Raw genomic sequence first — 57,671 nt, forward strand, 5'->3', positions numbered from 1 at the left:
AGAACGGACGCCCGGCCGCATCGCGGGCCGTGACCATGCGCAGGGTATAGAGGGGGCCAGGCTCGACGGTGATCCGCACCGGCACGAGGGCGCGGGCGCGCGACGCCTCCGCCGCGCCCGCAGCGGCGACCACGCTGGATTCGCCACCGAGGGTCACGCCGTCGACGCGAATCCGCACGATGCCCTGATAGTAGCCGTAGCCCGACAGCACATCGGCGAGGCGGCGCTGATCGGCCTCGGCACGGCGGACCAGACCCTCGCCGTCCGGCGGCGCATCCTGGCGCAGGCGATACAGGGTCGAGGTGTCTTGAAGCGCGCGCAGGACGTCGTCGTCGTCGATGCCCTGGAACTTCACCGTGTAGGGCAGGGCACCGGCACTCGGAGTCGGAGGCGCCTCCTCCGAACCGAACAGGCCGAAGAGATCGAAGGCCCTGGCGGGACCAGCCACGAGGGAACCACCGACGAAGCCGACACTCAGGGACAGGGCGGCGGGCGCGAGCACCCGTGCCACACGCTTTGCGGAGACACCGAACCTCACGAATGCGTCGTCCGTCGCGCCACATCGAGACGGCCGCACCGTCGCGCCTGCCTCGGCCCCATCGGGCTCCATCCGTTCGCCGTCATCCCGCCCCCGCTTCGATGCCGGTTCGCTGTCGCAACGCCCTACCGTCCTCGTCCGGTCGGACCGTCGAAGACGCCCCGCATCCGCCGGGGTTCCGGAAGGATCGCCCGAGGCCATCTATTCCGGCGCAGCGTAGCCGCCGGGCCACGGAGCGGCAACCATCGGGACGCCGCGCCCCCTCCCGGGCCGACGCGATGCACCACTTCTGCGCGATATCCACTGGGCAAAGCCCGAAGAACCGACGCCGAAACGAGCGGCGGCACGGGAACCCGGCGGCCGCCGGGGCCTTGTCTGAGAGTTTTCGGTTTGCCGCCGCGATTCCCGTCACGGCCGCGTCGGTTCGGTTGCGCGTCTCCTCGTCCGCCAGGGCCTCCGAGGGGACGCGACTTCGAGCAGTATCGGCCGGCGTCGGCGCGAATCGCCGGGCCGGCGGACCGACGTCAGCACCCACGAAAGGATCCACCATGAGCACGGGCACCGTGAAATGGTTCAACGAAACCAAGGGTTACGGATTCATTCAGCCGGATGACGGCAGCAAGGACGTGTTCGTGCACATCTCCGCCGTGGAGCGGGCGGGTCTGCGCAACTTGGTCGAGGGCCAGAAGGTCTCGTACGAAATCGAGAGCGACCGTCGCACGGGCAAACAATCGGCCGGCAACCTGCAAGCCGCCTGAACACAGCCCTCCGGCAGCCTCCTTGAGGCTTCGATTCAACATAGCCTCAGGAAGCCGTTGATCTCCGGATCACGTCTGTTGCGTCCGGTTGCGCGTTGGGGCATTGGCACCCGCATCGACAACTTGATTCGACCGGTTCGGTTCACCCTATGGCCACGCGCCTCGCGAGGCGGTTACGGCCACGATACCCCACGAGAAAGGTCAGATGAGCGCCTTCGACTACCGGAATTTCGACGACCGCCGCAAGAACTCCGCCAGTGCCAAGCAGATGCTGCTGGAAAAATTCAAGGCCCGTCCGCCGGCGGACGATCCGGTGATGATCGCCAAGGCCGAGGCGCGCGCCGCCGTGGCCCGCGCCCGCGAGGAGCGGGCCCGCGAGCGCGAAGCCGCCCGGATCGCCGCCGAGCTGAAGGCCGCCGAAGAGAAGCGCGCCCGCGAAGAGGCTGAACTCGCCGCCCAGATCGCCCGCGAAGAGGCCGAAGCCCTCGCGGCCGCCGAGCGCAAGGCCGCCGAAATGGCCCAGAAGAAAGCCGCGCGCGATGCGCGCTACGCTGCCCGCAAGGCCAAGGCGCGGCGCTGAGCGCCACATCCGGATGAGACATGAAGGGGGCGGGCGGATGCGCCGGCCCCTTTTTTCATGTCCGGGACCGAGTGCCCGGTATCCGAGCGTCGCCGGTTGATCGCCTCGGATCAGCGAGATGCGGGCCCCTTTCCTCTTGGGAGAGGAACCCGCATCGGTAGAACTTCGGACCGACTCCCCGGAAACGGAATCAGGCGTCGGACTCGTTCTCTGTCTCGTTGGCCTCGGCCTCGTCCCGGCCCTCATGGGCCTCGCCCTTCGGCTCGGTCTCGGCCTGCGGACCGGACTTGAACGAGCGACGGGGCGCATTCGACCGCTTCGCCTGCGCCGGCTTCTCGATGGCGCCGAGCCGCTCGGAGAGCTGCTTGGCGCGCTCGTTGAAGTCGTTGGTGCTGCGCGATTGGGATGCACCGCTCTTGAACGCGTTCGCCACTCGGGCCTCTCGGAGTTGCCCAGGGCACGGGGTCGTGCGGGGTTGGTTGTTCCCTAGCACGCTTCGTCCCCATGGTGGGGACTATCTTCATTCCCGCGTGGGATGCAGAACGAGCGGACGGACGTGCACCGAGTCGGCGCGTTCGGTTCTCCCCTGTCGAAGGATGATTTTCATGGCCGATGCAACCACCGAAATGGTTCCCTGCGCTTGCACCGATTGCGTCTGCAAGGTGAAGGCCGGCACCGGCATCGAGCGGGACGGCAAGACCTTCTGCTGCGAGGCCTGCGCCGACGGCCACGCCTCGCATGACGGCTGCGGCCATTCGGGCTGCGCCTGTCACGGCTGACCGCGCGTCACCCCGGAGCGGCTCGACCGCTCCGGGATCCGCCACCGCGGACACCTACGCGCTCTTGATCGCCGGCTTGGGCTCGTCCTTGGCCGGCCCGGCTTCCCCGCCCTTGGCGGCCAAGCCCTTGCCCACGGTGCGGCGCGCCCGGAAGGCGGGAGAACGGGTCTCCGTCTCCTTGCGCTTGAGCATGGCACGGTACTCGTCGCGGCGTTCGTGGATCGACGCGATCACGAGGCCCATGGGGACCCCGACATCGACCAGAACCGCCTCCGACAGTTGCAGCGAGGCCTCGATGGTCTCCGGAACGGCGTCGTCGACGCCCATCTCGTAGAGGGCGGTGGCATGGCGCGCGTCGCGGGCGCGGGCCACGATGGTGATATCCGCCCGTTCCGCCCGCGCGGCCTCGACCACGGCCTCGACGGCGCGCGGGTTGTCGAGGGTGACGACGAGGGCGCGCGCATGGGCGATGTCGCAGCGGCGCAAGAGATCCGCGCTGGCCGAGTCGCCGAAATAGACGGGGTTGCCGAGGCGGCGTTGCTCGGAGACCCGCGCAGCGTCGGCATCGAGGGCGAGGTACGGGATCTTGTGCCGGGTTAGCATCTCGCCGACGAGGCGCCCCACCCGGCCGTAGCCGGCGATGATCACCCGGTTCTGCTGCTTGTCCGGCACCGGCTCGGCCCGGGCGCGGCCGAGCTGCCCCCGTGCCATTCGCTTGCCGAGGCGGCGGGCCAGGACGGCGAGGGGTGGAATTGCGATCATCGTCACCGTGGTGACGATGAGGGCGGCCTGACCGACCTCCTCCGGAACGAGGTTGCCCGCGAGCGCCCCGCCGATGAGCACGAAGGCGAACTCGCCACCAGGCCCCAGCAGCAAGGCCGCCTCGAGGCCGACGGCGCGCGACAGCTTCAGGAACCGGGCCGCCGCCACGATGACCGCGCCCTTGATGAGGATGAGCCCGAGGGCGAGGCCGAGGATGGCGCCGGGGGCCGACATGAGCTGGGCCGGATCGAGGTTCATGCCCACCGAGACGAAGAACACGCCCAGCAGCAGGCCCTTGAATGGATCGATGGTGGCCTCGATGGCCCGGCGATACTCCGTCTCGGCGAGCAGGAGACCGGCCACGAAGGCGCCCAGCGTCATGGACAGGCCGGCGGCGGCGGCGGTCAACGCGGTGCCGATGATGACGAGGAGGCAGGCGGCCATGAACAGTTCCGGCGAGCGGGTGCGCGCCACGAGCTGGAACAGGGGCCGCAGGGCGAGGCGTCCCGCCACGACGATGACCACGATGGCGACGATGGCCTGACCGAGGGCGAACGCGAGGGCGCTGCCCACATCGGCCCCATCGCTGCGCCCCAGCACCGCGATGGCGAACAGGACGGGGGCGACGGCGAGATCCTGGAACAGCAGCACGGCGAAGCTCGCCCGTCCGGCCGGGGTGTTGAGGCGCTTCTGCTCGGCCAGCACCGGCAGCACCACCGCCGTGGAGGACAGGGCGAGGGCGAGGCCGACGATGACCGAGGCCGCGAGCGGCACCGCCAGGGCGTACAGAATCCCACCGATCACCAGCGCGGAGGCCACCACCTGGATCGAGCCGAGGCCGAAGACGAGGCGGCGCAGGGTGCGCAGTCGCTCCCAGGACAGCTCGACGCCGATCATGAACATGAGGAAGATCACGCCGAATTCGGCCAGATGGGAGATCTCGGCGCGGTTGCCGATGGTGACGGCGGAGAGCCACGGATGGGCTTCGGCGAGGCGGCCGAGGCCGAACGGCCCGAGGAGGGCGCCGGCACCGATGAACCCGAGCACCGGTGAGATGCGCAGGCGATGGAACAGCGGCACCACCACGCCCGCGGTGACGAGGAACAGGATCGCTTCCTTGTAGGAGCCGGCGTGCATATCCGTCATGGAGGGGCGGGACGTCCTTCTCGCTCGGCGCCGAAGATGGCCCGTCGGGGCGATCATGCGGGGGGAGGGCCCGGCGGCGCAATCGGATTGTCTCTCGGAAACGTGAATTCACGCCCCAGGGGCGTGGCCGCGAAGACGCACCCCGCCCCGCGGCGCAAAAACGGCACAATGGCCGCTTAGGCAGGAGCTTAACGCAATGTTAAGCTCCTCCTTCGTCGCGTTTCGAGACACGAGTGCCCCATGCGAAAGACGCCGCCCAGCCGGGATGTCCAGCGCGAGCGCCGCGAATGGCAGCGGGAATCCGACCGTTGGACGCGGGAGCGCGACGTCGAGCGGGGCTACCGCATAAGATGGGGCTATGTCGGCATCGCCTATCTGGTGGAGTTCATGGTCATCGGCGCGTCCCTCTGGGGCGCGTGGCTGTTCGCCGGGGTCTACAGCGACGGTGATTCGAAGGCGTTCTACTTCATGCTCCTGGCGCCCCTCGTCTACGCGGCGGTGGAGCTGTGCCGGGTGCCGCTGGGCATCCTGGCGCGGACGCAGCGCTCCTACTTCATCCGGGCCCTGGCCATCGTCGGCATCATCTTCGCCGCCGGGGTCACGACGAAATCCGTTTCGCAGCTCGGCGAGATGATGTTCCACCCCCGCCTCATGGATGCGGCGAAGGCCAAGACCGCCCTCAAGGATGCGCAGGCCGACCGCAACACCATCGACGGCCGGATCGCGGCGGCCGATGCCCGGGTGGCCCAATACACGACGGAATTGGACCAGATCGAGAAGCGCGCCGCCGAGAACGCGAGCCAGCTTGCCGCCCTCCCGGCTCAGCGCTGCGAGCGGGTTTCCGGCACCAACAGCCGGGGCCAGCGCTACTCGAACCTCAAATGCGTGACCGACCCGCGCACCGCGACCCTCAACGCCAGCGTCGCCAAGGCCGGCAGCGACCGGGCCGGCGTGACGAAGGCCCTGGAGGAGGCGCGTCATGCGCGCAGCGAACTCGACCGGGGGGCCGCCGACCGCAAGGTGGCGGATGCCGAACAGGTTTACCGCAACTCCGTCAACCGCTCGCAGCTGCACTCCTTCACCGCCATGGTGTATGGCGTCGATCCCATCGAGGTGACGGAAGCGCAGGTCCATGCCTTCCTGCGCATCTTCGTGTTCGTGCCGGCGCTCTGCGCCGCCTTCGCCTCCACCATCCTGGCGCTTTGCGCCGTCTCCGTACGCAAGACCTTCATGGACGAGGACGATCTCGGCGCCACCGTCGATCCGGCGGCGACGCCTTACATGCTCGATTCGATCACCGAAGCCCTGCGCCAGGAAATGGGCTACGGACAGGCCAAGCCCACGCGCGAAGCGCCCGAGCAGCCCCAGCGTGAGGCCTCCGTCGCCGGCGGCGCGGTGATTCCCCTCGACCGGCGTCCGGCCGTGCTGCCCGCGAGCGCGGGAGCCGGCGCATGAGCATCCACACCCCGGGGACGCCCGAGAACGTCGTCCTGGCGCAGAACGTCAACGGGCGCCTGCGCGCGGAGACGAAGATCATCGCCGCCCGCGCCTTCCTGTTCCGGGCCATCGGCTTCGGGGCATTCTGCGCGCTGGCCGGCATCGGTCTCGGGGCCGCCGCCTACGGCTACGCCACCATGAACCAGTTCGACACGGCGGCGGAAAAGATCGCCGCCGCCATGCAGACGGCCCTCTCCGACGTCACCCTGAAGACCAAGGGCGAAGTCACCCTCACGGACAACGTGCTGAAGCTCGAAGGCGCCCCGGCGAAATCCGGCGGCGCGCCGACGCCCACCAAGGCGCAGCTCGGCAACGATGCGGCGCCGGCCTCGAAGGCCATCGTGAACACCACCTTCACGGTGTTCAAGCAGGTGCCCTACATGGACGGCCAGATCGTCACCGGCTGGAACTTCAAGGCCAACGAGGACCAGCCGTTCCAGCAATATTGCTACTTCTCCCGCCGCACCAACGAGGCCAAGGGCCAGGTCGAGATCAAGATCGACCTCGCCATGGACGGCAAGACCCTGCCGCAGCCGCAGAAATCCGATGTGAACCTCTCCATCCTGGCGTCGAACTGCGTCTGGCACGACGGGAAGACACTGTGAGGGAAGCGGCCTCGAAGCACGGGATGCCGTGAGGCTCGGACAAATATTGTCCGCGGGCGACCCGCGCAGTACACCCCGACCGAGCCCGAACCCCTTGCAGGCGCCCGCTTCGGACTCGAGAACCGGTCGGAGGACGGGCGCCCTTCGGATCCCCTTCGAGGTTCGCCCGACCCGCAACGTCGTCCACGGATTCCCTTCCATGCGCTTCACCGGCACGGCCGACTACGTCGCGACCTCCGATCTCACCACCGCCGTCAACGCGGCCATCCTCCTCGAACGGCCCTTGCTGGTGAAGGGCGAGCCCGGCACGGGCAAGACGGTGCTGGCGGAGGAGATCGCCAAGGGACTCGGGGCGCCGCTCCTCACCTGGCACGTCAAATCCACCACCAAGGCGCAGCAGGGACTCTACGAGTACGATGCCGTTTCGCGCCTGCGCGACAGCCAGCTCGGCGATCCGCGCGTCTCCGACATCGGCAACTATATCCGTCGAGGCAAGCTGTGGGAGGCGTTCACGGCGCCCGAGCGCCCCGTGCTGCTCATCGACGAGATCGACAAAGCCGATATCGAGTTCCCCAACGATCTCCTGACCGAACTCGACCGAATGGAGTTCCACGTCTACGAGACCGGCGAGACGATCCGGGCCGCGCGCCGCCCCATCGTCATCATCACGTCGAACAACGAGAAGGAATTGCCCGACGCGTTCCTGCGCCGGTGCTTCTTCCACTACATCCAGTTCCCCGACGCCGAGACCCTGCGGGCCATCGTCGAGGTGCATTATCCCGGCATCAAGCACCGCCTCGTCGAGGAGGCCCTGCGGGTCTTCCTCGAAACCCGCGCCGTGCCGGGCCTGAAGAAGAAACCCTCCACCTCCGAACTGCTCGACTGGCTCAAGCTCCTGGTGTCGGAGGATATCAGCCCCGAGACCCTGCGCGAACGCGACGGCCGCAAGCTGATCCCGCCGCTGCATGGAGCGCTCCTGAAGAACGAGCAGGACGTGAGCCTGTTCGAGAAGCTCGCCTTCATGATGCGGCGGGAGGGGCGCGGCGGCTGAAGCCACCCTTGGCGAAGCCGGAGGGGCGGACCAGATAGCGCCCATCGCCGCCTATCCTCACAGCGGATCCGTCCATGAAGACCAAAAAACTCGGCCGCACCGGTCTCGATGTCTCGCCGCTCTGCCTCGGGTGCATGACCTACGGCATCCCGGAGCGCGGTCCCCACCCGTGGACCCTGAACGAGGAGGCGAGCCGCCCGCTCCTGCGCCAGGCGGTGGAGATGGGCATCAACTTCTTCGACACGGCGAATTACTATTCCGACGGCACCAGCGAGGAGATCGTCGGCCGGGCGCTGAAGGAGTTCACCCGGCGCGACGAGGTGGTGATCGCCACCAAGTGCTATTACGGGCTCACCGACCGTCCCAATGCGGGCGGCCTCTCACGCAAGGCGATCTTCGCGTCCGTCGATGCCAGCCTGACACGGCTCGGGACCGACTACGTCGATCTGCTGCAGATCCACCGCTGGGATTACGGCACTCCCATCGAGGTGACCCTGGAGGCCCTGCACGACGTCGTGAAGGCCGGCAAGGCACGCTACATCGGCGCCTCGTCCATGTTCGCGTGGCAGTTCGCCAAGGCGCTGTTCCTCGCCGACCGTCACGGCTGGACCCGGTTCGCCACCATGCAGAACCACTACAACCTGCTCCACCGCGAGGAGGAGCGCGAAATGCTGCCGCTCTGCGCCGATCAGGACATCGCGGTGCTGCCCTGGAGCCCACTCGCACGCGGACGCCTGACCCGCGACTGGGACGCGTCGAGCGCCCGCCAGGACACGGATCTCGTGGGCAAGCGCCTCTACGACGCCACGGAGGCCGCCGACCGGGCCGTGGTCGAGGCCGTGGCCACCATCGCGCAAGCGCGCGGCGTGCCCCGTGCCCAGGTGGCGCTCGCCTGGGTCGCGCAGAAATCTCCCGTCACGGTGCCCATCGTCGGCGCTTCGAAGCCCGGCCACCTCGACGACGCCGTGGCGGCCCTCGACCTCGCGCTCACGCCCGAGGAGATGGCGGCCCTCGAAAAGCCCTACGTCCCGCACGCCGTCGTGGGCTTCAACTGAAGGGTTCGCCGATGCTCCGTGTCCTGCTCCTGCGCCATGCGAAATCCGACCGCCCGGCCGGGGTCGCCGACCTCGACCGGCCCCTGAACCCGCGCGGCCGGCGCACGGCACCGCTCATGGCTAGCTACCTCGTGTCCGAGAACCTGCGGCCTGACCACGTCGCCGTCTCGCCTGCCCGGCGGACCCAGGAAACCTGGGCGCCCGTCCATGCCGCCCTCGGCGGACCTGACGCGACCCTGGTCCCGGACATCTACGAAGCACCGGACGCAGCCTTGCTCGCGGTGATCCGGGCGACGCCGGCCGATGCGCGCTGCCTCCTCATGGTCGGCCACAATCCCGGCTTTCAGGACGTGGCCCTTCATCTCGTCGGGTCCGGGCCGCGCGCGGCGCGGGGGCGCCTCGCCGCCGGATTTCCCACGGGGGCCCTCGCGGTCATCGATTTCGATGTGGCGGCCTGGAGCGAAATCAGCCCCGAACGTGGAACGCTGGAGCGCTTCGTGGTCCCCCGAGACCTGGACGCCGAAGAAGCCGCCTGACGGGTCTTCGTCGCGGAATTGAACCGTTGCGGGGCGGGGCCGTTTCTCCCGTCCCTAGTCAAGCTCTACGGGCGTCGTGCTGCTGGAATCCCTCCTGGTCCTGACGACCCTGGTGCCCGCCCTCACGGGTGGCGTCGAGGCGGCGCGGCACGGCCTCGCCGAGGTCATGCGCGGCCAGCCCGTGGCGGCGGTCGCCCTCGATGCCCCGCGTTATCTCGCCGAGGCGCGGGCCGTGTCGAACTGGCGGGGCGAGGCCGGAGATTCCTTGCGCCCGGCCTCCCTGGCCCTGGCGGCGCGCTTCTCCACCACGGAGCCGGCCTTCGTTGCCCGCTGCGTCAAACTCAACAATTACTGGTGCATCAAGAAAGCCCGCTGGTCCGGCGAGATCGGCGCCGATGCCGAGGGCCATACGGGCTTCGCCACGGCCGCCGATGGCGCCGACGCGGCGGCGAGCCTGCTCCGGCGTTATTATCGCGAGTACAATCGGCGCACGGCGCTGGCCATCGTCCGACGCTGGGCACCGGCCGAATGCCGCATCGGGGCACCGTCGCCCGCCGCGCGGGTTCCGACCACCGCCCGCGTCTCGCCCGCCCTGGCGCCGCGCGGCCTCGGCGGCACCCTGCGGGCGCGCTTCCTCGCCCGAAACACCCGTGGCGGCCTCCCGCGCCGCGCCGTGGCGACGAAGGCCACCCCCCTCCGCGTGCAGCCGTGGTCGCCCCTGGCTCGCCTCGGCAAACGCGTTCCCCCGGTCTCCCCTGTCGCCGTCGCGGCCAAACCGAAGGAGACGACGCCGCGCCATGGCCTTCTGGTGCGCCCCTCCGAACTCCTGGTGAAACCCTCCGTCGTCACCGCGAAGCCCTCCAAGCTCCTCGTCGATCCCGGCGCGGTGCTGGGCGATGCGACCCGTGCCGTAGAGACCGCAACGGCGGAACTTCAGAAGCGCTTCGTGGTCGAGTCCGCCGCCCTGCCGCCCCTCGTCGCCGGCCTGCGCCCCCTCGATCTCGGTGTGCCGGTGCCCTTCTGCGGCAACGACGAGACGCGCATCCGCAACTATGCCGCCCGCATCGCCGGCAGCGTCGGCCTGAAGATCGAAGACGACTTGAAGCTGTTCGGACCGGACGGGCGCCCCCTGCCGGCCCTGCGCGGCGTGATGCTGGCCATGTCGCGCGTCGAACTCGGAGCGCTCGCGGCCACGCCCACCCTCGTGGACGCGGCCATCGCCCGGCTGGACGCCGGTACCCTCGCGGCCCTGGCGCCGGCGGCCGAGTCGCGAACGCCATGAGACCGGATCTTGCGGGCGGGCCGCCCCGGCGCCAAGTCAGGCCAACGGACATGCCGTCCGCCCTCCCGTCCCTGCCATCGAGTGGTTCATGAACAGCTTTGCCGCGCGTGCGGGTTCCGCGGTCAAGGCGTTCGCCGAAGCGTCGAGCGATCTCCTGATCCAGCCGACCCTGCGCCTCGGGGTTACGGGTCTTGCCCGCTCGGGCAAGACCGTGTTCACAACCGCCCTCATCCACCACCTCGTGGAAGCGCACGCCCTCCCGGCCTTCGCGCCGGCCCATGAAGGCCGCCTGCGCCGCGCCCGCCTGGTGCCGCAGCCCGACGACGACCTGCCGCGCTTTCCCTTCGAGGAGCATGTGGCGTCCCTGACGGAGGCGCGGCTTTGGCCGCGCTCCACCGACCGGATCAGCCAGTTCCGGCTGGCCATCGAGTACGAGCGCAAAGGCGGCTGGCGCTCGGGACCCGGCACCCTGATGCTCGATGTCGTCGATTACCCCGGCGAATGGCTCCTCGACCTCGCCCTCATCGATCAGAGCTACACGGCGTGGTCCCGCGCCACCATCTCGGGCACCCGCCGCGCCGGCCGCGCCGCCATGGCCGCCCCCTGGCTCGACACCCTGAAGACCCTCGACCCCAGGGCGCCCCTCGACGAGATGGTGGCCGAACGCGCCAGCGCGAGCTTCAAGACCTACCTGTCGGCCCTCCGCTCAGGCCCCGAATCCGTGGCGACGACGCCGCCCGGCCGCTTCCTGATGCCGGGCGACCTCGCCGGCTCGCCGGCCCTGACATTCGCGCCGCTGGACAACCTCACCGATCCCCTCGATCCGGGAAGCCTCGCCGGACTCATGGAGCGGCGCTTCGAAGCCTACAAGGCGAAGGTGGTGGAGCCGTTCTTCCGCACCCACTTCCAGCGGGTCGACCGGCAAATCGTGCTGGTCGACGTGCTCTCGGCCGTCGATGCCGGCCCGGCGGCCCTGGCGGAACTGGAAGAGGCCCTCGACTCCGTCCTCCTCAGCTTCCGCATCGGTCGCAACACCCTGCTGTCGCGGCTGTTCGCGCCCCGGGCCGAGCGGATCCTCTTCGCCGCCACCAAGGCCGACCACCTCCACCAGACGAGTCACGACCGCCTCGACGCCCTGCTTCGCCTCCTCGTCTCCCGCGCCATGCGCCGCACGGAGGCCGCCGGCGCAAGGGTCGGCACCGTGGCCCTCGCCTCGGTGCGGGCCACCCGCGAGACCACGATCCACGATGGGCCGGACGTGTTGCGCGCCGTCTCGGGCACTCCGGAGGCCGGTGAGAGTGTCGGCGACGAGACCTTCGACGGGTTGAGCGAGGCAGCGATCTTCCCCGGCGAACTCCCCGAACGGCCCGAAGCGGTGCTGGAGGGCGCCGTTCCACCCGGCTCCTTCCGCTTCCCGCGCTTCCGGCCGCCGCTGATCAAGCCCGACGCCCTCGGCCGCCCCGGACACCTGCCGCAGATCCGCCTCGACCGGGCGATGCAATTCCTCCTCGGCGACAAGCTCGGTTAAGCCCCATGACCTCCTCCCCGTCGCCGAACCGCCCCAGGGCTTTCCGCATCCCTACGGCCGATGCACCAGCACCCAACGAGGGGAGGGCGTCCTCGTCGCCGGCTCCGACCGCGCCGCCGCCCCAGGTCCGCATCGTCGAGGAGCCGTTCGAGATCGTCGAGGCGGCCGACGGCACGCCGGTGCCGGTGGCGCCGAAATCCCGTGCCCCATGGCTGTCGATGCTCCTCCTGGCTTTGGGCGGCCTCGTGTCCCTCGGCATCGGCCTGTCCATCGAGCGCCTGATCGCCGACTTGTTCTCCGCCGCCCCGTGGCTCGGCGCCGTGGCGCTGGTGCTGCTCGGGATTGCGGCCCTGGGCCTCGCCGGACTCGTCGCGCGCGAACTCTCGGGTCTGTGGCGTGAACGCCGGATCGAACACCTGCGGGCCAGCGCCGTCGCGGCACTGACCAGCCGCGACCACAGCGCGGCGCAGGCGGTGGTGCGGGATCTCGCCACCCTGTACGCGGGGCGACCGGCCCTCGCCGCCGGCCGGGCCCGCCTCGACACCCTCGGGGACGCCATCCTCGACGTCGACGACCGCCTCGGCTTGGCCGAGCGCGAACTCCTCGCCCCCCTCGACCGGCAGGCCCGTCAGGCCATCGCGACGGCGGCGAAGCAGGTTTCGGGCGTCACGGCGCTCAGCCCCCGCGCCATCGTCGACGTCGCCTTCGTGGTCTTCTCGGCCGTTCGCCTCCTGCGCCAAATCGCGGCCATCTATGGCGGCCGCCCGGGCTTCCTCGGCTTCCTGCGCCTCGCCCGCTCGGCCCTCGCCCATCTCACGGTGACGGGCGGCATGGCGGTGGGCGAGAGCATGATCCAGCAGGCGCTGGGTCTGGGCCTCGCCGCCAAGGTCTCGGCGAAGCTCGGGGAGGGCGTGCTCAACGGCCTCATGACCGCGCGGTTCGGCCTCGCGGCCCTGGCCGTCTGCCGACCCCTGCCGTTCGTCCGCGAGGAGGCGCCGCGCCTGTCCGACGTGGCCGGCGCCCTGTTCCGCTCCGCCGGGGAGGCGGGGGACCGCGCCGTCAGAGATCCTTCATGAAACCGGCGAGGCGCATCAGCCCCTCGGGCCAGGGCCCATGGCCGGACGCCACGTTGATGTGGCCGGATTCACCAGCATCGACCATGGCGCTACCCCAGGCATAGGCGAAATCCTCGGCCCGCTCATAGGTGCAGTACGGATCGTTGCGGCTCGCCACCACGAGGGAGGGAAAGGGCAGGGGATCGCGCGGCACCGGCGCGAAGGCCGTGACGCTCGCCGGGAGTTTCGGTGTGGTCTCGATGTCGGGAAACGCCACCAGGATCGCGCCCCGCACCACGCCGGGCGGGAAGGCGGGGGCGGCCTGCACCGTGGCGACGACACCGAGGCTGTGGGCGATGAGAAGCACCGGACGGGTGGCTTGTGCCACCGCCTCGACGATGCGGGCGCGCCAGGCCGGAGCGTCGGGATGATGCCAATCGTCCTGCTCGACGATGCGCCCCGTGGACAGGCGCTCGGCCCAGCGGGCCTGCCAATGGCCGTCCTCGGACCCGGCATAGCCCGGCAGGATGAGGATGTCGCAATCGCTGATCTTCATGGCCGCTCCCGATAACGCCTCTACTCGGACCCGTCGAGCCGTCATGCCTCGACGGACAGGGCATCGACGGCATCGCCCGCGAGGTTGGCTCCCGCGAGGCGGTCCGTGAGGGCCACGCCGTGGACGCAAACCGTTCGCGACAGTTCCGCTAGCAGCGTCGCTCTCTCGCGCGCCAGGGCAAAAGCTTCCTCCAACGGAATCGGCTGGAACCGGACCGCCTCGCCGGGCCGACGCTGGGCGATCCGGCGGAGATCGACGGAGATCACCGTGGCGATCTTCGGATAGCCGCCCGTGGTCTGGCGGTCGGCCATGAGGACGATGGGCCGTCCACCGCCCGGCACCTGCACGGATCCCATGACGGTGGCGTCCGAGACGATGTTGTACCCTCCCGGACCATGGGCGAGGGCGGGGCCGTCGAGTTGGAGGCCCATGCGGTCTGCCCTGTGCGACATCGTGAAGGTCGCTTCCGCGAGAAGCGCCACGGCCTCGGGCGTGAAATGGTCGGCCTGAGGGCCGAGGACCACCCGAACCGGAGCGTCGGTGTGAAGGGGCAGGGGGGCGATGGACAGCGGCTGCGCCTCCGGCATGTCCCGTCCCGTCAGCACATCTCCGGCCCGCAGGCCGTGCCCGTCGATCCCGCCGAGGCCGGCGCGCCGATGCAGGGCGCGGCTGCCGAGGACCTCCGGCACCTCGAACCCGCTCGCCCGGGCGAGGTAGGCGAACACGCCCCGGCGCGGCGCCTCGATGGCGAGGGTGGCCCCCGCGCGCAAGGCGAACGCCCGATGGTCCGGAACGGCGACCCCGTCGATCCGGATCGCGCAGGGGGCACCGGCCAGTGCCATCCAGGCATCGCCCCCCTCCTGCCGGAAGCGCCCGCCGCCAAGGCCGAACTCGATGGCGACCGTCCCGTCCGGATTGCCCACGAGGGTATTGGCCGTCGCCAACGCCAGGGCGTCCATGGCGCCGGAGCCGGACAGGCCCTGACGCGCGTAACCCCGTCGGCCGGCATCCTGCAGGCTCACCGCGCCCGTGCACGCGAGGGTGACGAGACGGTTCACCGGACCGGCTCCGCCACGGGCTCGCCGGCCGCGGCCGCGCGGTCGAGGGCGTCCCATCGGGCGGGGTCGGTGGGGACGAACCGGATGCCGTCTCCGGGCTCGAACAGGAACACCGGATCGCGGCCCGGCAGGAACGCCCGCACGGGGGTGCGGCCGAGAAGGTGCCAGCCGCTCGGGGCCGCGATGCTGGCGATCAGGGCCTGGACACCCCCGATGGAGATGGTGCCGGCCGGCGTCGTCGCGCGCGGGGTCGAGCGCCGCGACAGGGCGAGGCCCGGATCGAGGCCGTCGAGATAGGCGTAGCCGGGCAGGAAGCCGATCATCACCACGCGGTATTCCGGGGCGGCGTGCCAGGCGATGACGGCCTCCGGACTGAGACCGTGATGGCCCGCGACGTCATCGAGATCGACGCCGAACGCGCCGCCATAGACCACGGGGACGCACCAGACCCGGCGCGGAGCACGCGACGGGGCCGAGAGGGCGGCGAAATCTCGGATCGCGGTTTCGAGCCGAACCGGATCGACGGCGACGGGATCGAGATGGAGGGTGAGGGAGCGGTAGGTCGGCACCGTCTCGACGAGGCCGGGGCAGTCCGCCGCGCGCAGGCGGGCATCGAGGGCGAGGACTCGGGCGTTGAGATCGGGGTCGATCCGGTCGCCGAATTCCACCGTCAGGGCCGTGTCACCGCACCAGAGCAGGCGAATCGCGGAAAGAGTCACGAGGTCTGTCGTCCGCGTCGGAGAAGGGGGCGCTCCAACGACAATGGGGCGGCGCCCGGCAGGACGCCACCCCATCGTTTCAGCTTGTCGTCATCGCATCAGTGGGTCTGCGGAGCGGGCCGTTCGCCGTTGGCGGTTTCGGCCACCCGCTGGGCGGCCGCCTGAAGGTTCTCCGGATCGAGGGCGCTGGCGACGAATTCCCGGCCGCGATGAGTCACGTCGCGGGCGTAGCGCAGGCCCTGGTCGCGAACCTCGTCGGCCCAGGGTCCGACGGTCTCGTCTTCCTGCCGGGTACGGGGCAGCAAGGCGCCGATGAGCAGGCCCGCGGCGAGGCCGACCACGCCGACCAGAAGCGGATTGTCGGTCACGAAATCCTCGACGGCCGAGCGACCGTCGCGGAGCCGCTCGGAACCGCGCTCACCGAGATCGTTGATGCGACGGCGGCCGTCGTCGTAGACTTCGGAGGCACGCTCGCGGATCTCGGAGGCGCGCTCACGCAGGTCGCGGGCCGCGCTCGCGGCGCGGTTCGTCAGGTCGTCGGCGGTCTCGAGGGCTTTGTCCTTGAGGCTGACGGCGTTGTCAGACAGGCTGTCGGCGGCCGCGCCGGCGGTGTCGGCCGTCGCACCCGTATGGGTCTGGCGCGGGGAGGTGTCGTAATGGCCGCGCGGCATCCCGGCCGCGAGGGCAATGTCGTCGGGCAGGGAGCGATGCGCGTCGCCGGGCTTGGGGGAATAGCTCATGGGTGGCTCCTGATGGGACGGGCCCGGTGCGGGCCGAAACGGGGCGGGGTCAGATCTGCGTCGTCTCGCCGAGATCCTTGACCGGATGGCGGGTCGGAAGGTCGGGGTCGTAGACCCGGTCGGCGCCGCTCGGAACCACGGGCAAGCTCTCCTCGGCGAGGCGGACCCTGCGTCGGGTCGCGGCGGCGGAGGCGGCGTCCGACGACATGCGGTGGAGCAGCCAGCCGACCCCGGCCGCGATGAGGAGCACCGGCACTGGGTTGCGGCGCACGGCCTCGAGGGCCCCATCATAGACCCCGCTCAAGGGCGTGCGACGGGCGTTGCCGAGCATCTCGTCGACGATGCTCGAGACCGACAGCCGCTCCTGGATCTGGTCGATGGTCTGGTCGAGGCGGGCCCGGCTCGCCTCGATGTCCTTTTCCAGGTCGTTCAACGATTCGCTCATCCGGACACCTTCTCAGACAGGACGCGGGCATCCTGACGGACCTGACGCGAGGTCCGCACGGGGGCGAGCGTCGAGAGCGACATGGCGTTACGGCCGACGAGCGCCAGGAGCACCGCCACGACGAGGAGCACGCCACCGACGATGAGGGCCGCGAGGGCCTCCGAATGCACGACGGTGGCGAGCCATTTCACGAGGGCGTCCACGAGGACGAACAGGGCGACGACGCCGAACACGGCGGCGCCCACGAGGAGGGCGAGGCCGACGAAGAGCGAGCGGACATTGCTCGTCATCTCGTTGCGGAAGAGGGCGATCTCCTTGCGGGCGAGTTCGTTCGTCTCCCGCAGGGCATCGCCGATGAGGCCCTGGAGGCCGTTGGGGGTGGTGTTCGACATCGTCGCCGTCTCCTAGAGACCGTGGTCGCGGTGGAGACCCGGCGGCGGCACGTCGCGCAGAGATCCCTCCCGAAGCGCGCTTCCACGATATCCGCCGTCCCGGAACGGCGCATCGCGCAGGCCGAGATCGCGCGCTTGCGGCAGGCTCGACGATTTGATGAAGCGCGCCACCACGAAGCCGGTGACGAAGGTGGCGACCGCCACGGCCACGGGCGAACGTCGGGCGATGGCCTCGGCATCCTCGTAGAATTCCGAGAAGCTCTTGTTCTCGATCTGGGTGCCGAGGTGCTCGAGGCCTTCGGCCGCGCTGTCGAAGAACGCCCGAATGTTGGGCCGGTCCTCGAAGGTCTTGCTGGAATCCCGCACGGTGCGGGCGAGATCGTTGACCGACTGGGCGGCGTCGCCCTTGCGGCGGTCGACGTACTCCTGGGCATGGCCGCGCGCCGCCGCCACGAACCCGCGCCCGCGCTCGACCGCCACGTCGGCGATGCCCTCGACATCGCCGCGCAGGGCCTTCCAGTCGGCCGTCTCGCGATGGGCGGCCGAGTCCGGGTCCTGTGATCCTGTGGGGTGACTCACGTTCACGATGATACTCCTCGACGCTGATCGCTGTCGCTGTTGCCGCAGTTCAACAGCGACCGTCGAGACAGGGTTCCGCCTCGGCGGCGTGCGTCAGCCGCCGTTCAGCCTGACGCGCCTACACAGGCCAAGCTTTGCCGGGGCACGCACCATGACGACCGTTTCGGAATCCCGATCACCACCGCCGCCCGCCGGTCCTCGGCCCGCCGACATCCCGACATTTTGCCGTGAGGCAGCCTCGGACGCCCCTTGACCGAGATAGCCTTAACGCGCTTGGCTGCACCCAACGGATCGCGCTCGGCTTCCGCGCGTTCACCCACTGTAACAGTCTGGGCGCGTGCGATACCCGCGCCGCCCTGAGGACCGGAGCCGGCTTCGTGGCACGTCTCGTCATCGTATCCAACCGCGTTGCAATCCCCGAGGAAGGGGGCAAGGCCGTGGCGGCCGGTGGGCTCGCCGTCGCCGTCAAGGAGGCGTTCACGGCCTATGAGGGGCTGTGGTTCGGCTGGAGCGGCAACGTCGTCGATAACCCCTCGACGGAACCGACCCTCATCGATCGGGGCCGGGTGCAATACGCCGTCGTCGATCTCTCGCCGCAGGACCATCGGGAATATTACAGCGGCTTCGCCAACCGCGCCCTGTGGCCGATCATGCATTACCGCCTCGGGCTAGGGGCGTTCTCGCGCTCCGATTACGCCGGCTACCAGCGCGTCAACCGCACCTTCGCCCGGGCGCTGGCCGACCTGATCCAACCCGACGACATCATCTGGGTGCACGATTACCATCTGCTGCCTCTCGCATCCGAGTTGCGCGGCCTCGGCATCGCCAACCCGATCGGCTACTTCCACCACATCCCGTGGCCGGCGGCGGACGTGTTCAACACCCTGCCGGCGAGCACGGACCTCCTGCGCGGCATCGCCGATTACGATCTCATCGGCCTCCAGACCGACCCCGACGTCCACAACCTCACCCGCAACCTCATCGACGAGTTGCGGGCGATCCCCCTCGGCGGCGGCTCCCTCATGGTGGACGGGCGACGCACCCGCATCCGCAGCTTTCCCATCGGCATCGATGTCGCGGGCTTCCAGGAGGCGGCGGAGAATGCCGGCGCGAACCGGACGGTGCGGGAGACCATGGCGGGCCTGCGCACCCGCAAGCTGCTCATCGGCGTCGATCGTCTCGACTACTCGAAGGGCGTGCCCGAGCGCATGGAGGCCGTGGAGCGGTTCTTCGCGTCCAATCCCGACCAGCGCGGCAACGTCGTCTATCTCCAGATCACCCCGAAATCGCGCACGGAGGTGCCCGAGTACGAAGAGCTCAGCCGCGAGGTGAACCAGACGGTCGGTGAGATCAACGGGACCCTCGGCGAACCGAATTGGACCCCGATCCAATATGTGACCAAGCCGTATCCGCGCCCCGTCCTGGCCGGGCTCTACCGGGCGGCCCGCGTCGGCCTCGTCACGCCGATGCGGGACGGCATGAATCTGGTGGCCAAGGAATACGTCGTCGCCCAGTCCGACGAGGATCCCGGCGTCCTGGTCCTGTCGAAGTTCGCGGGCGCCGCCCGGCAATTGCCGGAAGCCATCCTGGTCAACCCCTACGACAGGTTCGAGGTGGCCGAGGCGATCCGGACCGCCCTCTACATGCCGCGCGGAGAGCGCCTGGAGCGGTGGAAGCCGATGGTCGAGCGGATGACGCGCGAGGATGTCGACTGGTGGGCGCGCAACTTCATGACGGAACTGGAAAATTTCCGCACCGTCGAGCGCCAGCCGCCCCGCACGGCCGCGGCGGCGGAATAGACCTTTCCGGCCTGCGCCGCCTTGGCGCGGGTCCCGGCTTCCCGGGACCTGTCTCCGGCGAGGTCTCCATCTTGCAGGGTGAGGGCGGGCAGACGACGCCCGCTTGGCCCTCCCTTTCGCGGACCTGTGCGTGACGGATAGCATGATCGGCCTCAGCGACGGTGTTCCCACGCCGCTCGGGGCTCACTTCGATGGTCGCGGCGTGAACTTCGCGCTGTTCTCCCAGAACGCCACCGCCGTGGATCTCTGCCTGTTCGAGCCCGGCGAGCGCCTCGAAACCCGCCGCATCAGGCTGCCCTGCCGCACCGACGACATCTGGCATGGGCACCTGCGCGGGGTGTTTCCCGGCCAACTCTACGGCTACCGCGTCCACGGGCCGTGGGACCCGGCGCACGGGCACCGGTTCAACCCTGCGAAACTCCTCCTCGATCCGTATGCCCGCGAGATCGAGGGGCGCATCCGCTGGCACGACGCCCTGTACGGGCACCGTCGCGGCCTCCAGCGCGAGGACCAGATCGACCGCCGCGACAGCGCCGCCTACATGCCGCGCGGCGTCGTGACGGCTCCGGAGGTGCCGAACCTCGCCGTCAGCCCCGTGCGCAGGCCCCTGTCGCAGACGGTGATCTACGAGGCCCACGTCAAGGCCCTGACGCAGTTGCATCCCGACGTGCCCGAAGCCGCGCGCGGCACCTACGCGGCCCTCGGCCATCCGGCCATCATCGAGCATCTGCTGCGCCTCGGCGTCACCGCCATCGAACTCCTGCCGATTCAGGCCTTCGCCGACGACCGGTTCCTCGTCGACAAGGGGCTGGTGAATTTCTGGGGCTACTCGCCGCTGAACTACTTCGCGCCCGAACCACGCTACGGGGGGCCTGCCGGGATCGGCGGCCTCAAGGCGGCGATCCGCGAACTGGCGGCGGCCGAGATCGAAGTGTTCCTCGATGTCGTCTACAATCATACGGCGGAGGCGGATCATACCGGACCGACCCTGTCGTTCCGGGGCATCGACAATGCGAGCTACTACAAGCTCGAACCGGGCGATCCACGCCGGGAGATCGACTGCACCGGCTGCGGCAACACCTTCGACCTCGATCATCCGCGGGTGATGCAACTCGCCCTCGATTCCCTGCGCCATTGGGTGACGGCCTACGGCATCGCCGGCTTCCGGTTCGACCTCGCCACCAGTCTCGGCCGCGTCCCCCACGATTTCTCGCCGAAAGCCGCCTTCTTCCAGGCCGTGGCGCAGGACCCCGTGCTGTCCGGCGTCAAGATGATCGCCGAGCCGTGGGACATCGGCCAGGGCGGCTACCAGCTCGGCGCCTATCCGCGCGGCTGGAGCGAGTGGAACGACCAGTTCCGCGACAGCGTGCGCGGGTTCTGGCGCGGCGACCGGGGCGTGCTGCCGAAGGTGACACAGGGACTGTCGGGCTCACGCGAGATCTTCGCCGCCTCGGGCCGGACGCCGCTCGCCAGCATCAACTACGCCGCCTCGCATGACGGCTTCACCCTGGCGGACGTCGTGGCTTACGAAGAGAAGCACAACCTCGCCAACGGCGAGGAGAACCGCGACGGCCACGGCCACAACCTCACACGCAATTACGGCGTCGAGGGCCCAACGGACGATCCCGCGATCCTGAGCCTGCGCGCCCGGCAGAAGCGTAACATCCTGGCGACGATCTTCCTTGCCCAAGGCATCCCCATGCTGCTCATGGGCGACGAGCGCTCACGAAGCCAGGGCGGCAACAACAACGCCTACAATCAGGACAATGCCACCAACTGGGTCGATTGGGAGAAGGACCCCGACCCGTCCCTGACGGCCTTCGTCGCCAACCTCACGCGCCTGCGCCGGGAGCAGCCGGCCCTACGCCGCCGCGACTTCCTGCACGGCGCCCTGGTGGAGGACGGACCGTTGCGCGACGTGCACTGGCTGTCGCCCTGCGGCGCCGAGATGGACGGGGGCGCCTGGGCCGATGGAGAGCGCCAGTCCTTCGGCATGCAGATCGGCAACGACCTGCCGGATGCCGACCGCCTTCTGATTCTCATCAACGCCGCCGATGCGCCCTGCGACTTCACCTTCGCGCCAGTGATCGACGGCCCCTGGAGCCTCGTGTTCGACACCACGCGGGCGACGGGCAGCGTTCCGGAGGGCCAGACCCTCTATCCGGCCGGCGCCCGCATTCGCCTCGACGCCCATGCGCTCTGCGTATTGCGCACCCGCCCGGCCACCTACGGGCGGTAGGGCCCGGCGGCACGCGCCCCGGCCAGGCGTGTGCTTGCCGACACAGGTGCCTGCCATACGTCGCCACGATGGAACAACGGCGGGGTCGGCAGCCTTCTGAAAGGTCGGGCGGCCAAGGCCGCCGGTTGCCCCCACGAGATCACGAGAGAAGCACCGCGATGCGGCGAGCCCATGCGATGACCTTCGGCAGTGAAGCGGGGAGGGACGGGGTCCGTTTCGCCCTCTGGGCCCCCACGGCGAAGGACGTCACCCTGGTGGTGGACGGGAGCGACCACCCGATCCCGGAGGCCGGTGACGGCTGGCGGCGGGTGACGCTGCCCGGCGTGAAGGCCGGCGCCCGCTACGGCTACCGCATCGACGGCGACCTCGTGGTGCCGGACCCCGCCTCCCGCTTCCAGCCCGAGGACGTGTCGGGCCTGAGCGAGGTCATCGACCCGCGCGCCTTCGACTGGACCGATGCCGACTGGACCGGCCGGCCGTGGGAGGAGACGGTTCTGTATGAGCTGCATGTCGGCACGGCGACGCCGGAGGGCACCTACGCGGCCCTCGAAGCGCGGCTCGAGGATCTGCGCGACCTCGGGATCACCGCCATCGAGTTGCTGCCGCTCGCCGACTTCAAGGGCACCCGCAATTGGGGCTACGACGGTGTGCTGCCCTACGCGCCGGACAGCGTCTACGGCCGTCCCGACGACTTGAAGCGCCTCATCGACAAAGCGCACGGGATCGGCCTGATGGTGTTTCTGGACGCCGTCTACAACCATTTCGGCCCGGCCGGGAACTACCTAAACGCCTACGCCAAGACGTTCTTCACGGAGCGCCACCAGACGCCGTGGGGCGCCGGCATCAACTTCGACGGGGAGACCAGCGGCCGGACCGTACGGGACTTCTTCATCGAGAACGCCCTCTACTGGCTGGAGGAATACCACTTCGACGGCCTGCGCTTCGACGCCGTGCACGCGATCCTGGACGATTCCGAAAAGCACTTCATCGGTGAACTCGCCGAGACGATCCGCGCCCGTCTTCCGGGCCGCCACATCCACCTCGTCCTCGAGAACGAGGCCAACGAGGCGAAGTGGCTCGCGCGCAAGGCGGACGGGCAGCCGGTGCGGCACACGGCGCAATGGGCGGACGACCTCCACCATTGCTGGCACGTGCTCCTGACCGGCGAGGATGCGGGCTACTACCAGAGCTTCGCCGACAAGCCCGTAGTGCACCTCGCCCGCTGCCTGTCGGAGGGCTTCGCCTATCAGGGCGAACCGTTCCCGAGCCTCGACAACCACCCGCGCGGCGAGCCCTCCGCCCACCTGCCGCCCTCGGCCTTCGTCACCTTCCTGCAGAACCACGATCAGGTCGGCAACCGGGCGCTCGGCGAACGCCTCTCGGCCCTGTCGGACCCGGCGAAGCTGGCCCTCGCCCGCGCCGGCCTGCTGCTCAGCCCGCAGATCCCCATGCTGTGGATGGGCGAGGAATGGTCGGCGACGGCACCGTTCCTGTTCTTCGTCGATTTCGCCCCCGACGAGGAGCTGAACAAGGCCGTGCGCGAGGGGCGCCGACGCGAGTTCAAGAGCTTCGCGGCGTTTGCCGACGACACCTCGGTGATCCCCGATCCGACCGCCGAGAAGACCTTTACGGATTCGCGCATCGACTGGTCGGAGGCCGACCGGGCGCCCCATCGCGGCGTGTGGGCCGACACCCGCAACCTGCTGCAGATCCGGCATCAGACGATCGTGCCCTTGACGAAGACAACCTATCGCGGCGCCGCCACCATCCTGCCGCGCCCCGACGCCGTCGATTGCGCTTGGCGCTACGATGGCGGTTGGCTGCGCTTCGTCGCCAATTTTGGCGAGGCACCCCTGCGGACGCCGCGCGGCGGTGGTCAGATCGTCTGGTGCAACGGCGCCGACGTCGTCTCCGGCGAGACCATCGAACTCCCGTCTTGGACGGGCATCTTCCTGACGGGTGTGAACTGATGAGCCGCGACCTCGAACGCCTCGCCGATCTCCTCGGCGTCGCCCCCGGCTACACCGACGCCTTCGGCCAGCCCGTCGAAACCAGCCTGGAGACGCGGGCCGGCATGATCGCCGCCCTCGGCTTCCCCGTCGGCACGGACGAAGAGATCGCCGCGAGCCTCGAGACCGTAGCGGCGGTGCGCGAGGGTCTGGTTCCCGCCCTGCTGCCCGTGGAGGCGCGTCGCGCCACGCGGGTTCCCCTGCGGATCACGGGGGGCGGCACCCTGGCGTGGCGGCTCGTCGACGAGCGCGGCCATGTCCGCGAGGGCCGGGTCGCCGTCACGGCTTCGGGAGAAGCCGGCTTCGAGCTGCCGCCCCTGACGCCCGGCTATCACCGCCTGACGGCCAGCTTGGGCGAGCAGCGCGCGGAAGCCTGGGTCATTGCGGCCCCCCAACGCTGCTGGCGTCCGCGCGCCTATGCCGACGAGGGTGCGCGCGACTGGGGCCTCGCCGCCCAGCTCTATGGCCTGCGCTCGCCCGACAACCTCGGCATCGGCTCCTATGCCGATGCCGGCCGGGCCGCCCGCGATGCGGGCTTACGCGGTGCGTCGTTCCTCGGCCTCAGTCCCGTCCATGCCCTGTTTCCCACCGACCGCACCAAGATCTCGCCCTACTCGCCGTCCTCGCGCCTGTTCCTCGAAACCCTGTTCATCGAGCCGGGCGTGCTGCCGGGCTTCGTCGGTTCGAAGGCGGCCGACCTCCTCGAGTCCTTGAGCGCACGGGTCGAAGCCCTGCGCGAAGCCAAGCTCGTCGATCACGCGGGCATCTGGGGCGTGCTGTCCCCGGTTCTGCGCGCCCTCTGGGAGGAATCCGGTGCCTGCGCCGGCGTCGATGCGCGCTTTGCCGCTTTCCGCGCCGCCGGCGGTGAGGATCTCGAAGCCCACGGCACCTTCGAGGCGCTCGCCGAACATTTCGCCGCGCAAGGCGCCCAGTGGCTCGGCGACTGGCCGGAAGAGTACCGCCGCAACGGCACCGAGGCCGTGCGGGCCTTCGCAGCCGAAAACGCCGGGACCGTCACCTATCACATCTGGCTCCAATACCTCGCGGACCGGCAGCTGGAAGACGCTTCCGAGACGGCGCTCGGCACCGGCATGCGCCTCGGGCTCTACCGCGATCTGGCGGTGGGCGCCGATCGCGGCGGCTCCGAGATCTGGTCGCATCCCGAGCGCTTCGCCAATGGGGTCTCCATCGGCGCGCCGCCCGATCTCCTCGCGCCGAAGGGCCAGGATTGGGGTCTGCCGGCCTTCCACCCCCTGGAACTCGAGCGGGACGGACTCGCGGCGTTCCGAGCCCTCGTCCAGGCGAACATGCGCCATGCCGGCGCCATCCGCATCGACCATGCCTTCCAGCTCGCCCGCCTGTTCCTGATCCCCCTGGGCGCCACGGCCCAGGCCGGCGCCTACGTCGCCATGCCGTTCGAGCCGATGCTGGCGGTTCTGCGCCTGGAGAGCCACCGCGCCAAATGCCTCGTCATCGCGGAGGATCTCGGCACGGCGCCCGAGGGCTTCTCCGATGCCCTGATGCAGGCCGGCATCCTGAGCTATCGCATCCTCGCCTTCGAGCGCGAGCACGGCGCCCGCTTCAAGCCGCCGGCGGCCTATCCGCGCGATGCCCTGACCGCCATCACCACGCACGATCTGCCGACCTTCGTCGGCTGGTGGCGCGGCGTCGACACCGACACCCGGCAGGCGCTGGGCCTCTACGATTCCGAGCGGGCCGAGGCCGAACGGCGCGAGCGCGTCGACGAGCGTGCCCGCCTCACCGAGGCGCTCGCCGCCGAGCAGCTGCTGCCGAGCTACGACGTTCCGGAAGCAGCCCCGTTCGAGGCGGCGGCGCGCTACCTCGCCCGCGCGCCCTCGATGCTCACCGCCGTGCAGTACGAGGACGTGGTCTCCGAACTCTCGCAGGCCAACGTCCCTGGCTCGACGGAGGGCTATCCGAACTGGCGGCGCAAGCTCGACCGGACCTTGGAGGCCATCGCGGCCCCCGGCGGGCCGCTGGCCAAGCTCGCCGCCTCCCTGGCGGCGGAAGAACGCGGGCCGCGCTCGGGCGCCGCGCGCCTCGCCTCGGCCCCGCCCCGCGCCACCTACCGGCTGCAATTCCACAAGGACTTCACCTTCGCGGACGCGGAAAAGATCGTCCCGTATCTGGCGAAACTCGGCATCAGCCATGTCTACGCCTCGCCGATCCAGAAGGCGCGGCCGGGCTCGACCCACGGCTACGACATCGTCGACCACGCCACCATCAATCCGGAACTCGGCGGCGAGGAGGGCTTCGTGCGCTTCTCGGAGGTGCTGCACGCCGCCGGACTGAAACTCCTCCTCGACATCGTGCCGAACCACATGGGGGTCGGCGGCGCCGACAATCCCTGGTGGCTCTCCGTGCTCGAATGGGGCGGCCTGTCGCCCCACGCGGACGCCTTCGACATCGACTGGTCGCGGCTCGGCGCCAACAACAAACTCGTGGTGCCGTTCCTCGGCGACCGCTACGGCGAGGCCCTGGAGAAGGGGACGCTGGAACTGAAATTCGATCCCGAGAAGGGCGCCTTCAGCGTCTGGCACTACGAGCACGAATTCCCGATCTGCCCCCTGCAATACCCCACCATCCTCAACCGCTCGCTCGCGGCCTTGGGCGACATCGACGATGCGGCGGCCCTCGAAGTGCTGGGCGTCTCCGAGCGCCTGCGCCTCATGGGCGAGGAGACGAACCCCGAGCGCCGTCGCGCCTTCCCGGCCGAGGCCGAGGAGCTGAAGGAACATCTGGTGGAGGCCGTGGCGGCGTCCCCCGCCATCGCCGACGCCATCGGGCGGACCCTGCGACTCCTCAACGGCGCCAAGGGCCACCCCGACAGCTTCGGCCCCCTGCACCGCATGCTGGAGCAGCAATCCTATCGCCTCGCCCATTGGCGGGTGGCGGCGAGCGACATCAACTACCGCCGGTTCTTCGACGTGAACGGCCTCGCCGGCCTGCGCGTCGAGAAATCCGACGTGTTCCAGCGCGCCCACGAGACGGTGTTCCGCCATATCCGCGAGGGCCGCATCGACGGCCTGCGCATCGACCACATCGACGGTCTCGCGGATCCGCAGGGCTACGCCCGTGCCCTCCAGGCGGCGGTGGGCCCCGGCTTCTACGTGGTGGTGGAGAAGATCCTCGAACCCGGCGAGCGCCTGCGGCCCTGGCCGGTGGCCGGCACCACCGGCTACGACGTCCTGAACCAGCTCGACGGCATCCTGGTCGACAAGGGCAAGGGACAGGCGATCCGCAACCTCTACGAAGCGCAGACGGATTTCGACGAGCCCTACGGGTTCATGCTCCGCGCGGCGAAGGCCGAGATCCTGGAGATCAGCTTCGCCTCCGAACTCGAGGTGATGACCTCGGACCTCAAGGCGGTGGCCGATGCCGACCGGCGCACCCGCGACTTCTCCGTCAACGCCATCCGCCGGGCGCTCATCGAGATCATCGCGCGGTTTCCCACCTACCGCAGCTACCTGCCGGGCGACCTCGACGAGAGCGATGTGGAGGACGAGGATATCCGCCTCATCGAGACCGCGGTGAAGAAGGCCAAGCGCTGGAGCGCCCTCCCGGACCGCTCCGTGCACGATTTCGCCGCCGACGCCATGCTGGGCCGCATCGACGTCACCGGGCCGGGCCGTCCCGATCCGGAGGTGATCCTGCGCTTCCGTCGCCGCTTCCAGCAGCTCACCGGCCCGGTGATGGCCAAAAGCCTGGAAGACACCCTGTTCTACCGGTTCTCGGAGTTGCTTGCCCTCAACGAGGTCGGGGGCGATCCAGGTGAGTACGGCATCGACGCCGCGCATTTCCACGCCCTGCAGGCGGCTCGCGCCCGCGACTGGCCCAACGCCATGATCGCCACCGCGACCCACGATACCAAGCGCGGCGAGGATGCCCGTTCGCGCCTCCTCGCCTTGTCGGAGATGCCGGAAGCCTGGGGCGAGGCTTGGGAGCAGTGGAGCGACCTCGCGCGGCCGCACCTCACGGTCATCGACGGCGAGGCGGTGCCGGACGCCAACGATCAGTGGATGTTCTTCCAGGCGATGCTCGGCGCGTGGTCGCTGGAACTCCTCGACGGGGACGAACCCGGCGCCATCGAAGACTTCCGCAAGCGCCTCGATGCGTATGCCGAAAAGGCCCTGCGCGAAGGCAAGCGCCGCTCCAGCTGGGTCAATGTCGACGAGGCCTACGAGGGCGCCGTCCACGCGCTGTTCGCCAAGCTCGTGGCGCCCGGCTCGGACTTCCTCACGCGGATGCGGCCCTTCGCCCGGCGTCTCGCCCATCTCGGCATGATCGCTGGCCTCGGCCGCACGGTACTGAAAGCAACCCTGCCGGGCCTGCCCGACACCTATCAGGGCACGGAGTTCTGGGATTTCTCGTTCGTCGATCCCGACAACCGCCGCCCCGTCGATTACCCGACCCTGGCCCGCTCCCTGGAGGAGGGCGGCTCCGTTCCCGACCTCCTTGCGCATTGGAGCGACGGCCGGGTGAAGCAGGCGACCCTCGCGCGATTGCTCGCCGACCGCGCCGAGCGGCCCGCCTTCTATGCCGAGGCGGACTATCAGGCGGTTCTGCCGGCGGGGGAAAAGGCGGATCATGTCATCGCCTTCACACGTTCGGATGCGACGAGCGGGGACGGCGATCTCCTCGTGGCGGTGCCGCGCCTCGTCTCCGGCCTCGTCGGGAAGGCTGTGTGGACGGGATCGGCCTTCGCCGGCACCCACTTGCCGGTGGCGGATGGCAGCGCCTGGACCGACCTCGTCACCGGAGAAACCGTCGAGGCGACGGGTGGACGAATCGAACTCGACCGCCTGTTCGCGCGTCTGCCCTACGCCGTGTTGAAGCGCCTGGGCTGACGGCTGAACGTCGTCCGCGCCCCGGCACGCGATGTCACGGGTTCCCTCTTCCGGACGGAGAGGGTCGAGGCGAGGTGTGTGACCTTTCCGGAGAGTTCGCACACCTCACCCTGTCCCTCTCCGTCCAGAAGAGGGGACCCGCGCTTTGAACGAGCCTCGTGCCGGCGACGCGAGGCAGGACTCGTCAAGGGTCGAAGAGATCGAATGGAGCACGCATGAACGCACCGAGCCCCGCAACGACCGCCGCTCAGCGGACCGACGCCGGCGCCGTGCCGCTTGCCGCCAACCTCGCGCCCCGGGCCGAGGGGCCGCGCATCTACAACCTGTTCCCCCTCCTCGTCGGCCGGGTCTCGGCCTGGACCGCCGAGTTGCCGCGCATCGCCGGCCTCGGATTCGACTGGGTCTATCTCAACCCGTTCCACCAGACCGGCGGCTCGCGCAGCCTCTATGCCGTCGCCGATCCCGACCGGCTGGACGAGCGCTTCCGCGATCAGGATGGCACCTCGGACGACGAGCAGATCCGCCGGTTCTGCGCCGCTGCCCGCGCCCAGGGTCTCGGGGTCATGACCGACCTCGTGGTCAACCACACCGCCCGCGACGGCGCCCTGGCGAACGACCGGCCCGACCTGTTCCTGCGCGACGCCGATGGCGCCATCGAGAGCCCCTACGCCGTCGATCCCGTCGATCCGTCGAAGCGCACGGTCTGGGGCGATCTCGCCGAACTCGACTACCATTCGGAGCAGAGCCGCACGGAACTGACCGCCCTGTGGTCGGGCTACGTCAACCGCCTGCAGGATCTCGGCGTGGCGGGCTTCCGCTGCGACGCCGCCTACAAGGTCCCGGCCGCCGTGTGGCGTGACCTCATCGGAGCGGCCAAAGCCGTGGAGCCCGACTGCTTGTTCGCCGCCGAAACCCTCGGCTGCACCTTCGAGGAGGCCCAGGCCACGGCGGGCGCCGGTTTCGACTACCTGTTCAACAGCTTCGCGTGGTGGGACCTGAAGGCCCCCTGGGCTTTGGAGCAGTATGACCGCCTGCGGGTCGTCGCGCCGTCCATCGCCTTCCCGGAGAACCACGACATGGCCCGCCTCGCGGCTGGCCTCGACGGGGACGCCGCCACCATCGCGCGCCACCTCACGGCACGCTACGCCTTGGCCGCGTTTTTCTCGGCCGGTGTGCTCATGCCCATTGGGTACGAGTGGGGCTACGCGAAGAGCCTGCACGTGGTGGAGACCACGCCCGAGGCCCGCGAATCCGACACCGGCATCGACATTTCGGCCGCCATCACGGCGATCAACCAACTTCGGGCCGAGCTGCCGGCTGCCAATGTCGAGGGGGCGCAAGCGCGGATCTCGGCCCCCGACGCCGATTTCGTCGCCCTCCTGCGCTTCGACACCGGCCACGGCGCTTCGGCGCGCAGCGCCGTGCTGGTGCTGCACAATCCCGGCGTCGCTCCCGTGACCGTCGAGGCTGCCCCCCTGGTCGCCCGCACCGGGGGAATGTTGGGCGCCTTCACGGATCGCACGCCCGGCATGGCGGCCGTCGACTTCACCCCCGGCCGCAGCATCGTGCTCGAACCCGGCGACGTCCGCATTCTTAACGCCACCCGCGACGAGGTGACGAAGGCGCCACCCCTCAGCACGCCGACGGGCGAGGGCCGCGTCGTCATCGAGGCCGTGGCGCCGGAGATCGACGGCGGCCGCTCGGCGGTCAAGCGCGTGGTGGGCGAGAGCGTCCATGTCACCGCCGACATCTTCAGCGACGGCCACGAAATCATCGACGCCGAGATCCTGTCTCGCCTCGTCGGCACGGACGACTGGACCGCCACCCCCATGGCGTTCATCGACAACGACCGCTGGGGCGGGCACTTCCCCCTGGAACGCAACGGCCGCTACGAGTTCACCATCCAGGCGTGGCGCGACGCCTTCGCGTCCTGGATGCGCGACACCCTGAAGAAGCGCGACGCCGGGGTCGATGTCCAACTCGAGACCGTGGAGGGCATCGCCTTCGTGGTCGACGGCGTCGATCAGGCGAAGGGCGCCGACCGCGACCGCCTCAAGGCGCTTGCCAGCGCCCTGGACGAAGAGGCCACGGGCTCGGCCGCCCAGCTCGACCTCATGCTGCAGCCGGACAATGCCCGCCTGATCCGCCGCTACGCCACGCGGGTGAACCTGTCGCGCTATCCCGTGTCCGTGCCGGTCATCGCCGACCGCCTCGCGGCCCGGTTCTCAGCCTGGTACGAGATCTTCCCGCGCTCGCAATCCATGGACGTCAACCGCCACGGCACCTTCGACGACGTGATCCGGCGCCTGCCCGAGATCCGCGAGCTCGGCTTCGACGTCCTGTACTTCACCCCCATCCACCCCATCGGCAAGACCAACCGCAAGGGCAAGAACAACACCCTCAAGGCGCTCGAAGGCGACGTCGGCTCCGTCTACGCCGTGGGTTCGGAGGCCGGCGGCCACGAAGCGGTGCACCCCGACCTCGGCACCCTAGACGATTTCCGCCGGCTGGTGGCGGCGAGCCACGCCTACGGCATGGAGATCGCCCTCGATTTCGCCATCCAGTGCTCACCCGACCATCCCTGGATCAAGAACCATCCGGAATGGTTCGAGTGGCGCCCCGACGGCACCCTGAAATTCGCCGAGAACCCGCCGAAGAAGTACGAGGACATCTCCAACGTCCATTTCTACGGCGGCGCCCTGCCGTCCCTTTGGATCGAGCTGCGCGACATCGTGCTCGGCTGGTCGGCCCTGGGCGCCCGCATCTTCCGGGTCGACAACCCGCACACCAAGCCGATCCCGTTCTGGGAATGGATGATCGCCGAGGTAAACGGCCGCTATCCGGACGTGATCTTCCTGGCGGAAGCCTTCACCCGGCCGAAGATGATGAAGAAGCTCGCCAAGGCCGGCTACCAGCAGAGCTACACCTACTTCACCTGGCGCAACACAAAGCAGGAACTCATCCAGTACAGCACCGAACTCGCCGGCGAGATGGGCGAGTATTACCGCCCGAATTTTTTTGCGAATACGCCCGATATCAATCCGGTCTATCTCCAGACCAGTGGCCGGGCAGGCTTCATCGTCCGGGCCACCCTGGCGGCGACTCTGTCGAGCGTGTGGGGCATCTATAACGGCTTCGAATTGTGCGAGGCCGCGCCCTACCCAGGCAAGGAAGAGTACCTGAACTCCGAAAAGTACGAGCTGAAGGCTTGGGATTACGACCGGCCTGGCAACATCCGCGACCACATCATCAAGCTCAACCGCATCCGGCAGGACAACCCGGCCCTGTGGGATTTCCGTAACGTCGTGTTCACGGGCGCCTACAACGACGAGATCATCGCGTACGCCAAGGTGACGCCCGAGGGCGACAACTGCATCTTCATCATGGTGAACCTCGACCCGAAGAACCGTCAGGAATGCACCTACGAGGTGCCCCTGTGGCTGCTCGGCCAGCCCGACGACGGCGCCGTGGAGGTGGAGGACCTGCTCCTCGGCTACACCTTCGAACTGCGCGGCAAATCCCACCGCATCGCCTTCGATCCGGCCGAGCGTTCGGCCATCGTCTGGCGCCTGCGGGCTCCGCGCCGGGTTGCGCCTTGAACACACCCATGTCAGCACAAAACCCGGCGATCGGCTCCGATCGTCGCGGTGTCGCCTCAGTGTCGGCGCCTACCCCCGAGACGGACGCCACGCCCGGTGCGCCCCCGTCCGGGACCCGGCGCCCACGTCCGACTACGCCCTTGAACTCGATGCATGAGGCAACGACGCGATGATCGATCGCAGCGATCCGCAATGGTACCGTGACGCCATCATCTACCAGATCCACGTGAAGTCGTTCTTCGACTCGAACAATGACGGGATCGGCGATTTCGAGGGCCTGACGCAGAAGCTCGACTATGTCCGCGACCTCGGGGTCACGGCGATCTGGCTGATGCCGTTCTATCCCTCGCCCCTGCGGGACGATGGCTACGACATCGGCGACTACCGCGAGGTCAACCCGTCCTACGGGACCATGGAGGAGTTCCGGAAGTTCGTGGATGCCGCGCACGAGCGCGGCCTGCGCGTCATCACCGAGCTCGTTATCAACCACACCTCCGATCAGCACCCCTGGTTCCAGCGCGCCCGTGAGGCGCCGGCCGGATCGCCGGAGCGCGACTTCTACGTCTGGTCGGACACCGACACGCCGTATTCCGACACGCGCATCATCTTCCTCGACACCGAGACCTCGAACTGGACCTGGGACCCGGTCGCCAAGCAGTATTTCTGGCACCGGTTCTACAGCCACCAGCCCGACCTCAACTTCGACAATCCGGCCGTGCTGGAAGCCGTCATCGAGGTGATGCGCTACTGGCTCGACATGGGCGTCGACGGGTTGCGCCTCGACGCGATCCCGTACCTCATCGAGCGCGACGGCACGAATTGCGAGAACCTGCCGGAGACCCACACGGTCATCAAGGCGATCCGCGCGGCCCTCGACGCGAGCTATCCCGACCGGATGCTGCTGGCGGAAGCCAACCAGTGGCCGGAGGAGACGGCGCAATATTTCGGCGACGGCGACGAATGCCACATGGCGTTCCACTTCCCGCTGATGCCGCGCATGTACATGGCTATCGCCCGCGAGGACCGGCACCCGATCACCGACATCATGCGGCAGACCCCGGAGATTCCGGAAGGCTGTCAGTGGGCGATCTTCCTGCGCAACCACGACGAGCTGACCTTGGAGATGGTCACGGCCGAGGAGCGTGATTACCTCTGGTCGTTCTACGCCGCCGAGCGCCGCGCCCGCATCAACCTCGGCATCCGCCGCCGCCTGGCGCCGCTGCTCGAGAACGACCGGCGCAAGATCGAGCTCATGAAGTCCCTCGTCCTGTCGATGCCCGGCACGCCGGTCCTCTACTATGGCGACGAGATCGGCATGGGCGACAACATCTATCTCGGCGACCGAGACGGCGTGCGCACCCCGATGCAATGGTCACCCGACCGCAACGGTGGCTTCTCGCGGGCCAATCCGGCGAAGCTGTTCCTGCCTTCCGTGCAGGACCCGATCTACGGTTTCGACGCCATCAACGTCGAGGCGCAGACCCAGTCGCAGACGAGCCTGCTGAACTGGACCCGGCGCATGATCGCCATCCGCAACAACTCCGTGGCCCTGGGCCGGGGCGGGATGCAATTCCTGTATCCCTCGAACCGCAAGGTGCTGGCCTGGATCCGCGAATTCGAGGGCGAGCGCGTGCTCTGCGTCGCCAACCTGTCGCGGGCGCCCCAGGCCGTGCAGCTCGACCTGTCGGAACTGCGCAACGCCGTGCCCATCGAGCTCACGGGCGGCTCGGAATTCCCGGCCATCGGCGAGTTGCCCTACCTGCTGACGCTACCGAGCTACGGGTTCTACTGGTTCTCGCTCAGCGCGGCCAACACCGGCTCCATCGGCCCTCAGCCGGAGACGCCGGAGCTGTTCACCCTCGTGCTCACGGGCGGCATCGAGACCCTGATGGCGGGGCGCGAGCGCATCGCCTTCGAGCGTACCGTGGCGCCGCGCTTCATCGCGACGCGCCGCTGGTTCGGGGCCAAGGGTTCGCGCATCAAGTCCGTCTCCGTCACCGACAGCGCCACCCTCACGGATGCCAGCGGCGAGGGCCGGTTCCTGCTGCCGCGCGTGGCCGTCCACCTCGCCAACGGCGAGCGGCAGGATTACTTCGTGCCCGTGGCCGTCGACGAGGGTCGCGAGGACGAGGCCCTGATGCCCTTCGCCGTGGCCCGCGTCCGGCGCGGTCCGCGCACGGGCCTGCTGTTCGGCGCCGCCGCCTCGCCCGCCTTCGCCGTCGCCATGGTCGAGGGCCTGCGCCAGGGCCGCGAACTCGCCACCGAGACGGGCAAGCTCGTCTTCTCCACCACCTCGGCCTTCGACCCCGACCTCACCTTCGAGGCGAGCGAGGTGCGCCGCCTCTCGGCCGAGCAGAGCAACACCTCCATCGCCATCGGCTCGAAAATGATGCTGAAGCTGCTGCGGCGGCTGCAGCCCGGCGTGCACCCGGAGGTCGAGGTCGGGCGCTTCCTCACGGAGAAGGCCCGGTTCGCCAACACCCCGGCGCTGCTCGGCGTCGTCGAGCACGTGGATGGCGAGGGCGTGCGCACGGCCATCGCGGTCCTGCAGAAGTTCGTCCTCAACCAGGGCGACGCCTGGACCCTGATGCTGGAGGGTCTGCGCCGTGACTTCGACACGGTGGTGCTCGCCCCCGAGAGCGAGGCGCCGACGCCCGAGGAGGCGTTCGAGTCCCATCTGCGCTGGGCAATCCTCCTCGGCCGCCGCACGGCCGAGATGCACAACGCCTTCGCGGTGGAGACCGACGACCCGGCCTTCGCGGCCGAGCCGTTCGAGCATGCGGATCTGCAGGCGCTCGGCGACGACACCCGCCGCCAGGCCGAGCGCGCCTTCCGGGGCCTCGACGCCCTGGCCGGCCGCACCGCCAATGCGGCCAGCACGGAACTCGCCGGCCGTCGCCGCGAGGTCGAGGACGCCATCGAGGCGTTGACGGCCCGTGCCCCCGTGGGCGCCATGAAGACCCGCGTCCATGGCGACTACCACCTCGGTCAGGTGCTGGCGGCGGAAGACGACCTCATCCTCGTCGATTTCGAGGGCGAGCCCTCGCGGTCGGCGGACGAGCGTCGCCTGAAGTCGACGCCGCTCCGCGACGTCGCCGGCATGCTGCGCTCGTTCGCCTACGGGGCCGAGACGGTGACCCGCGAGATCGGCGTGCGCTTCGCCGATTCCGAGGAGCGGGCGCGCCGGGCCGCCACGGCGTGGCGTGGCATGATCGATGCGGCGTTCCTCGACGGCTACCGCGAGACCGTGGCGTCGAGCCGCGCCGCCGTGACCGACGCGGAGACGGAGAGCCGCCTCCTGAAGCTCTCGCTCCTGACCAAGGCCCTCTACGAGGTCGATTACGAGGCGAACAACCGGCCGGATTGGATCGAAATCCCCGCACGTGGGGTTCTGACCATTCTGGACGACATCAAGAGAGGCGTTTGAATGACGGGCATCGACGAGACGTTCGCGGGCCGCAAGGGCCAGGCATCGGCCACGCCAGGGGCCGCGAACGTACCGCCTGCTGCCACGGGCGCACGGCCTTCGGAAACGCGCGGCGTGCATCCCGACGCCGTGGCCGCCATCATGGCGGCCACCCATGGCGATCCCTTCGCGGTGCTGGGACCGCATGAGGTCGGCCCGGGGGTCTGGGAAGTCCGAGCGGTGCTGCCGGAGGCGAAATCCGCCACCCTACTCACCGGCGGCAAACGCATCCCGTTCGAGCGCCGGCACCCGGAGGGCTTCTTCGTCGCCCGGGTCGAAACCCAGGGCCGCCCCCTCTACGAACTCGCCGTGGAAGATTGGGACGGGAGCGAGCGCACCCGGCACGACCCCTACGGGTTCGGCCCGTCCCTGGAGCAGCACGATATCGACGCCCTGCGCGAGGTCGGCAGCAACGTCACCTACCGCATCCTCGGTGCCCAGGCGAAGGCGGTCGACGGCATCCAGGGCTTCCGCTTCGCCGTGTGGGCGCCCAACGCCCGCCGGGTGAGCGTGGTCGGCGATTTCAACGCCTGGGATGGCCGCCGCCACCCCATGCGCCTGTGGCAGAACGGCGGCGTCTGGGAGCTGTTCATCCCCGGCCTCAAGGCCGGCGCCCATTACAAGTTCGAGCTGCGCGGCCCGGACGGCTCGCTGCTGCCCTTGAAGGCCGACCCCGTCGCCTTCGCGGCCCAGAAGCCGCCGGAGACGGCCTCCGTGCTCCAGGGCACCAGTACCCCGGCCTGGCACGACGAGAAATGGATGGCGACCCGCGGGGAAAAGGACCCGCGTCACGTCCCCATCTCCATCTACGAGGTTCATCTCGGCTCGTGGGCGCGGGTGGCCGAGGAGGGCAACCGCTACCTCACCTACAAGGAACTCGCCGACCGCCTCATCCCCTACGTCAAGGAGATGGGCTTCACCCATATCGAGATGCTGCCGATCACGGAATTTCCGTTCGACGGCTCATGGGGCTACCAGCCCGTCTCGCTGTTCGCGCCGACGAGCCGCTTCGGCACGCCCGACGACTTCGCGGCCTTCGTGGACGCGGCGCACGAAGCCGGCATCGGCATAATGCTCGATTGGGTGCCGGGGCACTTCCCCCTCGACGCCCACGGGCTCGGCCAGTTCGACGGCACCCACCTCTACGAGCATGCCGACCCGCGCCAGGGCTTCCACCAGGATTGGGGCACCTACATCTACAATTTCGGCCGCACGGAGGTCTCGACGTTTCTGGCCGCCAATGCCCGGTTCTGGCTCGAACACTACCACCTCGACGGCCTGCGCGTGGATGCCGTCGCGTCGATGCTCTACCTCGACTATTCGCGCCGCCAGGGCGAGTGGATCCCCAACCGCTACGGCGGCAACGAGAACCTCGACGCCATCGAGTTCCTGCGCAAAACCAACGAGGCCACCTACACCCACGCCCCCGGCACCCTGACGGTGGCGGAGGAATCGACCTCCTGGCCCGGCGTCTCGCACCCGACCTATACGGGCGGCCTCGGCTTCGGCTTCAAGTGGAACATGGGGTGGATGCACGACACCCTGAACTTCGTCTCGAAGGAGACGATCCATCGCCGCTACCACCACCACGACCTGACCTTCGGGCTGCTCTACGCTTTTTCCGAAAACTTCGTCCTGCCCCTGTCCCACGACGAGGTGGTGCACGGGAAGGGCTCGCTGCTCGGCAAGATGCCGGGCGACCGCTGGCAGAAATTCGCCAATCTGCGCGCCTATTTCGGCTTCATGTGGGGGCACCCGGGCAAGAAGCTGCTCTTCATGGGTGGCGAGTTCGGCCAGGAGAAGGAGTGGAACCACAACCAGTCCCTCGACTGGCACCTCCTCGACGACGCCCACCACCGCGGCGTCAAGGATCTGGTCCGCGACCTCAACCACCTCTACCTCAACGTGCCGGCGCTCCACGCCCGCGACACGGAGGCCGCCGGCTTCCAGTGGCTGGTGGCCGACGACCAGGACAACAGCGTCATCGCGTGGGCCCGCAAGGGACGGGAAGCCGGCGAGGTCGCCGTGGTGGTGTCGAACTTCACGCCCGTGGTTCGCGAGGGCTACCGCATCGGCGTACCGGAGGCGGGCTTCTACCGCGAGGCCATCAACTCCGACGCTGAGCGCTACGGCGGCTCCAACGTCGGCAACATGGGTGGCGTCCGCGCCGAGGCGGTGCCGAGCCACGGCCAGAGCCACTCGATCACCCTGACGATCCCGCCGCTGGCCACGACGATCTTCGTCCGCGAGGACTGAGCCGGGTCTCTTGACTTATGCATTATGACAGAGCCGGCGGTGTCTCCAAGACGCCGCCGGCTTTTTCGTGCGCCCACGCGCCTCAACCATCCTCCAGCGGGAACCGCTCGGCGACCCAATGGGGTTCGAGGGGGCTGCCGACGATCGCCTCCGCTTCCCACCGATGCAGGAGCGCGGCCAGCCCCTCCCGGTCATCCGCCATCAACGGTTCGTCGATCAGGCAGAGGCGGTCATACTCCAACTGGCGGTATGGCTCGTCCATGATGCGGCCTGGGCGATAGAATTCACCCATCTTCGCCCAGATCGTTCGTGCCGCGTCGAGGTCTCCCGCGGCGATGGCGGCAATGAGGTGCCAATCCGGATGGAGATACCCTTGGAACTGGGGACGCGTCCGGACAAAATCGAGGCGCTTGCGAACCGTATCCAAGGGCCTGAGAAGCGGCATCACGTCCGCTTCCACGCGCGTGACAAAGTCAGCCGCCATGGTCGGATCAGACCAATACCACCCCTGACCACCGCCTGAGCTCTCGGATCGAAAAAGACGATCGTGACAGCGCCCAAGACACTCCCAGGAGTAAGCCTCCGGCATGAAGAACATCGGAATTCTCCAATCCACGATACAGCAATGTGCCCTACTGGTTCGATCGATCCGGATCATCCGCCCGACCGACCCGACGTCGCGTAGCCAGACTCTTTGATGGCCGACCAGAACGAGATCCGCGTTTCTCTTCAAGAGTGGCTGTACGAGTTCCTTGATCTGCTGTTTCGTCGTCATGGCTCGGGCCTCACTTGAATCACGATGATGCCGTCCGATTGAGGATAGTGATATTTTGCAGTTCGCGCCAACCGCATCGCACGACTTCCACTAAGCCCTTTACTTCCGGTCTTGTAGTCATAGACACAGACTTTGTTGCTCGGGCTTAGCTCGTAGAGATCGAGGCGAACGGAATTCTTTTCTCCGTACCCAGTCTCTTTTCCAACGCTATCGAGAGAGAGCTCAACTCGAAAATTAGGATAATTCAGCCGATCGAATGTCTTTGCAATATCGTAATGAATCAGATTTCCAAGCCTCGCATTGTCTAATTTTGGGTTTAGCGCGCGCAGTCGCTTTGCCGCCTCGTTCGTCACCGACTGCACCTCTTCATTGAGGGGACACGCCTGATTGAGCGTCGTTTGGTTGATCGGGCCGACCCAGATCAACGGAAACTTCTTCCCCGCGTCCGGTTCGAAATCATAGCGCAGGGCCGTCGTACCGGGTGCCTTCCCGAAACTCGGCCCCCGCGCCAGGAGGTATGTGAAGAGGAGCGCCACCGCCTCCAGCGTTTTCGCGACGGCGGGCGCGACGGCGAACGGTCCAGCCGGCAGGAAGACCGGCCGGACCGTCGCCTCGGGCGGTGCCCCCAATCCCGCAAAGGTTCCACGCGAAAGAACCTCGCCGGACTGCCCGTCACGGATGGTCTGGACATCGCCCGCATTCTCGAACAGGCGGCTGTCGCCGTCGGGGGTGATGACCCGGTGCTGTTCGTCGTCCGCGTCGCGGCGGGAGCGGATGCGGATGCGGATGCGGAGGGTGAGAACTTCGCCACCGCCATCGAGCAAGGTCCGCCGCTGCATCTGCGTCGGCGCATCGCTCCCGCCCCCGGACGGGCTCCACTGCCCGCCGCCGCCTTGGCCCGCCGGAACGCGCGGCTAATTCGGGTCGTATTTCCGCATCAGGTGGCGGACGCGCAGCAGCTTCGTCTCCGTGGTCAGGAGGGCGAGGCGAAGCCGTATCTCGTCCAGGTCATCCGTCGTCCGGGAACGGACATCTCGGTCGCGCGCTGCCATGGCAAACACCTTTGTTCATGAAATGTTCTACCGCAGGATGCATAGAATAGGAAATTATTCAAGGAATTTCGGTTCGGCCTCGCCCCTGCCAAGGGACCCAGAACGAAAAAACGCCGCCCCGCGAACGGGACGGCGTTACCGATAGACCGGCGAAAAACCCGGTTCGCGAGGGACCGGGGCAGGGGCCTTCAAGCCGCCTGATGGCGCGGCAGCAATTTCCGGTTCACCAGCATCTCGGCGATCTGCACGGTGTTGAGGGCGGCACCCTTGCGCAGGTTGTCCGAGACGCACCAGAAGGCGAGGCCGTTCTCCACGGTGGCGTCCTCGCGGATGCGCGAGATGTAGGTGGCGTCCTCGCCCGCCGCCTCGTGCGGGGTCATGTAGCCGCCGGGCTCGCGCTTATCGACCACGAGGATGCCGGGCGCCGAGCGCAGGAGGGCGGTGGCTTGCTCGGCCGACATCGGGCTCTCGAACTCGACATTGACCGCCTCGGCGTGGCCGATGAACACCGGCACGCGCACGCAGGTGGCCGTGAGCTTGATCTTCGGGTCGAGCATCTTCTTCGTCTCGGCCATCATCTTCCACTCTTCCTTCGTGAAGCCGTCTTCCATGAAGACGTCGATCTGAGGGATGACGTTGAAGGCGATGCGCTTCGGGAACTTCTCCTGGGTCATCTGACCGGCGGTGAAGACCGAGCGGGTCTGCTGGAACAGCTCGTCCATGGCGTCCTTGCCGGCGCCCGAGACCGACTGGTAGGTCGCCACCACCACGCGGGAGATCTTCGCCACATCGTGCAGCGGCTTCAGGGCGACGACGAGTTGGGCCGTGGAGCAGTTCGGGTTGGCGATGATGTTGAGCTTGGAGAAATCCGTGATCGCGTCCGGGTTCACCTCCGGCACGATGAGCGGCACGTCCTGATGGTAGCGGAACGCCGACGAGTTATCGATGACGACGCAGCCGGCCTGGCCGATGCGGGGCGACCATTCCTTCGAGGTCTCGCCGCCTGCCGACATGAGGCAGATGTCGGTGTCGGAGAAGTCGTAGGTGTCGAGGGCCTGCACCTTCAGAATTTTGTCGCCGAACGAGACCTCCTGCCCCATGGAGCGGCGCGACGCGATGGCCACGACCTCGTCGGCGGGAAACGCCCGCTCCGCCAGGATGTCCAGCATCTCGCGGCCCACATTGCCCGTGGCACCCACGACGGCGACCTTGTAACCCATGATCCTCACCCTGTTCCTCGAAGCCCCCGAATCCGGACGGCGCTCGACGCGATGGAGCGGTGACGTTCGGGGCCGGGTGCCGATCCTTGCGGAGCCCCCACCGTGCGCCGCCCTCCCGAGCGAAGCGCGGCGGCCTCCCGGCCGTGGGGATCACGCCGCGTTGCGGCATGATTCGACAAGGGCGGGAGCAAGACGCCTCGTGCCCGAGGCTGTCAAGGGTTTGCCTCCGGTTTGGGGGACGCCCACCGCTTCCGCGTCACGCCACCCGGGCGGGACGCCTCTCCAGACCATCGCGCGCCTCAGCCAGGATCGCGTAGGAGCGGTGACGCGCCGCCGGGTCGTGGATGGCGCTCGCGACCATGAGTTCGTCGGCCCCCGTCTCGACCACGAGATCGGCGAGTCCGCGCGCCACGGTCTCGCGCGAGCCCACGAGGGAACGGGCGAGCATCCGCGACGCCTGCGCCTTCTCGGACGGGGACCAGTAGGCTTCGATATCGGGGATCGGCGGCCGCAGCAGGCCCCGCGTGCCGCGCAGCAGGTGGGTGAATTGCTGCTGGGCAGAGGTGAACAGGCGCCGCGCCTCGGCGTCGGTCTCGGCCGCCACCACGTTGACGCCGATCATGGCATGGGGCGCGGCGAGCTGGGGTGAGGGGATGAAGTTCGCCCGGTAGGTCGCGAGCGCCGGCAACAGGGCGTCGGGGGCGAAATGCGACGCGAAGGCGTAGGGCAGGCCGTAGGCAGCGGCGAGCTGCGCACCGAACAGGCTCGACCCGAGGATCCACAGGGGCACGTTCAAGCCAGTGCCGGGCACCGCCTGGACGGCCTGTCCGGGCCGGAGATCGCCGAACAGGGCCTGAAGTTCGCGGACATCCTGCGGAAAGGTGTCGGCGGCCTCGGGCGAGCGCCGCAGGGCCCGCGTCGTACGGGGATCGGTGCCGGGCGCCCGGCCGAGGCCGAGGTCGATTCGGCCGGGGTACAGGGCCTCCAGGGTGCCGAACTGCTCGGCGATCACCAGGGGGGCATGGTTCGGCAACATCACGCCGCCGGCCCCGACGCGGATGCGGCGCGTGCCCTCGGCGACGTAGCCGACCACCACGGCCGTCGCCGCGCTGGCGATCCCGATCATGTTGTGGTGCTCGGCCACCCAGTAGCGCCGGTAACCGAGATCCTCGGCATGGCGGGCGAGCGCCCGGGCGTTGCGCAGGGCATCCCCCGGCGTCGCGCCGTCGGGCACCGGCGCCAGATCGAGAACGGAAAGCGGAATCATCGTCGGCAGTCCCCTGGCGATCCGTCCACCGGATCGTGACGCCCCCCGTTCCGAGATCGCTACGGCATGGCGCCGGCGCAAGCGCGGCGTGTCATGCCGCCGCTGCATGGGTCGCCCCGCCTTCACCGGCGATTCACCGTGACGGCCGAATCTCGCCGCGCCGCCCGCCCTGGAAACCCGATCGTATCGCTCCACCGCAGAAGGTCGCTCCATCGGGAAGCCGGGAGAGACGGATTGGGGCGGATGATCACGGGCAACGATGCGTTCGCATGGGAGGTGTCGGCGGTGCCCCGTCGGGCGCCCCATTCCGGCCTGCGCCTCATCGCGCGACTGGCCTGCGCCGCCGCCGCCATCGCGGGTCTCAGCCTGTTCGCCCGCGACCTACGTCCGTCCGGGACAGGCCGAACGGGTGATGCCCCGGCGACCGCCGAGCCCCCGGCGCCGTTCGTGCCGAGCGTCGGCCCGGCCGTCCGACTCGCCGTCGCGACGACTGTCACGGCCCCGCGCTTCCGCCTCGACCTGCCCGACACCCTCGACCCGGTGCGGGCCGAGCCGCCCCGCATCACCGCGGACGGAGGGCGACGCGAGGAGACGTTCCATCAGGGGGCGTTCCCGGTTCTCGAAGCGCCCTACCTGCGCGTCGTCGTCGGGGAGACCGGCCCGGACGAGTCCGCCCGCTCCCTGTTCGTCACGCTGGCGCGGCGCGCGGCGGACGGCCCCGGCCTGTCGGTGATCCGGACCGGTGAACGTGGCCTCGTCGAGACCAAGTTCGGTGCCGTCGAGACCCTGGAAGCGACCTTCAGCGGCGCCCTCGACCGCGTCTGCACGGGGTTTGCCGGATCGGCCGGCGCGAGCCATCGGTTCGAGGGCTGGCTGTGCGCGCCCCTCGGCCAGGCCCCGGAGCCCCGCGCCGTGGCCTGCGCCGTCGATGCCCTCGTGGCCATGGGGCCGGAAACTTCCGGTTTCTCGGGTCCGCGCGACCCCGCTTGCCGGCCGCCGCCGGAGATCAAGACCGGGTCCCTCGCTCCGAGCGGGCCACGAAAAATTGAGGCCAGATTGCGGCGAAATGCGCAAGCGCGGCCATAATCGTGGAACTAAGGCGGCGTCTCGAACGTCAACATCGCAACGGACAGCCGAGTTTCCTTAAGGAGTTCGGCCTACACATCCTCTCCAGCTTCGAACAAGGTGCATCATGCGCTCTGCCACGATTGCCCTGATGGGCGCCCTGACCCTCGCCGGCGTCGGCCTCAACACCGCAGCGGAAGCGCAGGGCCGCTACGCCCCCGCCGGCGTACGCGTGAGCCAGCCGCTGCCGATCCGCATTCGTCCGCGCTCCTGGCTCGATGCCGGCAACGTCGTCGAGGCGAACAACCGCTTCGTAGGCAACCCCGCCACCAACCCGCAGCTCATCGCGGCGAGCTACCTGAACTCCCCGCCCTATGGCCGCAATGATCGCTTCGGCACCGGCATCCTGCCCGATCCGATCACCAACGGCCCGTTCATCGGCGCCCGGTCGAGCGCGATCCGCAATGTCGATTTCTCGTTCATCGACCCGATCCTCGATCCGACCTCGCCCCTGGCCGGTCGCTACTGAACGTATTCCCCATCTTGGGATGTCATCTTAGGCGCCGCCCTCCGGGGCGGCGCCTTTTTTCTGTTCGGCCAGGGGAGTCGAATTCGCCGCGCCGCGCCGTTACAACGGCGCATCTTGAGGGAAGGCGGACTGGTCGGGATGACGCCAGGGGAATCGGATGCGGCGCCCCCGGCGCGCGGGGGCTGGCGTCAAACCCTGCGCTGGCTGCCCATCGCGGCGCTGGTCGCCGTGTCGTTGGGAATTCTCGTCTCGGGCGCGGCGCGCGTCCTCGACCTCGATACGCTGCTGGCCTCGCGCGCCTGGTTGAGCGAGGCCGTGGCCCGCAACCCCGTGGGAGCCATGGCGATGGCGGCCTTCGCGTATGTCGGGGCCGTCGTCGTGTCGGTGCCGGCGAGCCTATTCCTCACGGTTCTATGCGGCTTCCTATTCGGCATCGTGCCGGGCGCCCTCATCGCCGTCGCCTCCGCCAGCACCGGGGCGGCCATCGTGTTCTCCCTCGGCCGGGGGCCGGCCTCCGATCTCCTCCGGCGCAGGGCGGGTCCGCGCCTCGCCGGCCTCGCCGAGGGCTTCCGACGGGACGCATTCGGGTACATTGCGTTCCTGCGCCTGCTGCCGATCTTTCCATTCTGGTTGACGAACCTCGCGCCGGCCGCCTTCGGCGTACCCCTGCGCACCTTCCTGCTCGCGACAATTCTCGGCCTCAGCCCCGGCGCCCTGGTCTACGCCACCACGGGCGCGGCCATCGAAGACGTGGTGGCGACGCACGAGGCCGCGAAAGCAGCCTGCGCCGTCGGCGACCTCGCCCGATGCGGCCAGGATCTGACCCTGCGCAGCCTCATCACTCCGACCATGCTCGCCGGCCTCGGTGCCCTCGCGGCCTTCGCCCTCCTGTCCATTGTCCTGCGCCGCCGGTTCGCCCGGACCGCGGCCAGGAAGGATTAACCGCCCGAACAAGCGGCGGCCTTGAAGATCGGGCGAAAGCCGGGATAAGCGCCGCCCGAAGGTACGGTGGCGTTTTCCCGTATCGGGATTAGCGCTAAACTCACATGCGTTGACTCTCATGGACGCCGTCGGGCCGCCCTCCGTTCGAAGCGGGCAACGCGTGCGCTTCGACGCACGCCCCGAAGCGGCGGGTCCCCTGGAACCCCATCGCGCAACGGTTGTTCCACGCGGATCGTTCGCTGCCATCGTCCACCGTCAGCACAGGCATTAGGGCGACCGAGGTAGACCGTCTTCATGAAGTCTCGTGCCGAACACCAGGCCCCGCCGGTGGAGACGATCCCGGCGACGCAGCGGCCCGCCCGCCCGAGGCTCGGCCTGTCGGGACGGGTGTTCCTCCTCACCATCGCCCTCGTGGGCCTCTGCGAAATCCTGATCTACGTGCCCACAGTGGCGAACTACCGGGTGATGTGGCTCTCCGATCGGATCGCTGCCGCCCATGTCGCTGCCCTCGTGGTCGATGCCTCACCGGGGCAAACCGCATCCAAGGATCTCACCGACCGGCTTTTGACGGGCGTCGGCGCCCGCGCGGTGATCGTTTCCGGTGCCACCCGGACGGTGATCGCCCGCGACGCCCTGCCCGAGACCGTGTCCCGCGTGGTCGATCTCCAATCGAACGGCTGGACTCACTCCATCGCGGGAGCGTGGTCGACCCTGTTCCGGCCGGCTGAGGCGCCGATCCGGGTCATCGGCAAGCATCAGGACGGCTTCACCCCCGTGGAGATCGTCCTCGACGAAGCGCCCCTGCGCAACGCCATGGTGAAGTTCTGCCTGCGCCTGCTCGGCACCTCCATGATCGTCGCCGCCGTCGTCGCCGGCCTCGTGTTCCTTGTGTTGCAGCGGTTCATCGTCCGGCCCGTGCGCCTCCTCGTTTCGAACATCACCGCCTTCGCGGGCAGTCCGGAGGCGACGAGCCGCATCATCGTTCCCTCTGGGCGCAACGACGAGGTCGGCGACGCCGAAGTAGCCCTGGCCGAAATGGAAATGGCCCTCGCGGACGAGTTGCGCGCCAAGCGGCACCTCGCCGATCTCGGCCTATCGGTGAGCAAGATCAATCATGAGATGCGTAATCTGCTCACCACGGCGCAACTCCTCGGCGACCGCCTCGAAGGGGTGACCGATCCGGTCGTGCAGCGCGTGGCGCCGCGTCTGGTCGCGACCCTCGGCCGGGCGATCCGCTTCTGCGAGGAAACTTTGGCCTACGGGCGAGCGACGGAGCGCCACCCCCAGAAGCGCACCTTTCCGTTGGCGCCGTTGCTCGCCGACCAAGCCGATCTGTCCGGGCGCGGCCCGGATTGCCCCGTCGTCTTCCGGGAGATCTGCGCCCCCGACATCACCGTCCACGCCGATCCCGAACAGCTCTCCCGGGCGCTCGCCAACCTCGTGCGCAATGCCGTGGAGGCCATGCGGGCCGCGCCGTCACCGACGCCCCGCGTCACCCTGGAGGCGAGCCGAGTGGGGGACAGCGTGACGATCCTCGTGACCGATACCGGCCCGGGCCTTCCACCGAAGGCGCGCGAGCACCTGTTCGCGCCATTCAAGGGCTCGACCCGGCCGGGGGGCACGGGCCTTGGCCTCGCCATCGCGGCCGAACTCATCGGACTAAACGACGGCACCATCGCGCTGGATCAGACGCCCACGAGCGTGCAGTTCCGCATCACGTTGCCGGCGGGCAAGCGCGCGTGAGCCCGGCAAGGGTGTCGGGGCACTGCCCGACACCCGCCGAAGGGCAAGCCCTTCGGAAACCCGCTCTTACTCGGCGGCCGCCAGGGTCAGGCCCGGCACGGTGATGCCGATGTCGCGCAGGAGTTCGGCGTCGGCGTCGGTCTCGTTGTTGGCCGTGGTGAGCAGGCGCTCGCCATAGAAGATCGAGTTGGCGCCGGCGAGGAAGCAGAGGATCTGCGCCTCGCGGGTGAGGTCCTTACGCCCGGCGCTGAGGCGCACGCGGGCGCGCGGCATCACGATGCGGGCGGTGGCACACATGCGCACGAGGTCGAGGGGATCGACAGCGGGGCGCTCCTCCAGGGGCGTGCCGGCCACGGCCACGAGGGCGTTGATGGGCACGCTCTCGGGGTGCGGCGCGTGGTTGGCCAGTACCTGCAGCATGGAGGCCCGGTCCTTCACCTCCTCGCCCATGCCCACGATGCCGCCGCAGCAGACGCCGATGCCGGCATCGCGCACGTTCTGAAGAGTGTTCAGGCGGTCCTCGTAGGTCCGGGTCGAGATGATGTCGCCGTAGAATTCCGGGCCGGTGTCGAGGTTGTGGTTGTAGGAGGTGAGCCCGGCCTCGGCGAGGCGCTGGGCCTGCGTGGGGTTCAGCATTCCGAGCGTCACGCAGGCTTCCATACCGAGATTGCGCACGCCCCGCACCATGGCGAGCACGGCGTCGAATTCCGGCCCGTCCTTGGGCTGGCGCCAAGCGGCGCCCATGCAGAAACGGTGCGCGCCCGACGCCTTGGCGGCGGCGGCCTCCCGCAACACGGCGTCCACGGGCATCAGCCGCTCGCGCGGCACGCCCGCCTCCTTGTGGTGGGCCGATTGCGGGCAATAGGCGCAATCCTCGGGGCAGCCGCCGGTCTTGATCGACAGGAGGCTCGCCCGCTGGATGTCGGCGGGATCGTTGTGAGCGCGGTGCACCTCCGCCGCCCGATAGACGAGGTCGAGGAGCGGCAGGTCGTGGATCGCCTGAATCTCCGCCACGGTCCAATCGTGCCGGATCGCGGAAGCGGCCAGGGCGGGGCGGGAAGCGGAGGGCTCGGTCATCGTCTCGATCATGACTCCAAAAGACGAATCATGGCCGGAAAATCAAGCCGCGACGCCACTAATGCGTGGGTTCGCCCGCCGCGACCTTGGCGGTCCAGTCGTCGAAGGCCACCACCTCCTGTCGCTGCTGGCCGAGCCCGTCGATGCCGAGGGTCACCACGTCGCCGTTCTTGAGGAAACGCGGTGGCTTCATCCCCATGCCGACGCCGGGGGGCGTGCCCGTGGTGATGACGTCGCCCGGCATCAGCATCATGAAATGGGAAAGATAGGCGACGATCTGGGCGACATCGAAGATCATCGTCGCCGTCGAGCCCGTCTGCATCCGCTCGCCATTGACGTCGAGCCAGAGGCCGAGCGCGTCGAGGCGAGGAATCTCGTCCAAGGTGACGAGCCACGGCCCCAGGGGGCCGAAGGTCGGGCAGCCCTTGCCCTTGGTCCAGGTGCCGCCGCGCTCGAGCTGAAATTCGCGCTCCGACAGATCGTTGCAGAGGCAGAGGCCCGCCACGTAGTTCAGGGCCTCGTTGGCGTGGACGTAGGAAGCACGGGACCCGATCACGATGGCGAGTTCCACCTCCCAATCGGTCTTCGCTGACCCCTTCGGCAGGATCACCCGGTCGTTGGGGCCGACGATGCAGGACGGTGCCTTGTTGAACACGATGGGCTCGGCCGGGATCTCGGCACCGATCTCGGCGGCGTGATCGGCGTAGTTGAGACCGATGGCGATGAAGTTGCCGGTGCCGCCGACACAGGGGCCGAGGCGGGTCTCCGGGGGCAGCATGGGCAGGCTCGACGGATCGACGGCGCGCAGGCGCGCGAGGCCGTCCCGTGACAGGGCGAGACCGGCGATGTCGCGGACATGCCCCGAGAGATCCCGCAGACCCCCGTGCGCATCCACGAGCCCCGGCTTCTCGTCACCGCTCGCCCCATGCCGCATCAGCTTCATCGCGCAATCCTCCGATACTGGGTCGGGCTTCACTGGCTCGGTGATGGCATCGCGCAACCGGGCCTCCGCCGCAAGGGCAGGGCCAACCAACCCGCCCCCGACCCAACCGGCGGGTGTCGCAGGAATGCGACACCCAGCGGCGGAAAGCGCGGCGGGTACACTTTCCGATGCGCGCGTGGAGCCGAGGGAAAACGGTTTACATCTGAACTAAAATTCAACCTCACCAGACGGATACACCGTCCCAGCGCGAATTAGCCTCGACTCTTAGCATAGTTTTAACCTTATACTTGGTAGGCTTTCGATCAGCGCGATTTGCGAAGTCGCGGCAAGTAAGCCACTCTGCCCCTCAAGGTGCCGGCTTCGAGCATCATTCTAGATCGACGGGGAGAAGATTCATGGCTGGCACGATTCGGTCCATCGCCCGAGCGGGTGTCTCGGCGGCGGTTCTCCTCGGCGGGACCATCGGGGCTTCGGCCGGCGCCTTCGGCATCCGCGAACAGAGCACCATCGCGCAGGGTGAGGCCTTCGCGGGCGCGGCGGCTGGCTCGGGCGGCGTGTCCTCCATGTTCTGGAACCCGGCCGCCGTCACCATGCGGCCCGGCTGGGTCACCGAACAGAACCTGACCTTCATCGGTCTGTCCGGACGGATCACGCCGCAGGCCGGCACCAATCCCGGCTTCCTGCCGCTTGGCGGCAGCAACGACATCGGCCAGGGCGCGATCCTGCCGTCGGGTGCCACCTCCTACCAGCTCAACGACCGGCTCTGGGTCGGCATTCAGACGGGCGCGCCGTTCGGCCTCGTGACGAAGCCGCGCAACGTCTGGGCCGGCGAGGTCTACGGCCGCTCCAACCGCATCTTCTCCCTCGCGTTCAATCCCGTCATCGGCTTCAAGGTCAACGAGTGGCTGTCCGTCGCCGCCGGTCCGAACATCGAGTATTTCCGCCTGACCCTGCGCCAGGCCGTGCCGCTGCCGATCAACCCGGCCTTCCTGCCGAGCTCGTTCCTCAAGGGTGAATCGTGGGGCGTCGGCTTCACGGCGGGTGCCCTCATCACACCGTGGGCCGGCACGGCCATCGGCGTCGGCTACCGCTCCTCGGTCCATCACGACATCGACGGCTCCATCGGCGTGCCGCTCCTGGCGCTTGCGCCCCTCGGCGGCCAAGTCCGGGCCAACCTCAACACGCCGGAGAAGCTCAGCGTCGGCCTGACCCAGGCGATCTCGCCCGTGGCCCGCGTCAGCCTCGGTTTCGAGTGGGACAACTGGACCCGTCTGGGCACCGTCGGTATCGTCTCGAAGACGCGCGGCGTGCCGGTGAGCTTCCTGCCCCTGAACTACAAGGACGGGTTCACCTACTCCATCGGCGGCGAATACGACTGGTCGCCAGCCCTCACCCTGCGGGCGGGCGTGGCTTACGAGGAATCACCCATCGATTTCTCGAACCGATCCGTGCGCCTGCCCGACAACGACCGCATCAACCTCTCCGTCGGCGCGAGCTACCGCTGGAACGAGAAGCTGACCCTGAACGTCGCCTACTCGCACCTGTTCCTCGACCGGGCGCGGATCCTGTCGGGCGTCGGCCGGGACTACAACGTCCAGAACATCGCCTTCGCGGGCGTGGCCGACGGCAGCGCCGACCTCGTGTCCGTGGGCTTCCGCTACGTGTTCGGCGATGTGATCGCCCCCACTCCGGCGCCGATCGTACGCAAGTACTGATCAAAGGACGGATCGGGCACACAGCATGAAAATTCCCCCTTCACGGGGGAGGGTGATCGCGGGGTGACCGAGCCGGGACCCCAAATCCAGCAGGAGGGGCGCGGCGTATCCGGAAGGAGCGCCCCTCATCCGATCCGCTCAGGCGGGCCATTTTCTCCCCGCGGAGGGGAGAAGGGATGGACATCGGGAGCCTGTCGCGACCCGTACGGACCTGTTCAGGCCTTCATCCGCACATACGTGCCCGGCGCCGGGCCGAGGGAGGGCAGACCCGCCTCGCCCGGCACCCGCGCCGGCACCCGCGCCGGGGCCTGACGCTCCAGCCATGAGAACCAATAGGGCCACCACGAGCCCTTGGTCTCAGTCGCGGCGGCGATCCATTGGTCGAGGGTGCCGCTCACCGGGCCACCGGTCCAGAACCCGTATTTCGGTTTCGCCGGCGGATTGACCACCCCGGCGATGTGGCCGGAGCCGGCGAGCACGAAGTCGACGGGACCGCCGAACTTGGTCGAGCCCTCGAACACCGACAGGGCCGGGGCGATGTGATCCTCACGGGTGGCGAGGTTGAACACCGGCACCGTGACTTTCTTCAGGTCGAGGCGGACGTTGCCGAGGATCATCCGTCCCTGCGCCAGGGTGTTGTCGAGGTAGCAGTTGCGCAGGTAGAAGGAGTGGTTGGCGGCCGGCATCCGGGTGGCGTCGGCGTTCCAATACAGCAGGTCGAAGGGCATCGGTGTCTTGCCCTTGACGTAGTTGTTCACGACGTAGGACCAGATGAGGTCGTTCGGCCGCAGCATGTTGAACGCCGCGGCCATGCCGGTGCCTTCGAGGTAGCCGCGCTTCTTCATCCGCGCCTCGATGAGGCGGATCTGCTCCTCGTCGGCGAACACCTTGAGGTCGCCCGCATGGGTGAAGTCGACCTGGGTGGTGAGGAAGGTGGCGCTCTTGATGCGCTTGTTGCCGGTGGCCGCCTGCATCGCCAGGGTGACGGCCAGCAGGGTGCCGCCGACGCAATAGCCCGCCGCCGCGACCTCGCTCTCGCCCGTGGCGACCCCGATGGCGTCGATGGCCGCCTCGATGCCCTCGCGCATGTAGCTCTCGAAATCCTTGTCGGCGTGGCGCGCGTCGGGGTTCACCCACGAGATGCAGAACACCGTCAGCCCCTGAGACACCATCCAGGCGATGAGGCTTTTCGCCGGATTGAGATCGAGGATGTAGAACTTGTTGATCCACGGCGGCACGATGAGGAACGGCCGTTTCAGCACCGTCTCGGTGGTGGGCGCGTACTGGATCAGCTCCATGAGGTCGTTGCGGAACACCACCTCGCCGGGGGTCACCGCCATGTTGACGCCGACCTCGAAGTTCGCCGACGGATCGGTCTGTCGCACGCGCAACTGGCCCTTGCCGGCCTCGATGTCCTCGGCGAGCATCTTCATGCCGCGCACGAGGTTGGCGCCGTTCTCCTCCAGGGTGTGGCGGATGAGTTCGGGGTTGGTCATCACGAAGTTCGAGGGCGAGAGGGCGCCGACGATCTGGCGCAGATAGAATTGCGCCTTGTGGCGGGTGTGCTCGTCGATCCCCTCGGCCTCATCCACCAGCCCTTCGGCCCAGCGCGTGGTGATGAGGTAGCTCTGCTTGATGAAGTCGAAGACCGGATTCGTCGTCCACTCGGCATGGGCGAAGCGGTTGTCCTTTGCCTCCGGCACGGCGACGGGCGTGGCCGGCTCGCCCTGGAGCCGGTTCCAGGTCGAGCCCCACAGGCTGATGAACGCCTCGCTGAGCTTGGCCTGGGCCTCCACGGTCTTCTGCGGATCGGCGAGCCAGCGTTCGGCGACGGTGCCGAGGGTGCGGACGACGTCGTTGACTTCCTCGGGCGGCTCGGCCGCCACGGGAAGCGCCTCGCCCTCGGCAACGGGCTTCATGTAGACGGCGGCGGCGCGTCCGAATTCCTCCATGAGCCGGCTGGCGTTGCGCGACAGGGCATCGATGTCGGGCAGGGGCGTCGTCCGTTCGGTCGTCACGCAGCTCATCTCCCTCGTCGATGGCGCCTTCGCGGGAGACCGGGCCCGCGAGGAGGCGACGGCGGCGCGGGGCCTCGTTTCCGACAAATTAACGCGGCATCGCGCACTTACGCCAGACCGCATCGCATTTCATCGGCCCTCATCCGCATGCTTGCGCCCCCGCTTCGCGCCGTCCCCGTCCTCGCCAGCCTCCTTGCCGTGGCGGGCCTCACCGGTGCGTGCTCGAGCGACCTCAATCCCCTCAAGGCAGCCTACCAGCCCGGCCCGGCGGCGCCGGCCTTCGTGGCCGAGTCGCGGAAAGCCGGCGGCGACTTCCTTCCCGTGGGCGTCTCGGCGCCGGCCCGCCCGATCCGGGCCAAATCCGCCGAGGGCACCAAGGCCCTGGAGGCGGAACTGGTGGGCGCGCGGGGCCGCAACGAGGCGCAGGGACGAGCGGCCGAGAGCGCCGGACGCGCGACCCGACCGGCCTCCGCAACACCCTGAGGCGGTTCGCGCGAACTTTCCGTAGCCGGCGCTCCAAAAAGATAACGGTCGGCGCCAAAGCCGCGAAGTGATAAACCATCCCGGTATCTCCGGGTGATGACAGCCCCCCCGATCCGCGCGCCTCGGCCCCGACGCGCGCCCATGGACACCGTGAAGGCCATGACCGACTTCCACCGCATCAAGCGCCTGCCGCCCTACGTCTTCGAGCAGGTGAATCGGATCAAGGCCCAGGCCCGCGCCAACGGCGCCGACATCATCGATCTCGGCATGGGCAATCCCGACCTCGACGCCCCCAAGCACGTCATCGCCAAGCTGGTGGAGACCGCCGGGCGGCCGCGCACGGATCGCTACTCGTCCTCGAAGGGGATCGCGGGCCTGCGCCGGGCTCAGGCCAACTATTACAAGCGCCGCTTCGGCGTGAGCCTGAACCCCGACACCCAGGTGGTGGCGACCCTTGGCTCGAAGGAGGGCTTCGCCAACATGGCCCAGGCGATCACCGCGCCGGGCGACGTGGTGCTGGTGCCGAACCCGAGCTACCCGATCCACGCCTTCGGCTTCCTCATGGCCGGCGGCGTCATCCGCTCCGTGCCGGCCGAACCGACACCGGCCTTCTTCCCCGCCGTGGAGAAGGCGATGCAGCACTCGATCCCCAAGCCCGTGGCGATCGTGGTCTGCTATCCCTCGAACCCGACCGCCTACGTGGCGAGCCTCGATTTCTACCGGGACCTCGTTGCCTTCGCCAAGCGCCACGAGATCATCATCCTGTCGGATCTCGCCTATGCCGAGGTCTATTTCGACGGTGAGCCGCCGCCCTCCGTACTGGAGATTCCCGGCGCCATCGACTGTACGGTGGAGTTCACCTCCCTGTCGAAGACGTTCTCCATGGCCGGCTGGCGCATGGGCTTCGCGGTGGGCAACGAGCGCCTGCTCGCCGCCCTGACGCGGGTGAAATCCTACCTCGATTACGGCGCCTTCACGCCGATCCAGGTGGCCGCCACCGCCGCCCTGAACGGGCCGGAGGACTGCATCGCGGAGATGCGGGGCATCTACAAGAAGCGCCGCGACGCCCTCATCGAATCCTTCGACAAGTCGGGCTGGAAGATCCCGAGCCCCTCGGCCTCGATGTTCGCCTGGGTGCCGATTCCGGAGAAGTACCAGTCCCTCGGCAGCCTCGAATTCTCGAAGCTCCTCCTGGAGAAGTCCGACGTGGCCGTGGCCCCGGGCGTCGGATTCGGCGAGCACGGCGACAACTTCGTGCGCATCGCCCTGGTGGAGAACGAGCAGCGCATCCGTCAGGCCGCGCGCAACATCCGGCGTTTCTTCGAGACCTCCGACCGCACGCTTCACAACGTCGTCCCGCCCGCCGAGTCGCCGGCCGGCACGACGCCCCTGGCCAAGGCAGGCTAAGAGTGCCTCAAGAAAACTCCCACCCCTGAACGGTTCTCGCCCTGAGAACGACAGTGCGGCGGGGGTTTTGTGCGAGACGCGAGGCCCGTCGCCGACGTGCCTGTGGCGCGGCGGCGACAGGGCGCGCCAAAGCGGGGGATGGGCGGCCGAGCCGACTTGTCACCCCGCCCCGGCATCCGCAGGGTCGACCGGATGTCGCGAGTTCATTCCCCCGAGGATCGCATGCGCCGATTGACCCTCCTGGCCGCACTGGCGCTCGCCGCATCGGCCGGCGCCTGCGCCCCCAAGCCAATTGTCGCCCGGGACCCGGTCCCGGCGCCGCCCCCGGGTCTCGGCTACGCCTGCGACTCCCGCCCGACGGTCCTCAACGCCTTCTACTCGAACTGCACTCCCGTGCAGCGCGAGACCGATGTGGTGATCCGTTCTAAGGGCTGATTGCCGCGTTGTGTCAGGGCGTCCGCCAAGCGTTCTTCATCGATCCCGTCCGTCCCGGAGTTGCCCGTGCCGCCGATCTCCCGAACCGTCCTCGCCGCCGGTCTCGTCGTCCTCGGCCTCACCGGCCCGGCATCGGCCGAGACGCACTACCTCGGCGCCTCCGGCCCGGTGGTGCTGCCCACCGATTTCGCCACGGGGCGGCCCATCCCCGATGACCCGCGTGCGATCCCGATCCCAAGCGTCATGAACGGCGGCGGTTTCGGTCTCACGGGCACGGACTATTTCCGCGACAGCCGCAGCGAAGGCCGCCTCGACGGCTCCACCGGTCCCCGCGACTATGTTTTGAATCCGGCCCGCATCGGGCCGCCGGGCTTTCGCCGCTGAAAGATCGGCTCACGCGAGCCGACGTCGCGCCCGAACATCCACGAGGGCCGCCGCCGCGATGCCGGTGGCATAGGCGACGAGATTCCACAGAGAAAAGATCCGCCCGAGCAGGAGCTGGCCCGCCACGGTCAGCCGGAAGGCGTCGAGCCACGGGGCGTGGACGAGGCGAACCAGTTCGACGCTCACCGCCACGAGGATGGCCAGGGCGACGATGCGCCGCCGTGGGCTCAGGAGGAGGGCGGCCACGAGGCCGTAGACCATGGCACCCCATAGGACCGAGCCACCGTACTTCACCACGCCCGGCGGCAGGCCCGTGGGCACGAGCCGCAGGGCCGTTCCAGACATCACGACGACGAGGGTAGCGGCGAGCAAACCCCACCGCTGGCAGAGCGGGGTCGTCCCGGGACGGTTCATGGTTCGGGCTCCCACGCGAACAGGCTCCGGCGTTTACACCGGGCGGGCGGCTCGGTATCACCCCCGCTCACACCTCGCACACGAGTCCGAAACACCAGATGCGCGCCGAGATCGAACAACTCTCGGATGCCGCCAAGCAGTCGATCGGACTGCTGAGGAGGCATCTTTGACTGGGATACCGTCGAAAAACGCCTCGCGGAGCTGAACGCCGCGTCCGAGGACCCGGCCCTGTGGAACGACGCGGAGGCCGCGCAGGCGGTCATGCGCGACCGCACGCAACTCGACGAGGCCGTCACCACCATCAAGCGCCTGACGCAGGAACTCGACGACGCCGCCACACTCATCGAACTCGGCGAGATGGAGGGCGATTCTGATACTATTCTGGAGGGTGAGAACGCGGTCCGCGCCGTCGAGGCCGAAGCCGCACGCCGCCAGATCGAGACCCTCCTGTCGGGCGAGGCCGACGGCTTCGACACCTACCTCGAAGTCCATTCGGGCGCCGGCGGCACCGAGAGCCAGGACTGGGCCAACATGCTCCAACGCATGTATGCCCGCTGGGCCGAGCGGCGGAAGTACAAAGTCGAGATCGTCGAGTGGTCGGACGGTGACGAGGCCGGGATCAAGGGCGCGACGCTCCTGATCAAGGGCCACAACGCCTATGGCTGGCTGAAAACCGAGTCGGGCGTGCACCGCCTGGTACGCATCTCGCCCTACGATTCGAGCGCGCGGCGGCACACGAGCTTCGCCTCCGTATGGGTCTATCCGGTCATCGACGACCGCATCGTCATCGAGATCAAGGAATCCGACTGCCGCATCGACACCTACCGCTCGTCGGGCGCCGGCGGACAGCACGTCAACACCACGGATTCGGCCGTCCGCATCACCCACAATCCGACGGGCATCGTGGTGGCCTGTCAGCAGGAGCGTTCGCAGCACAAGAACCGAGCCACCGCCTGGAACATGCTCCGCGCCCGCCTGTACGAGGCCGAACTGAAGAAGCGGGAGGAGAAAGCCAACGCCGAGGCCGCCGCCAAGACCGATATAGGCTGGGGCCACCAGATCCGCTCCTACGTCCTCCAGCCGTACCAGCTGGTGAAGGATCTGCGGACGGGCACGCAATCGACGGATCCGGACGCCGTTCTCGACGGCGCCCTCGACCCGTTCATGGAAGCGTCCCTGGCCCAGCGCGTCTACGGCGGCGCCGACACGGTCGAGGACATCGACTGAAGGTCCGCCGCCACGGCGGCGTTCGGAAGGCTTAAGGAAGCCCTTCGAACGCCACCGGGCCGAGGGTGGACACGGCGGGGCCGAGGGCACCGACCAGGCGCAGGAACCGCTGCGGATCGACGGCTTCACCGTCGATCCGGGTCTCGTAATGCAGGTGGCTTCCCGTCGAGCGCCCCGTCGAACCGATACGGCCGATCACCGCCCCGGCCGCGACCCATTGGCCGGGACTCACGCCATAGGCGGAGAGGTGGGCATAGCGCGTCGCCAGCCCATGGCCGTGATCGACCTCCACCATGTTGCCGTAGCCACCGCTATATTCGGCGATGGTCACGCGTCCCGCCGCCGTGGCGCGGGCCGGCTCGCCGGTCTCGGCTCTCAGGTCGAGGCCGGTATGCATGGCGTATCCCCGCGTGAACGGATCGACACGCGCCCCGAAGGTGCTCGACACCGACATCGCGCCGGCGACGGGCCGGCGCAGGGGTAGGGTTTCGGCCATACGACGAAGACCGGCAGCTTCCGCGACGGCGCGTTGGGCCTGCGCCGCCGCGAGCCCGAACGGATCGCCGCTCAAGGGCACGAGGGGGCCGCCGAGCCCCGGCTCCGGGCGGCGCTCGAAGCGGGCCGGGTCGAGGCCGATGCGGGCAAACAGGCCGCGCAGACGCTGAACCGCGCGGTCGGCGTTCGCGGCGATGCCCGCGACGGTGCGGGACTGCGCCTCCGCGAGACCATCGAGGCGCTGTTCCAGGCTCGACACGACGATCCCGGTGCGGCGCGCGCTTTCGCGGGCACCCCGAAGGCTCAAGGGCTCGTCCATCGGCTCGGGGGTCGGAAACGGCTTCGCCGCCGTGGCCGGGCGCCGGGGAGCCGCATCGGTGGACGCCTCGTCCCCGCTCGGCATCTCCGGCGGGCGGCGACCGAGGGAATCCGCGGCGAGGGCCGACAGGGTTCCCTGACGGGCTTCGAGGGTCTTCTGGCGCCGGCTCAGGTCGGCCAGTCGCGCGGCGATCTCGTCGCGGGCCGTGGCCTGTTCGAGGGCGGTCCGCTCGAGTTCGAGTTTCAGGGCCGCGATGCGGGCCTC

Annotated in this window: 48 protein-coding genes (2 of these 48 cut by a window edge); 28 read left to right on the forward strand and 20 right to left on the reverse strand. The window is 68.8% G+C overall.

All coding sequences use genetic code 11. The features are described from left to right. On the reverse strand, positions 1 to 478 hold the 5' end (the start) of the coding sequence (locus BM249_RS04625) for an autotransporter assembly complex protein TamA (protein WP_425284793.1). 1,454 nt of this gene lie to the left of the window's left edge; only the first 478 of its 1,932 coding nucleotides appear in the window; its start codon is at positions 476 to 478; the stop codon falls past the left edge of the window. 608 nt (positions 479 to 1,086) lie between these two features. Between BM249_RS04625 and BM249_RS04630 the strand changes: the two genes are divergently transcribed. Further along, a complete protein-coding gene (locus BM249_RS04630) occupies positions 1,087 to 1,296 on the forward strand; it encodes a cold-shock protein (protein ID WP_091969453.1) in 210 nt (69 codons plus the stop codon). Between the two features lie 205 nt (positions 1,297 to 1,501). After that, on the forward strand, positions 1,502 to 1,876 hold the full coding sequence (locus BM249_RS04635; protein WP_091969454.1) for a DUF6481 family protein: 375 nt from the start codon (positions 1,502 to 1,504) through the stop codon (positions 1,874 to 1,876). 190 nt (positions 1,877 to 2,066) lie between these two features. Here the strand turns inward: BM249_RS04635 and BM249_RS04640 are convergent, their stop codons facing one another. Next, entirely contained in the window at positions 2,067 to 2,309 is a 243-nt protein-coding gene (locus BM249_RS04640) for a hypothetical protein (RefSeq protein ID WP_091969455.1), read from the reverse strand. Positions 2,310 to 2,481: 172 nt separating this feature from the next. Between BM249_RS04640 and BM249_RS04645 the strand changes: the two genes are divergently transcribed. Continuing rightward, positions 2,482 to 2,655, forward strand: coding sequence for a metallothionein (locus tag BM249_RS04645; protein WP_091969711.1), 174 nt, complete (start codon positions 2,482 to 2,484; stop codon positions 2,653 to 2,655). A gap of 54 nt (positions 2,656 to 2,709) precedes the next feature. On the opposite strand, the gene BM249_RS04650 is transcribed toward BM249_RS04645, so the two are convergent. Then, positions 2,710 to 4,563: a cation:proton antiporter domain-containing protein gene (locus tag BM249_RS04650; protein WP_091969456.1), complete on the reverse strand. Its 1,854-nt coding sequence runs from the start codon at positions 4,561 to 4,563 to the stop codon at positions 2,710 to 2,712. Positions 4,564 to 4,803: 240 nt separating this feature from the next. Between BM249_RS04650 and BM249_RS04655 the strand changes: the two genes are divergently transcribed. The 8 genes from BM249_RS04655 to BM249_RS04690 all read left to right on the forward strand — a co-directional run bounded on the left by BM249_RS04655 (position 4,804) and on the right by BM249_RS04690 (position 13,193). After that, positions 4,804 to 6,018, forward strand: coding sequence for an ATPase (locus tag BM249_RS04655; protein WP_091969457.1), 1,215 nt, complete (start codon positions 4,804 to 4,806; stop codon positions 6,016 to 6,018). Then, positions 6,015 to 6,665 carry a hypothetical protein gene (locus BM249_RS04660; protein WP_091969458.1) on the forward strand — a complete coding sequence of 217 codons (651 nt, stop codon included), beginning with the start codon at positions 6,015 to 6,017 and terminating at the stop codon, positions 6,663 to 6,665. The genes BM249_RS04655 and BM249_RS04660 overlap by 4 nt, the downstream gene beginning before the upstream one ends. A 199-nt stretch (positions 6,666 to 6,864) precedes the next feature. Continuing rightward, the gene (locus tag BM249_RS04665; RefSeq protein WP_091969460.1) at positions 6,865 to 7,716 is read left to right on the forward strand and encodes an AAA family ATPase; all 852 of its coding nucleotides are present in this window, start codon (positions 6,865 to 6,867) and stop codon (positions 7,714 to 7,716) included. A 74-nt stretch (positions 7,717 to 7,790) separates the two neighbouring features. Further along, positions 7,791 to 8,771 (forward strand): aldo/keto reductase, encoded by a 981-nt coding sequence (locus BM249_RS04670; RefSeq protein ID WP_091969462.1) that lies wholly within the window; start codon positions 7,791 to 7,793, stop codon positions 8,769 to 8,771. Positions 8,772 to 8,782: 11 nt separating this feature from the next. Continuing rightward, a complete protein-coding gene (locus BM249_RS04675) occupies positions 8,783 to 9,307 on the forward strand; it encodes a SixA phosphatase family protein (RefSeq protein WP_091969465.1) in 525 nt (174 codons plus the stop codon). Between the two features lie 76 nt (positions 9,308 to 9,383). Further along, entirely contained in the window at positions 9,384 to 10,589 is a 1,206-nt protein-coding gene (locus BM249_RS04680) for a hypothetical protein (protein WP_091969467.1), read from the forward strand. Positions 10,590 to 10,677: 88 nt separating this feature from the next. Continuing rightward, positions 10,678 to 12,117, forward strand: a complete 1,440-nt coding sequence (locus BM249_RS04685) for a YcjX family GTP-binding protein (protein WP_091969470.1) — start codon at positions 10,678 to 10,680, stop codon at positions 12,115 to 12,117. A gap of 5 nt (positions 12,118 to 12,122) precedes the next feature. Next, a complete protein-coding gene (locus BM249_RS04690; RefSeq protein WP_091969472.1) occupies positions 12,123 to 13,193 on the forward strand; it encodes a YcjF family protein in 1,071 nt (356 codons plus the stop codon). Here BM249_RS04690 and BM249_RS04695 read toward each other — a convergent pair. From BM249_RS04695 to BM249_RS04725, 7 genes are all read right to left on the reverse strand, one after another. After that, positions 13,177 to 13,728: an RBBP9/YdeN family alpha/beta hydrolase gene (locus BM249_RS04695; RefSeq protein ID WP_091969474.1), complete on the reverse strand. Its 552-nt coding sequence runs from the start codon at positions 13,726 to 13,728 to the stop codon at positions 13,177 to 13,179. The genes BM249_RS04690 and BM249_RS04695 overlap by 17 nt on opposite strands. A gap of 41 nt (positions 13,729 to 13,769) precedes the next feature. Next, positions 13,770 to 14,786, reverse strand: a complete 1,017-nt coding sequence (locus BM249_RS04700; RefSeq protein WP_244528589.1) for a 5-oxoprolinase subunit C family protein — start codon at positions 14,784 to 14,786, stop codon at positions 13,770 to 13,772. Next, positions 14,783 to 15,505, reverse strand: a complete 723-nt coding sequence (gene pxpB, locus BM249_RS04705) for a 5-oxoprolinase subunit PxpB (protein ID WP_091969478.1) — start codon at positions 15,503 to 15,505, stop codon at positions 14,783 to 14,785. The genes BM249_RS04700 and pxpB overlap by 4 nt, the downstream gene beginning before the upstream one ends. Before the next feature lie 98 nt (positions 15,506 to 15,603). Beyond that, positions 15,604 to 16,245, reverse strand: a complete 642-nt coding sequence (locus BM249_RS04710) for an ElaB/YgaM/YqjD family protein (protein ID WP_091969480.1) — start codon at positions 16,243 to 16,245, stop codon at positions 15,604 to 15,606. 49 nt (positions 16,246 to 16,294) lie between these two features. Further along, entirely contained in the window at positions 16,295 to 16,690 is a 396-nt protein-coding gene (locus BM249_RS04715; protein ID WP_091969481.1) for a DUF3618 domain-containing protein, read from the reverse strand. Continuing rightward, positions 16,687 to 17,082, reverse strand: coding sequence for a phage holin family protein (locus BM249_RS04720; protein ID WP_091969483.1), 396 nt, complete (start codon positions 17,080 to 17,082; stop codon positions 16,687 to 16,689). Before BM249_RS04720 ends, BM249_RS04715 begins: the two co-directional genes overlap by 4 nt. Before the next feature lie 12 nt (positions 17,083 to 17,094). Then, complete coding sequence (locus BM249_RS04725) at positions 17,095 to 17,661, reverse strand: hypothetical protein (protein WP_244528590.1); 567 nt, start codon at positions 17,659 to 17,661, stop codon at positions 17,095 to 17,097. A gap of 377 nt (positions 17,662 to 18,038) precedes the next feature. Between BM249_RS04725 and BM249_RS04730 the strand changes: the two genes are divergently transcribed. The 7 genes from BM249_RS04730 (at position 18,039) to glgB (ending at position 37,897) form a co-directional block, all read left to right on the forward strand. Beyond that, positions 18,039 to 19,460 (forward strand): alpha,alpha-trehalose-phosphate synthase (UDP-forming), encoded by a 1,422-nt coding sequence (locus BM249_RS04730; RefSeq protein WP_091969485.1) that lies wholly within the window; start codon positions 18,039 to 18,041, stop codon positions 19,458 to 19,460. Between the two features lie 142 nt (positions 19,461 to 19,602). After that, entirely contained in the window at positions 19,603 to 21,699 is a 2,097-nt protein-coding gene (gene glgX, locus BM249_RS04735; protein WP_091969486.1) for a glycogen debranching protein GlgX, read from the forward strand. A 158-nt stretch (positions 21,700 to 21,857) separates the two neighbouring features. Then, positions 21,858 to 23,669: a malto-oligosyltrehalose trehalohydrolase gene (gene treZ / locus BM249_RS04740; protein WP_091969488.1), complete on the forward strand. Its 1,812-nt coding sequence runs from the start codon at positions 21,858 to 21,860 to the stop codon at positions 23,667 to 23,669. Then, positions 23,669 to 28,576, forward strand: a complete 4,908-nt coding sequence (locus BM249_RS04745) for a malto-oligosyltrehalose synthase (protein ID WP_091969489.1) — start codon at positions 23,669 to 23,671, stop codon at positions 28,574 to 28,576. The genes treZ and BM249_RS04745 overlap by 1 nt, the downstream gene beginning before the upstream one ends. A gap of 215 nt (positions 28,577 to 28,791) precedes the next feature. Next, positions 28,792 to 32,175 carry a maltotransferase domain-containing protein gene (locus tag BM249_RS04750; RefSeq protein WP_091969490.1) on the forward strand — a complete coding sequence of 1,128 codons (3,384 nt, stop codon included), beginning with the start codon at positions 28,792 to 28,794 and terminating at the stop codon, positions 32,173 to 32,175. A 169-nt stretch (positions 32,176 to 32,344) separates the two neighbouring features. After that, positions 32,345 to 35,602: a maltose alpha-D-glucosyltransferase gene (treS, locus tag BM249_RS04755; RefSeq protein ID WP_091969491.1), complete on the forward strand. Its 3,258-nt coding sequence runs from the start codon at positions 32,345 to 32,347 to the stop codon at positions 35,600 to 35,602. Next, positions 35,603 to 37,897 (forward strand): 1,4-alpha-glucan branching protein GlgB, encoded by a 2,295-nt coding sequence (gene glgB, locus BM249_RS04760; RefSeq protein WP_091969492.1) that lies wholly within the window; start codon positions 35,603 to 35,605, stop codon positions 37,895 to 37,897. Positions 37,898 to 37,979: 82 nt separating this feature from the next. Here the strand turns inward: glgB and BM249_RS21135 are convergent, their stop codons facing one another. The 5 genes from BM249_RS21135 to BM249_RS04780 form a co-directional block, all read right to left on the reverse strand. After that, the gene (locus BM249_RS21135; protein WP_143103683.1) at positions 37,980 to 38,672 is read right to left on the reverse strand and encodes a hypothetical protein; all 693 of its coding nucleotides are present in this window, start codon (positions 38,670 to 38,672) and stop codon (positions 37,980 to 37,982) included. After that, positions 38,669 to 39,511 (reverse strand): hypothetical protein, encoded by an 843-nt coding sequence (locus tag BM249_RS04770; protein WP_091969494.1) that lies wholly within the window; start codon positions 39,509 to 39,511, stop codon positions 38,669 to 38,671. Before BM249_RS04770 ends, BM249_RS21135 begins: the two co-directional genes overlap by 4 nt. A gap of 75 nt (positions 39,512 to 39,586) precedes the next feature. Next, complete coding sequence (locus BM249_RS21555) at positions 39,587 to 39,724, reverse strand: hypothetical protein (RefSeq protein ID WP_177232322.1); 138 nt, start codon at positions 39,722 to 39,724, stop codon at positions 39,587 to 39,589. 188 nt (positions 39,725 to 39,912) lie between these two features. After that, the gene (locus BM249_RS04775; protein WP_091969495.1) at positions 39,913 to 40,944 is read right to left on the reverse strand and encodes an aspartate-semialdehyde dehydrogenase; all 1,032 of its coding nucleotides are present in this window, start codon (positions 40,942 to 40,944) and stop codon (positions 39,913 to 39,915) included. 256 nt (positions 40,945 to 41,200) lie between these two features. Further along, positions 41,201 to 42,211, reverse strand: a complete 1,011-nt coding sequence (locus tag BM249_RS04780) for an LLM class flavin-dependent oxidoreductase (RefSeq protein WP_091969496.1) — start codon at positions 42,209 to 42,211, stop codon at positions 41,201 to 41,203. 243 nt (positions 42,212 to 42,454) lie between these two features. Between BM249_RS04780 and BM249_RS04785 the strand changes: the two genes are divergently transcribed. The 4 genes from BM249_RS04785 to BM249_RS04800 all read left to right on the forward strand — a co-directional run bounded on the left by BM249_RS04785 (position 42,455) and on the right by BM249_RS04800 (position 46,490). After that, positions 42,455 to 43,297: a hypothetical protein gene (locus BM249_RS04785; protein WP_244528591.1), complete on the forward strand. Its 843-nt coding sequence runs from the start codon at positions 42,455 to 42,457 to the stop codon at positions 43,295 to 43,297. Positions 43,298 to 43,403: 106 nt separating this feature from the next. Continuing rightward, positions 43,404 to 43,805 (forward strand): hypothetical protein, encoded by a 402-nt coding sequence (locus BM249_RS04790; protein WP_091969497.1) that lies wholly within the window; start codon positions 43,404 to 43,406, stop codon positions 43,803 to 43,805. A gap of 138 nt (positions 43,806 to 43,943) precedes the next feature. Continuing rightward, a complete protein-coding gene (locus BM249_RS04795; protein WP_091969498.1) occupies positions 43,944 to 44,747 on the forward strand; it encodes a TVP38/TMEM64 family protein in 804 nt (267 codons plus the stop codon). 294 nt (positions 44,748 to 45,041) lie between these two features. Next, on the forward strand, positions 45,042 to 46,490 hold the full coding sequence (locus BM249_RS04800; RefSeq protein ID WP_091969500.1) for a sensor histidine kinase: 1,449 nt from the start codon (positions 45,042 to 45,044) through the stop codon (positions 46,488 to 46,490). Positions 46,491 to 46,556: 66 nt separating this feature from the next. Here BM249_RS04800 and bioB read toward each other — a convergent pair whose 3' ends face one another. Continuing rightward, entirely contained in the window at positions 46,557 to 47,567 is a 1,011-nt protein-coding gene (bioB, locus tag BM249_RS04805; RefSeq protein WP_425284790.1) for a biotin synthase BioB, read from the reverse strand. 58 nt (positions 47,568 to 47,625) lie between these two features. Beyond that, positions 47,626 to 48,510: a fumarylacetoacetate hydrolase family protein gene (locus BM249_RS04810; protein WP_091969504.1), complete on the reverse strand. Its 885-nt coding sequence runs from the start codon at positions 48,508 to 48,510 to the stop codon at positions 47,626 to 47,628. 395 nt (positions 48,511 to 48,905) lie between these two features. On the opposite strand from BM249_RS04810, the gene BM249_RS04815 reads away from it, so the two are divergent. After that, on the forward strand, positions 48,906 to 50,225 hold the full coding sequence (locus BM249_RS04815; RefSeq protein ID WP_091969506.1) for an OmpP1/FadL family transporter: 1,320 nt from the start codon (positions 48,906 to 48,908) through the stop codon (positions 50,223 to 50,225). Between the two features lie 215 nt (positions 50,226 to 50,440). Here BM249_RS04815 and BM249_RS04820 read toward each other — a convergent pair whose 3' ends face one another. After that, positions 50,441 to 52,243 (reverse strand): PHA/PHB synthase family protein, encoded by a 1,803-nt coding sequence (locus BM249_RS04820; RefSeq protein WP_091969716.1) that lies wholly within the window; start codon positions 52,241 to 52,243, stop codon positions 50,441 to 50,443. Between the two features lie 147 nt (positions 52,244 to 52,390). Between BM249_RS04820 and BM249_RS04825 the strand changes: the two genes are divergently transcribed. The 4 genes from BM249_RS04825 (at position 52,391) to BM249_RS04840 (ending at position 54,952) form a co-directional block, all read left to right on the forward strand. After that, positions 52,391 to 52,726: a hypothetical protein gene (locus BM249_RS04825; RefSeq protein ID WP_091969507.1), complete on the forward strand. Its 336-nt coding sequence runs from the start codon at positions 52,391 to 52,393 to the stop codon at positions 52,724 to 52,726. Between the two features lie 159 nt (positions 52,727 to 52,885). Further along, positions 52,886 to 54,133, forward strand: coding sequence for an LL-diaminopimelate aminotransferase (locus BM249_RS04830; protein WP_091969718.1), 1,248 nt, complete (start codon positions 52,886 to 52,888; stop codon positions 54,131 to 54,133). Between the two features lie 222 nt (positions 54,134 to 54,355). After that, complete coding sequence (locus BM249_RS04835; protein WP_091969509.1) at positions 54,356 to 54,568, forward strand: hypothetical protein; 213 nt, start codon at positions 54,356 to 54,358, stop codon at positions 54,566 to 54,568. A 66-nt stretch (positions 54,569 to 54,634) separates the two neighbouring features. After that, a complete protein-coding gene (locus tag BM249_RS04840) occupies positions 54,635 to 54,952 on the forward strand; it encodes a hypothetical protein (RefSeq protein ID WP_143103684.1) in 318 nt (105 codons plus the stop codon). Positions 54,953 to 54,961: 9 nt separating this feature from the next. On the opposite strand, the gene BM249_RS04845 is transcribed toward BM249_RS04840, so the two are convergent. Beyond that, the gene (locus BM249_RS04845) at positions 54,962 to 55,366 is read right to left on the reverse strand and encodes a ribosomal maturation YjgA family protein (RefSeq protein ID WP_091969511.1); all 405 of its coding nucleotides are present in this window, start codon (positions 55,364 to 55,366) and stop codon (positions 54,962 to 54,964) included. 98 nt (positions 55,367 to 55,464) lie between these two features. Here BM249_RS04845 and prfB point away from each other — a divergent pair. Continuing rightward, a protein-coding gene (gene prfB / locus BM249_RS04855; protein WP_143103685.1) for a peptide chain release factor 2 occupies positions 55,465 to 56,593 on the forward strand; the annotation gives its coding sequence in 2 pieces (ribosomal slippage) (positions 55,465 to 55,533 and positions 55,535 to 56,593; 1,128 coding nt in all). A 31-nt stretch (positions 56,594 to 56,624) separates the two neighbouring features. On the opposite strand, the gene BM249_RS04860 is transcribed toward prfB, so the two are convergent. Next, a protein-coding gene (locus BM249_RS04860; RefSeq protein WP_091969516.1) for a M23 family metallopeptidase crosses the window boundary here: on the reverse strand, positions 56,625 to 57,671 show its 3' portion. 222 nt of this gene lie beyond the right edge of the window; the window shows 1,047 of its 1,269 coding nt (coding positions 223–1,269); the start codon falls outside the window, past its right edge — the gene reads right to left on this strand; it ends in the stop codon at positions 56,625 to 56,627.

The organism is Methylobacterium gossipiicola (genome assembly GCF_900113485.1).
GTDB classification, from domain to species: Bacteria; Pseudomonadota; Alphaproteobacteria; order Rhizobiales; family Beijerinckiaceae; genus Methylobacterium; species Methylobacterium gossipiicola.

Coding starts and splice junctions, on each gene's coding strand:
- BM249_RS04685 (WP_091969470.1), top strand. CDS start 10,678: ATGAACAGCTTTGCCGCGCGTGCGGGTTCCGCGGTCAAGGCGTTCGCC.
- BM249_RS04780 (WP_091969496.1), bottom strand. CDS start 42,211: ATGATTCCGCTTTCCGTTCTCGATCTGGCGCCGGTGCCCGACGGCGCG.
- BM249_RS04790 (WP_091969497.1), top strand. CDS start 43,404: ATGCGCTCTGCCACGATTGCCCTGATGGGCGCCCTGACCCTCGCCGGC.
- BM249_RS04660 (WP_091969458.1), top strand. CDS start 6,015: ATGAGCATCCACACCCCGGGGACGCCCGAGAACGTCGTCCTGGCGCAG.
- BM249_RS04645 (WP_091969711.1), top strand. CDS start 2,482: ATGGCCGATGCAACCACCGAAATGGTTCCCTGCGCTTGCACCGATTGC.
- treS (WP_091969491.1), top strand. CDS start 32,345: ATGATCGATCGCAGCGATCCGCAATGGTACCGTGACGCCATCATCTAC.
- BM249_RS04815 (WP_091969506.1), top strand. CDS start 48,906: ATGGCTGGCACGATTCGGTCCATCGCCCGAGCGGGTGTCTCGGCGGCG.
- bioB (WP_425284790.1), bottom strand. CDS start 47,567: ATGACCGAGCCCTCCGCTTCCCGCCCCGCCCTGGCCGCTTCCGCGATC.
- BM249_RS04720 (WP_091969483.1), bottom strand. CDS start 17,082: ATGTCGAACACCACCCCCAACGGCCTCCAGGGCCTCATCGGCGATGCC.
- BM249_RS04835 (WP_091969509.1), top strand. CDS start 54,356: ATGCGCCGATTGACCCTCCTGGCCGCACTGGCGCTCGCCGCATCGGCC.
- BM249_RS04825 (WP_091969507.1), top strand. CDS start 52,391: ATGCTTGCGCCCCCGCTTCGCGCCGTCCCCGTCCTCGCCAGCCTCCTT.
- BM249_RS04830 (WP_091969718.1), top strand. CDS start 52,886: ATGACCGACTTCCACCGCATCAAGCGCCTGCCGCCCTACGTCTTCGAG.
- BM249_RS04665 (WP_091969460.1), top strand. CDS start 6,865: ATGCGCTTCACCGGCACGGCCGACTACGTCGCGACCTCCGATCTCACC.
- BM249_RS04635 (WP_091969454.1), top strand. CDS start 1,502: ATGAGCGCCTTCGACTACCGGAATTTCGACGACCGCCGCAAGAACTCC.
- BM249_RS21135 (WP_143103683.1), bottom strand. CDS start 38,672: ATGACGACGAAACAGCAGATCAAGGAACTCGTACAGCCACTCTTGAAG.
- glgB (WP_091969492.1), top strand. CDS start 35,603: ATGACGGGCATCGACGAGACGTTCGCGGGCCGCAAGGGCCAGGCATCG.
- BM249_RS04785 (WP_244528591.1), top strand. CDS start 42,455: ATGATCACGGGCAACGATGCGTTCGCATGGGAGGTGTCGGCGGTGCCC.
- BM249_RS04715 (WP_091969481.1), bottom strand. CDS start 16,690: ATGAGCGAATCGTTGAACGACCTGGAAAAGGACATCGAGGCGAGCCGG.
- BM249_RS04810 (WP_091969504.1), bottom strand. CDS start 48,510: ATGAAGCTGATGCGGCATGGGGCGAGCGGTGACGAGAAGCCGGGGCTC.
- BM249_RS04630 (WP_091969453.1), top strand. CDS start 1,087: ATGAGCACGGGCACCGTGAAATGGTTCAACGAAACCAAGGGTTACGGA.
- BM249_RS04800 (WP_091969500.1), top strand. CDS start 45,042: ATGAAGTCTCGTGCCGAACACCAGGCCCCGCCGGTGGAGACGATCCCG.
- BM249_RS04770 (WP_091969494.1), bottom strand. CDS start 39,511: ATGCAGCGGCGGACCTTGCTCGATGGCGGTGGCGAAGTTCTCACCCTC.
- BM249_RS04845 (WP_091969511.1), bottom strand. CDS start 55,366: ATGAACCGTCCCGGGACGACCCCGCTCTGCCAGCGGTGGGGTTTGCTC.
- BM249_RS04795 (WP_091969498.1), top strand. CDS start 43,944: ATGACGCCAGGGGAATCGGATGCGGCGCCCCCGGCGCGCGGGGGCTGG.
- BM249_RS04690 (WP_091969472.1), top strand. CDS start 12,123: ATGACCTCCTCCCCGTCGCCGAACCGCCCCAGGGCTTTCCGCATCCCT.
- BM249_RS04650 (WP_091969456.1), bottom strand. CDS start 4,563: ATGACGGATATGCACGCCGGCTCCTACAAGGAAGCGATCCTGTTCCTC.
- treZ (WP_091969488.1), top strand. CDS start 21,858: ATGCGGCGAGCCCATGCGATGACCTTCGGCAGTGAAGCGGGGAGGGAC.
- BM249_RS04695 (WP_091969474.1), bottom strand. CDS start 13,728: ATGAAGATCAGCGATTGCGACATCCTCATCCTGCCGGGCTATGCCGGG.
- glgX (WP_091969486.1), top strand. CDS start 19,603: ATGATCGGCCTCAGCGACGGTGTTCCCACGCCGCTCGGGGCTCACTTC.
- BM249_RS04710 (WP_091969480.1), bottom strand. CDS start 16,245: ATGAGCTATTCCCCCAAGCCCGGCGACGCGCATCGCTCCCTGCCCGAC.
- BM249_RS04745 (WP_091969489.1), top strand. CDS start 23,669: ATGAGCCGCGACCTCGAACGCCTCGCCGATCTCCTCGGCGTCGCCCCC.
- BM249_RS04750 (WP_091969490.1), top strand. CDS start 28,792: ATGAACGCACCGAGCCCCGCAACGACCGCCGCTCAGCGGACCGACGCC.
- BM249_RS04670 (WP_091969462.1), top strand. CDS start 7,791: ATGAAGACCAAAAAACTCGGCCGCACCGGTCTCGATGTCTCGCCGCTC.
- BM249_RS04655 (WP_091969457.1), top strand. CDS start 4,804: ATGCGAAAGACGCCGCCCAGCCGGGATGTCCAGCGCGAGCGCCGCGAA.
- BM249_RS04675 (WP_091969465.1), top strand. CDS start 8,783: ATGCTCCGTGTCCTGCTCCTGCGCCATGCGAAATCCGACCGCCCGGCC.
- BM249_RS04775 (WP_091969495.1), bottom strand. CDS start 40,944: ATGGGTTACAAGGTCGCCGTCGTGGGTGCCACGGGCAATGTGGGCCGC.
- BM249_RS21555 (WP_177232322.1), bottom strand. CDS start 39,724: ATGGCAGCGCGCGACCGAGATGTCCGTTCCCGGACGACGGATGACCTG.